The sequence below is a fragment of the Mycobacterium sp. 050134 genome, assembly GCF_036409085.1.
GTDB lineage: Bacteria > Actinomycetota > Actinomycetes > Mycobacteriales > Mycobacteriaceae > Mycobacterium.
The window spans coordinates 230,107-286,730 of sequence record NZ_JAZGLV010000003.1 but is presented as its reverse complement, the minus strand read 5'-3'; the positions used below and the strand labels follow the sequence as shown (position 1 = coordinate 286,730).

The 56,624-nt window shown below is 69.2% G+C and carries 51 protein-coding genes, 4 pseudogenes and 1 riboswitch (2 of these 56 only partly in view); of the genes and pseudogenes, 33 read left to right on the top strand and 22 right to left on the bottom strand.

Annotation, left to right across the window (positions count from 1 at the left end):
• Nucleotides 1–1,027: the 5' portion of a pyruvate, phosphate dikinase gene (locus SKC42_RS05080; protein ID WP_330963200.1), read on the bottom strand. It extends 614 nt beyond the left edge of the window; only the first 1,027 of its 1,641 coding nucleotides appear in the window; its start codon is at nt 1,025–1,027; the stop codon falls past the left edge of the window.
• A 113-nt stretch (nt 1,028–1,140) separates the two neighbouring features.
• Between SKC42_RS05080 and SKC42_RS05075 the strand changes: the two genes are divergently transcribed.
• Nucleotides 1,141–1,650 carry a DoxX family protein gene (locus SKC42_RS05075; protein WP_330963199.1) on the top strand — a complete coding sequence of 170 codons (510 nt, stop codon included), beginning with the start codon at nt 1,141–1,143 and terminating at the stop codon, nt 1,648–1,650.
• A 13-nt stretch (nt 1,651–1,663) separates the two neighbouring features.
• Here the strand turns inward: SKC42_RS05075 and SKC42_RS05070 are convergent, their stop codons facing one another.
• Nucleotides 1,664–3,028, bottom strand: coding sequence for a flavin monoamine oxidase family protein (locus SKC42_RS05070; RefSeq protein WP_330963198.1), 1,365 nt, complete (start codon nt 3,026–3,028; stop codon nt 1,664–1,666).
• A 54-nt stretch (nt 3,029–3,082) separates the two neighbouring features.
• Here SKC42_RS05070 and SKC42_RS05065 point away from each other — a divergent pair.
• The 3 genes and pseudogenes from SKC42_RS05065 to SKC42_RS05055 all read left to right on the top strand — a co-directional run.
• Nucleotides 3,083–3,371, top strand: a pseudogene (locus SKC42_RS05065) (MmgE/PrpD family protein); the annotation flags it as partial.
• A gap of 207 nt (nt 3,372–3,578) precedes the next feature.
• Nucleotides 3,579–6,962, top strand: a complete 3,384-nt coding sequence (locus SKC42_RS05060) for a pyruvate carboxylase (protein ID WP_330963197.1) — start codon at nt 3,579–3,581, stop codon at nt 6,960–6,962.
• Nucleotides 6,963–7,098: 136 nt separating this feature from the next.
• Nucleotides 7,099–8,823 (top strand): DUF3556 domain-containing protein, encoded by a 1,725-nt coding sequence (locus SKC42_RS05055; RefSeq protein ID WP_330963196.1) that lies wholly within the window; start codon nt 7,099–7,101, stop codon nt 8,821–8,823.
• A gap of 71 nt (nt 8,824–8,894) precedes the next feature.
• Here the strand turns inward: SKC42_RS05055 and metE are convergent, their stop codons facing one another.
• The 6 genes from metE to SKC42_RS05025 form a co-directional block, all read right to left on the bottom strand.
• Nucleotides 8,895–11,165 (bottom strand): 5-methyltetrahydropteroyltriglutamate--homocysteine S-methyltransferase, encoded by a 2,271-nt coding sequence (gene metE, locus SKC42_RS05050; RefSeq protein WP_330963195.1) that lies wholly within the window; start codon nt 11,163–11,165, stop codon nt 8,895–8,897.
• A 156-nt stretch (nt 11,166–11,321) separates the two neighbouring features.
• Nucleotides 11,322–11,544: riboswitch (cobalamin riboswitch) on the bottom strand.
• A 57-nt stretch (nt 11,545–11,601) separates the two neighbouring features.
• Nucleotides 11,602–12,246 carry an SDR family oxidoreductase gene (locus SKC42_RS05045; protein ID WP_330963194.1) on the bottom strand — a complete coding sequence of 215 codons (645 nt, stop codon included), beginning with the start codon at nt 12,244–12,246 and terminating at the stop codon, nt 11,602–11,604.
• A gap of 30 nt (nt 12,247–12,276) precedes the next feature.
• Nucleotides 12,277–12,837 carry a TetR/AcrR family transcriptional regulator gene (locus SKC42_RS05040; RefSeq protein ID WP_330963193.1) on the bottom strand — a complete coding sequence of 187 codons (561 nt, stop codon included), beginning with the start codon at nt 12,835–12,837 and terminating at the stop codon, nt 12,277–12,279.
• A gap of 102 nt (nt 12,838–12,939) precedes the next feature.
• On the bottom strand, nt 12,940–15,078 hold the full coding sequence (locus SKC42_RS05035) for a linalool dehydratase/isomerase domain-containing protein (RefSeq protein WP_330963192.1): 2,139 nt from the start codon (nt 15,076–15,078) through the stop codon (nt 12,940–12,942).
• A 274-nt stretch (nt 15,079–15,352) separates the two neighbouring features.
• Nucleotides 15,353–16,642 (bottom strand): TrpB-like pyridoxal phosphate-dependent enzyme, encoded by a 1,290-nt coding sequence (locus SKC42_RS05030; RefSeq protein ID WP_442931992.1) that lies wholly within the window; start codon nt 16,640–16,642, stop codon nt 15,353–15,355.
• A 136-nt stretch (nt 16,643–16,778) separates the two neighbouring features.
• On the bottom strand, nt 16,779–17,828 hold the full coding sequence (locus SKC42_RS05025; RefSeq protein ID WP_330963190.1) for an aldo/keto reductase: 1,050 nt from the start codon (nt 17,826–17,828) through the stop codon (nt 16,779–16,781).
• A 162-nt stretch (nt 17,829–17,990) separates the two neighbouring features.
• Between SKC42_RS05025 and SKC42_RS05020 the strand changes: the two genes are divergently transcribed.
• The 7 genes from SKC42_RS05020 to SKC42_RS04990 all read left to right on the top strand — a co-directional run bounded on the left by SKC42_RS05020 (nt 17,991) and on the right by SKC42_RS04990 (nt 26,627).
• Nucleotides 17,991–18,989 (top strand): GlxA family transcriptional regulator, encoded by a 999-nt coding sequence (locus tag SKC42_RS05020; RefSeq protein ID WP_330963189.1) that lies wholly within the window; start codon nt 17,991–17,993, stop codon nt 18,987–18,989.
• A 42-nt stretch (nt 18,990–19,031) separates the two neighbouring features.
• Entirely contained in the window at nt 19,032–20,324 is a 1,293-nt protein-coding gene (locus SKC42_RS05015) for a haloalkane dehalogenase (RefSeq protein ID WP_330963188.1), read from the top strand.
• Nucleotides 20,325–20,328: 4 nt separating this feature from the next.
• The gene (locus SKC42_RS05010; protein ID WP_330963187.1) at nt 20,329–21,333 is read left to right on the top strand and encodes an AraC family transcriptional regulator; all 1,005 of its coding nucleotides are present in this window, start codon (nt 20,329–20,331) and stop codon (nt 21,331–21,333) included.
• A 206-nt stretch (nt 21,334–21,539) separates the two neighbouring features.
• Nucleotides 21,540–23,168 (top strand): GMC family oxidoreductase, encoded by a 1,629-nt coding sequence (locus tag SKC42_RS05005; RefSeq protein ID WP_330963186.1) that lies wholly within the window; start codon nt 21,540–21,542, stop codon nt 23,166–23,168.
• Between the two features lie 47 nt (nt 23,169–23,215).
• Complete coding sequence (locus SKC42_RS05000; RefSeq protein WP_330963185.1) at nt 23,216–24,418, top strand: cytochrome P450; 1,203 nt, start codon at nt 23,216–23,218, stop codon at nt 24,416–24,418.
• Nucleotides 24,419–24,681: 263 nt separating this feature from the next.
• Nucleotides 24,682–25,827 carry a thiolase family protein gene (locus SKC42_RS04995; protein WP_330963184.1) on the top strand — a complete coding sequence of 382 codons (1,146 nt, stop codon included), beginning with the start codon at nt 24,682–24,684 and terminating at the stop codon, nt 25,825–25,827.
• On the top strand, nt 25,824–26,627 hold the full coding sequence (locus tag SKC42_RS04990) for a crotonase/enoyl-CoA hydratase family protein (RefSeq protein ID WP_330963183.1): 804 nt from the start codon (nt 25,824–25,826) through the stop codon (nt 26,625–26,627). Before SKC42_RS04995 ends, SKC42_RS04990 begins: the two co-directional genes overlap by 4 nt.
• A gap of 77 nt (nt 26,628–26,704) precedes the next feature.
• Here the strand turns inward: SKC42_RS04990 and SKC42_RS04985 are convergent, their stop codons facing one another.
• Together SKC42_RS04985 and SKC42_RS04980 are read right to left on the bottom strand one after the other, a co-directional pair.
• A complete protein-coding gene (locus SKC42_RS04985; RefSeq protein ID WP_330963182.1) occupies nt 26,705–27,721 on the bottom strand; it encodes an NAD(P)/FAD-dependent oxidoreductase in 1,017 nt (338 codons plus the stop codon).
• Entirely contained in the window at nt 27,718–28,218 is a 501-nt protein-coding gene (locus SKC42_RS04980; protein WP_330963283.1) for an isoprenylcysteine carboxyl methyltransferase family protein, read from the bottom strand. The genes SKC42_RS04985 and SKC42_RS04980 overlap by 4 nt, the downstream gene beginning before the upstream one ends.
• Nucleotides 28,219–28,407: 189 nt before the next feature.
• On the opposite strand from SKC42_RS04980, the gene SKC42_RS04975 reads away from it, so the two are divergent.
• Both SKC42_RS04975 and SKC42_RS04970 read left to right on the top strand, forming a co-directional pair.
• A complete protein-coding gene (locus SKC42_RS04975) occupies nt 28,408–29,553 on the top strand; it encodes an NAD(P)H-binding protein (RefSeq protein WP_330963181.1) in 1,146 nt (381 codons plus the stop codon).
• Nucleotides 29,550–30,272 carry a CPBP family intramembrane glutamic endopeptidase gene (locus tag SKC42_RS04970; protein WP_330963180.1) on the top strand — a complete coding sequence of 241 codons (723 nt, stop codon included), beginning with the start codon at nt 29,550–29,552 and terminating at the stop codon, nt 30,270–30,272. The genes SKC42_RS04975 and SKC42_RS04970 overlap by 4 nt, the downstream gene beginning before the upstream one ends.
• A 5-nt stretch (nt 30,273–30,277) precedes the next feature.
• On the opposite strand, the gene SKC42_RS04965 is transcribed toward SKC42_RS04970, so the two are convergent.
• Both SKC42_RS04965 and SKC42_RS04960 read right to left on the bottom strand, forming a co-directional pair.
• Entirely contained in the window at nt 30,278–31,615 is a 1,338-nt protein-coding gene (locus SKC42_RS04965) for an SDR family oxidoreductase (RefSeq protein WP_330963179.1), read from the bottom strand.
• Between the two features lie 85 nt (nt 31,616–31,700).
• On the bottom strand, nt 31,701–32,513 hold the full coding sequence (locus SKC42_RS04960) for an enoyl-CoA hydratase (protein ID WP_330963178.1): 813 nt from the start codon (nt 32,511–32,513) through the stop codon (nt 31,701–31,703).
• Between the two features lie 91 nt (nt 32,514–32,604).
• On the opposite strand from SKC42_RS04960, the gene SKC42_RS04955 reads away from it, so the two are divergent.
• Together SKC42_RS04955 and SKC42_RS04950 are read left to right on the top strand one after the other, a co-directional pair.
• A complete protein-coding gene (locus SKC42_RS04955; protein ID WP_330963177.1) occupies nt 32,605–33,687 on the top strand; it encodes a CaiB/BaiF CoA transferase family protein in 1,083 nt (360 codons plus the stop codon).
• Between the two features lie 41 nt (nt 33,688–33,728).
• A complete protein-coding gene (locus SKC42_RS04950) occupies nt 33,729–34,481 on the top strand; it encodes a 3-hydroxyacyl-CoA dehydrogenase (protein ID WP_330963176.1) in 753 nt (250 codons plus the stop codon).
• 133 nt (nt 34,482–34,614) lie between these two features.
• Here the strand turns inward: SKC42_RS04950 and SKC42_RS04945 are convergent, their stop codons facing one another.
• Nucleotides 34,615–34,746 (bottom strand): hypothetical protein, encoded by a 132-nt coding sequence (locus tag SKC42_RS04945; protein WP_330963175.1) that lies wholly within the window; start codon nt 34,744–34,746, stop codon nt 34,615–34,617.
• 305 nt (nt 34,747–35,051) lie between these two features.
• Here SKC42_RS04945 and SKC42_RS04940 point away from each other — a divergent pair, with 305 nt between their 5' ends.
• From SKC42_RS04940 to SKC42_RS04930, 3 genes are read left to right on the top strand one after another with little or no spacing between them, the layout of a single operon-like run.
• Complete coding sequence (locus tag SKC42_RS04940) at nt 35,052–37,385, top strand: MMPL family transporter (RefSeq protein ID WP_330963174.1); 2,334 nt, start codon at nt 35,052–35,054, stop codon at nt 37,383–37,385.
• Nucleotides 37,378–38,085 (top strand): TetR/AcrR family transcriptional regulator, encoded by a 708-nt coding sequence (locus tag SKC42_RS04935; protein ID WP_330963173.1) that lies wholly within the window; start codon nt 37,378–37,380, stop codon nt 38,083–38,085. Before SKC42_RS04940 ends, SKC42_RS04935 begins: the two co-directional genes overlap by 8 nt.
• The gene (locus SKC42_RS04930) at nt 38,082–38,723 is read left to right on the top strand and encodes a class I SAM-dependent methyltransferase (protein WP_330963172.1); all 642 of its coding nucleotides are present in this window, start codon (nt 38,082–38,084) and stop codon (nt 38,721–38,723) included. The genes SKC42_RS04935 and SKC42_RS04930 overlap by 4 nt, the downstream gene beginning before the upstream one ends.
• Before the next feature lie 114 nt (nt 38,724–38,837).
• On the opposite strand, the gene SKC42_RS04925 is transcribed toward SKC42_RS04930, so the two are convergent.
• Nucleotides 38,838–39,119 (bottom strand): hypothetical protein, encoded by a 282-nt coding sequence (locus SKC42_RS04925; protein WP_330963171.1) that lies wholly within the window; start codon nt 39,117–39,119, stop codon nt 38,838–38,840.
• A gap of 435 nt (nt 39,120–39,554) precedes the next feature.
• The gene (locus tag SKC42_RS04920; protein WP_330963170.1) at nt 39,555–40,268 is read right to left on the bottom strand and encodes an SIR2 family NAD-dependent protein deacylase; all 714 of its coding nucleotides are present in this window, start codon (nt 40,266–40,268) and stop codon (nt 39,555–39,557) included.
• Nucleotides 40,269–40,305: 37 nt separating this feature from the next.
• On the opposite strand from SKC42_RS04920, the gene SKC42_RS04915 reads away from it, so the two are divergent.
• Nucleotides 40,306–40,671 (top strand): GntR family transcriptional regulator, encoded by a 366-nt coding sequence (locus tag SKC42_RS04915; RefSeq protein WP_330963282.1) that lies wholly within the window; start codon nt 40,306–40,308, stop codon nt 40,669–40,671.
• Between the two features lie 163 nt (nt 40,672–40,834).
• On the opposite strand, the gene SKC42_RS04910 is transcribed toward SKC42_RS04915, so the two are convergent.
• Together SKC42_RS04910 and SKC42_RS04905 are read right to left on the bottom strand one after the other, a co-directional pair.
• On the bottom strand, nt 40,835–41,659 hold the full coding sequence (locus tag SKC42_RS04910) for a class I SAM-dependent methyltransferase (RefSeq protein WP_330963169.1): 825 nt from the start codon (nt 41,657–41,659) through the stop codon (nt 40,835–40,837).
• A complete protein-coding gene (locus SKC42_RS04905; RefSeq protein WP_330963168.1) occupies nt 41,656–42,177 on the bottom strand; it encodes a DUF1697 domain-containing protein in 522 nt (173 codons plus the stop codon). Before SKC42_RS04905 ends, SKC42_RS04910 begins: the two co-directional genes overlap by 4 nt.
• Nucleotides 42,178–42,233: 56 nt before the next feature.
• Between SKC42_RS04905 and SKC42_RS04900 the strand changes: the two genes are divergently transcribed.
• The 4 genes from SKC42_RS04900 to SKC42_RS04885 are packed head-to-tail and all read left to right on the top strand — an operon-like array spanning nt 42,234 to nt 43,609.
• A complete protein-coding gene (locus SKC42_RS04900) occupies nt 42,234–42,677 on the top strand; it encodes a PPOX class F420-dependent oxidoreductase (RefSeq protein ID WP_330963167.1) in 444 nt (147 codons plus the stop codon).
• 17 nt (nt 42,678–42,694) lie between these two features.
• A complete protein-coding gene (locus SKC42_RS04895; RefSeq protein ID WP_330963166.1) occupies nt 42,695–42,880 on the top strand; it encodes a DUF5302 domain-containing protein in 186 nt (61 codons plus the stop codon).
• A gap of 4 nt (nt 42,881–42,884) precedes the next feature.
• Nucleotides 42,885–43,466, top strand: a complete 582-nt coding sequence (locus SKC42_RS04890) for an HhH-GPD-type base excision DNA repair protein (protein ID WP_330963165.1) — start codon at nt 42,885–42,887, stop codon at nt 43,464–43,466.
• On the top strand, nt 43,463–43,609 hold the full coding sequence (locus SKC42_RS04885) for a DUF1059 domain-containing protein (protein ID WP_085253955.1): 147 nt from the start codon (nt 43,463–43,465) through the stop codon (nt 43,607–43,609). Before SKC42_RS04890 ends, SKC42_RS04885 begins: the two co-directional genes overlap by 4 nt.
• A gap of 49 nt (nt 43,610–43,658) precedes the next feature.
• Here the strand turns inward: SKC42_RS04885 and SKC42_RS04880 are convergent, their stop codons facing one another.
• Nucleotides 43,659–44,711 carry an Rv1157c family protein gene (locus SKC42_RS04880; RefSeq protein WP_442931991.1) on the bottom strand — a complete coding sequence of 351 codons (1,053 nt, stop codon included), beginning with the start codon at nt 44,709–44,711 and terminating at the stop codon, nt 43,659–43,661.
• 16 nt (nt 44,712–44,727) lie between these two features.
• Complete coding sequence (locus SKC42_RS04875; RefSeq protein ID WP_330963163.1) at nt 44,728–45,393, bottom strand: hypothetical protein; 666 nt, start codon at nt 45,391–45,393, stop codon at nt 44,728–44,730.
• A gap of 175 nt (nt 45,394–45,568) precedes the next feature.
• Here SKC42_RS04875 and SKC42_RS04870 point away from each other — a divergent pair, with 175 nt between their 5' ends.
• On the top strand, nt 45,569–46,792 hold the full coding sequence (locus SKC42_RS04870; RefSeq protein ID WP_330963281.1) for a mannosyltransferase: 1,224 nt from the start codon (nt 45,569–45,571) through the stop codon (nt 46,790–46,792).
• 96 nt (nt 46,793–46,888) lie between these two features.
• Here the strand turns inward: SKC42_RS04870 and SKC42_RS04865 are convergent, their stop codons facing one another.
• Nucleotides 46,889–47,173, bottom strand: a complete 285-nt coding sequence (locus SKC42_RS04865; RefSeq protein WP_330963162.1) for a 4a-hydroxytetrahydrobiopterin dehydratase — start codon at nt 47,171–47,173, stop codon at nt 46,889–46,891.
• A 26-nt stretch (nt 47,174–47,199) separates the two neighbouring features.
• On the opposite strand from SKC42_RS04865, the gene SKC42_RS04860 reads away from it, so the two are divergent.
• Nucleotides 47,200–47,592, top strand: a complete 393-nt coding sequence (locus SKC42_RS04860; protein WP_330963161.1) for a (deoxy)nucleoside triphosphate pyrophosphohydrolase — start codon at nt 47,200–47,202, stop codon at nt 47,590–47,592.
• 38 nt (nt 47,593–47,630) lie between these two features.
• Nucleotides 47,631–47,714, top strand: a pseudogene (locus tag SKC42_RS27675) (hypothetical protein); the annotation flags it as partial.
• A gap of 113 nt (nt 47,715–47,827) precedes the next feature.
• Here SKC42_RS27675 and SKC42_RS27670 read toward each other — a convergent pair.
• Nucleotides 47,828–48,163 carry a hypothetical protein gene (locus SKC42_RS27670; protein WP_442931980.1) on the bottom strand — a complete coding sequence of 112 codons (336 nt, stop codon included), beginning with the start codon at nt 48,161–48,163 and terminating at the stop codon, nt 47,828–47,830.
• Here SKC42_RS27670 and SKC42_RS04850 point away from each other — a divergent pair.
• From SKC42_RS04850 to SKC42_RS04825, 6 genes and pseudogenes are all read left to right on the top strand, one after another.
• Nucleotides 48,121–48,213, top strand: a pseudogene (locus tag SKC42_RS04850) (nitrate reductase molybdenum cofactor assembly chaperone); the annotation flags it as partial. The gene SKC42_RS27670 and the pseudogene SKC42_RS04850 sit on opposite strands and share 43 nt — an antisense overlap.
• Nucleotides 48,206–48,885, top strand: a pseudogene (gene narI / locus SKC42_RS04845) (respiratory nitrate reductase subunit gamma). The pseudogenes SKC42_RS04850 and narI, both read left to right, overlap by 8 nt.
• Before the next feature lie 63 nt (nt 48,886–48,948).
• On the top strand, nt 48,949–50,838 hold the full coding sequence (gene typA / locus SKC42_RS04840) for a translational GTPase TypA (RefSeq protein WP_330963160.1): 1,890 nt from the start codon (nt 48,949–48,951) through the stop codon (nt 50,836–50,838).
• Between the two features lie 45 nt (nt 50,839–50,883).
• Nucleotides 50,884–52,779 (top strand): ABC transporter family substrate-binding protein, encoded by a 1,896-nt coding sequence (locus SKC42_RS04835; protein WP_330963280.1) that lies wholly within the window; start codon nt 50,884–50,886, stop codon nt 52,777–52,779.
• Nucleotides 52,780–52,858: 79 nt separating this feature from the next.
• The gene (locus SKC42_RS04830; protein ID WP_330963159.1) at nt 52,859–53,035 is read left to right on the top strand and encodes a PE family protein; all 177 of its coding nucleotides are present in this window, start codon (nt 52,859–52,861) and stop codon (nt 53,033–53,035) included.
• Between the two features lie 261 nt (nt 53,036–53,296).
• On the top strand, nt 53,297–55,636 hold the full coding sequence (locus tag SKC42_RS04825; RefSeq protein WP_330963158.1) for a PE family protein: 2,340 nt from the start codon (nt 53,297–53,299) through the stop codon (nt 55,634–55,636).
• A 12-nt stretch (nt 55,637–55,648) separates the two neighbouring features.
• Here SKC42_RS04825 and SKC42_RS04820 read toward each other — a convergent pair whose 3' ends face one another.
• Entirely contained in the window at nt 55,649–56,260 is a 612-nt protein-coding gene (locus tag SKC42_RS04820; RefSeq protein ID WP_330963157.1) for a TetR/AcrR family transcriptional regulator, read from the bottom strand.
• Nucleotides 56,261–56,353: 93 nt separating this feature from the next.
• On the opposite strand from SKC42_RS04820, the gene mshB reads away from it, so the two are divergent.
• A protein-coding gene (mshB, locus tag SKC42_RS04815; RefSeq protein WP_330963156.1) for an N-acetyl-1-D-myo-inositol-2-amino-2-deoxy-alpha-D-glucopyranoside deacetylase crosses the window boundary here: on the top strand, nt 56,354–56,624 show its 5' end (the start). 632 nt of this gene lie beyond the right edge of the window; only the first 271 of its 903 coding nucleotides appear in the window; it begins with the start codon at nt 56,354–56,356; the stop codon falls past the right edge of the window.

The window sequence follows — 56,624 nt, the reverse complement described above, 5'->3', positions numbered from 1 at the left end:
GCGCCGGCGTCACGCGGCGCAGCGCCTCGGCGTCGTCGATGAGGCCCTCGCGGCGCAGCTGCAGGGCCAGCCGCACCGCCGCCTGCGCCGACCGTTCGGCCGCGCGCGTCTGCAGCAACCACAGCTTGCCGTCCTCGACGGTGAACTCGATCTCCTGGACGTCGGAGGCGAGCCGTTCCAGCAGGCGGGCGGCGCCCAGTAGCTCGTCGTAGACATCCGGTTGCTCGTCGCGCAGCGCCCCGATGGGTTCGACGTCGACCGATCCCGACACCACCTCGTCACCCTGCCCGCCGGGCAGCCATTCGCCGAACGGCTCGTCGGCGCCGGTGATCGGGTTGCGGGAAAACAGCGCTCCGGCACCGGATCCCGGGCCGCTGTTGCCGAACACCATCGCCTGCACGATGACGGCGGTGCCGACGCTCTCGTCGAGTCCGTAATGCGCGCGGTAGGCGACCGCGCGGGGCGAATTCCAGGAGTCGAACACCGCCCTGATGCCGGCGCGCAACTGCGCCTGAGGGTCTTCGGGGACCGCGTCGCCCACGATGCGCCGATACATCCGGTCCAACCGCTGGCGGGTGTCGCGGGCGAACCGCCCCGCCCCCGCCTCGGCGAGGGCGCGTTCGACGGCGTCGTTAATGCCCAGGTCCAGGATGGTGTCCATCATGCCCGGCATGGATTGGGTGGCCCCGGAACGGACGCTGACCAGCAGCGGACGCGGACCGCGCCCGAACGTGCGCGCGGTCTCCCGCTCCAGCCAGGCGACCCCGTCGAGCACGCGGTCCCAGATCGCGTCCACCGTCGGCCCGGGCTCCGCCAGGTAGCGCGCCCCCACGCCGGTGGTGATGCAGAACGCGGGCGGCACGGGCAGCCCGTGGCGGCGCATGACGTCGACCCCGTAGCCCTTGTTGCCGAGGACTTCCCGTGGATCCTCGCTCTGGCCGTTCAGCAAGACCACGGCGTTTTCCAGGGTGCACTGAGGGGAGACGGTGCCTCGTGAAACACGCGCCAATGTCGCACCCCTCTGCATTCGCCGCTCATCCGGCCAACGTCGGAACGCCCGCTATGTTCCCACACGGACCCGTGAAGTTAGCTGTTCGCGCTGCTACTACCCGATCCGCCCCGTGATCTAGGTTTGCACGTATGACTCCCTACGACATCGGGTTATTGATCCTGCGGCTGGTGCTCGGCCTGACGCTAGCCGCCCATGGACTGAACAAGTTCTTCGGTGGTGGTCGCATCCCGGGAACCGCGCGGTGGTTCGAGAGCATCGGCATGAAGCCCGGGAAGTTTCACGCCACCCTCGCCGCAAGCACCGAGACGGCCGCTGGGCTGGGCCTGGCGGCGGGCCTGCTCACGCCCATCCCGGCCGCGGGCTTCGTCTCGCTGATGCTCGTGGCGGCGTGGACCGTGCACCGGGCCAACGGCTTCTTCATCGTCAAGGAGGGCTGGGAATACAACCTGGTGCTGGCGCTGAGCGCCGTCGCCGTGGCAACCCTGGGCGCGGGGCGGCTGAGCCTGGACTGGCTGATCTTCGGCAAGAACTGGTTCGACGGTTGGCACGGCCTGCTGATCTCGGTCGTCCTCGGCCTCGCCGGGGCCATCGGCCAGCTGGTGATCTTCTACCGGCCGCCGGCCAAACAAGCGGGGTGACGGTCAGAGCCGTTCAGCCGCCCGACACGGTCTCGGCTTCCCGCACCTCGTCGGCGGCGCGCTCACCCGAACGGACCGCGCCATCGATCCACCCGCACATCACGGCCGAGCTCTCGGTCCCGGCCCAGTGGACGCGGCCGCACGGCTCGCGCAGCGTGTAGCCGAATTCGGTGAGCACGCCGGTCGGGGCGTGGCTGATCATGCCGCCCCCGGAGTACCGCTCGGTGGTCCAGTCCTGCTCGTGGTATTCCAGCGGCGTCCGCGCCTTCTCGCCGAAGCGGTCGACCAGCTCACCGACGATTGCCGCCCTGCGTTCGGCCGCAGTGAGCCCGCCCAGCCGGCGCGCCGCGACCCCCTCGGTGATGGCGCACATGATCCCCGGGTCGCCCGTGTCCGTGCACGCGTCGATGGTCAGCGTTGCCAGGGAGCCGGGTGCGGCCGACTGGCCGGACAACCCGTCCGCCCGCCAGAACGGCTCGTCGTAGATCACCGAGGTCTTGACGACGGCACCGCCGGGCATGCGTTGGTGCAGGCACGCCCGATCCGCCGGGAGCATCGGCTCGTAGTCGATCGAGGTGGCGATCGCCAGCGGGACGGTGACGATGACCCGGCGCGCCCGCACCGTGACACCGTCCGCGCGGACCGTCACCCCGTCGGCGTCCTGGCTGACCTGCCGGACCGGCCGCGACAGCTGCACGGCGTCACCCAGCTCGGCGGCCATCGGCCCGTAGACGGCGCCCATCCCGCCCACCGGGCGCGCATCCTGGGAGCCGCCCCGCCCGGTGATGACGAAGGTGGGACCGCCGGCCGAGCCCATCTGGGTCAGCACCCACAGCATCGACACCTCGGACGCCGCCGACGTGTACGTGCCCGCCAGCGCCATGTCGAGCATTTCGCGGGCCGCCTTGGACATCGTGTTCCGATCCAGCCACTCGCCCAGGCTGATCCGGTCCCATTCGGCGGCACTCTCTGCCTCCCAGGGGCGTTCGCTGGGCACGGCCTTGCACATCTTCTCCACCGCGCGCAGCCCCAGCCCGAGGTTCACGACGGCCCACGGGCTCATGGTCCACGGGATGGTGCCGCCGTAGCGGTGCTTCTTGCCGTCGACGATCATCATGGCGTCGCCGTCGTTGTGCTGCTTGTATTCCGGCACACCGAATTCGGCCATCAGCGCATGGATGCGGTCCTGGCCGGGCCCGACCCACGCGCCGCCGCGATCCACCCAGCTTCCGTCGGCGTGGGTTTCGGTGAAGGTGCGGCCGCCGACGCGGTCGCGCGCCTCCAGCAATGTCACCGAGTGGCCCGCCCGGCTCAGCCGCAGGGCTGCCGCCAGGCCCGCGAATCCCGCACCGACCACGCAGTAATCGACGTCCGCCACGGCCCGCTTCTCGCTGAGTGTCGCCCCAGCAGCAAACTACACCGCGCGCACCCGCGCTACCACTCGACCGACCCGGTGGAGAAGGCGTATCGGCGCCCGCGCAGAGATCGCCCTGGAGAGCGGGGAGGTAATCGTCGACGAGATCGCCGTCGCCGACGCCCCACCCGTTGGGGGCTCGGCCGTTCGGCCGCGAGCAGTACATCGGGAAGTTCACCGCGCTGGCCGAGGGGGTTCCTGGCCGCGGCTGAAGCTTTGCCGGGCAGGCGCTCTGAGCGCGCTCAACATCATGGTCGATCCGCAGGTACTCGACACGTCACCCGCCGTCCCGCCGGGAATCTTCTGAGGAACGCACTGGCAACTCCCGGATGCTGCCGGTGCCGCAACCGCGCGAGCAGACGCAAATGCCCCCGACACGCCGCGCGAATGGCGACTTTTGCGTCTGCTCGGCCGTGGTCGGGGGTTTGCCGGGACGGGGAGATGGTCGCGCTTCCTTCCTCGTGACCGCACGGGCCCCGCCCCGCGGTTAACGACGCGCCCTATCGTTGAGGCCGTGTTCGCCAAAGTGCTGGTCGCCAATCGCGGCGAGATCGCCATCCGCGCGTTCCGCGCCGCCTACGAGCTGGAAATCGCCACGGTGGCGGTCTACCCCTACGAGGACCGCAACTCCGTGCACCGGTTGAAGGCCGACGAGTCCTATCAGATCGGCGAACAGGGTCATCCGGTGCGCGCCTACCTATCGGTCGACGACATCGTCGCGACGGCCGTGGCGTGCGGGGCGGACGCGATCTACCCCGGGTACGGCTTCCTCTCGGAGAATCCGGACCTGGCGGCGGCGTGCGCGTCGGCCGGCATCACCTTCGTCGGTCCCAGCGCCGAGGTGCTGGAACTGACGGGCAACAAGTCGCGGGCCATCGCCGCGGCGCGGGCGGCGGGTCTGCCCGTGCTGGACTCGTCCGCGCCCTCGACGTCGGTGGAAGAGCTGGTGTCGGCCGCGGAGTCGATGACGTTTCCCTTGTTCGTCAAGGCGGTGGCCGGGGGCGGCGGCCGGGGGATGCGGCGGGTGGCCGACCCGGCGGCGTTGCCCGAGGCGATCGAGGCGGCCAGCCGCGAGGCCGAGTCAGCCTTCGGCGATGCCTCGGTGTTCCTCGAGCAGGCCGTGCTCAACCCGCGCCACATCGAGGTGCAGATCCTGGCGGACACCCAGGGCGACGTCATTCACCTCTACGAGCGGGACTGCAGTGTGCAGCGCCGGCACCAGAAGGTCATCGAGATCGCGCCGGCGCCGAACCTAAATCCCGCACTGCGCGAACGCATCTGCGCGGACGCCGTGGCGTTCGCGCGAAGTATCGGCTACACGTGTGCGGGCACGGTGGAGTTCCTGCTCGACGAGCGGGGCAACCACGTCTTCATCGAGATGAACCCACGCATCCAGGTGGAGCACACCGTCACCGAAGAGATCACCGACGTGGACCTGGTGTCCGCCCAGCTGCGGGTCGCCGCCGGGCAGACCCTGGAACAGATTGGCCTGAGCCAGGACTCGGTGGTTCCCCACGGGGCGGCGTTGCAGTGCCGGATCACCACCGAGGATCCGGCCAATGGCTTCCGCCCGGACACCGGCCGGATCACCGCCTATCGCACCCCGGGCGGTGCGGGCATCCGCCTAGACGGTGGCACGACGCTGGGCGCCGAGATCAGCGCGCACTTCGACTCGATGCTGATCAAGCTGACCTGCCGGGGCCGTGATTTCGCCACCGCCGTGCGCCGTGCGCGGCGCGCGGTCGCGGAGTTCCGCATCCGCGGTGTTTCGACGAATATTCCGTTCTTGCAAGCGGTTCTGGACGATGCGGACTTCCGGGCCGGCCGTGTCACCACGTCGTTCATCGAAGAGCGCCCGCAACTGCTCACCGCCCGCAGTTCGGCCGACCGCGGCACCAAGATCCTCACCTACCTGGCTGACGTCACGGTCAACAAGCCCCACGGTGAGCGTCCCTCGACGGTGTATCCGCACGACAAGCTCCCCGACATCGACCTTTCGGCGGACCCGCCGGCGGGATCCAAGCAGCGTCTCACCGAATTGGGACCCGAGGGTTTCGCGGCGTGGCTGCGCGACGCGCGCGGTGTGGGCGTCACGGACACCACGTTCCGGGATGCGCATCAGTCCCTGCTGGCCACCCGGGTGCGGACCAGCGGGCTGCTGATGGTGGCGCCCTATGTCGCCCGCACCACGCCGCAACTGTTGTCGGTCGAGTGCTGGGGCGGGGCGACCTACGATGTCGCGCTGCGGTTCCTGAAGGAGGACCCGTGGGAGCGGCTGGCGGCGCTGCGCGAGGCGATCCCCAACATCTGCCTGCAGATGCTGCTGCGCGGACGCAACACCGTGGGCTACACGCCCTATCCGGAGATAGTCACGACCGCGTTCGTCGACGAGGCGACGGCAACCGGCGTCGACATCTTCCGAATCTTCGACGCGCTGAACAACGTTGAGTCGATGCGCCCCGCGATCGACGCCGTCCGCGGCACCGGCGCCGCCGTGGCCGAGGTGGCGATGTCCTACACCGGCGATCTCAGCGATCCGGCCGAAAAGCTCTACACCCTGGACTACTACCTGAAGCTGGCCGAACAGATCGTCGAGGCGGGCGCGCACGTGCTGGCGATCAAGGACATGGCCGGGCTGTTGCGGGCTCCCGCCGCCGCCACGCTCGTGTCGGCGCTGAAGTCGCGGTTCGACCTGCCGGTGCACGTGCATACGCACGACACCCCCGGTGGTCAGCTGGCGACCTACGCGGCGGCCTGGCAGGCCGGGGCCGACGCCGTCGACGGCGCCGCGGCCTCGCTTGCGGGGACCACGAGTCAGCCCGCGTTGTCGTCGATCGTGGCCGCGGCGGCGCACACCAGCTACGACACCGGCCTGTCGCTCGGGGCGGTGTGTGCACTGGAGCCGTACTGGGAGGCGCTGCGCAAGGTGTATGCGCCGTTCGAGTCCGGGCTGCCGGCGCCGACCGGCCGCGTATACCGCCACGAGATTCCGGGCGGCCAGTTGTCCAACCTGCGCCAGCAGGCCATCGCCCTGGGCTTCGGCGACCGCTTCGAGGAAATCGAAGACGCCTACGCCGGGGCCGACCGGATCCTCGGGCATCTCGTGAAGGTCACCCCGTCGAGCAAGGTGGTCGGGGACCTCGCGCTGGCGCTGGTCGGCGCGGGCATCAGCGCGCGGGATTTCGCCGACGATCCCGCGCGTTACGACATCCCCGACTCCGTCATCGGCTTCCTGCGCGGGGAACTCGGCGACCCACCGGGCGGCTGGCCGGAGCCATTGCGCACCAAGGCATTAGAGGGTCGCGGCCCGGCGAGGTCGGAGCAGCCGTTGTCGACGGCGGACGAACGGGCGTTGGCCGTGTCGGGAGTCGAGCGCCAAGGGACGCTGAACCGCCTGCTGTTCCCCGGGCCCACGAAAGAGCTCGAGGATCACCGTGAGCAGTACGGCGACACGTCGCGGCTGAGCGCCAACCAATTCTTCTACGGGCTGCGCCAAGGCGACGAGCACCGCGTCGAGTTGGAGCGCGGCGTGGAGTTGTTGATCGGCCTGGAGGCCATCTCCGATGCCGACGAGCGCGGCATGCGCACCGTGATGTGCATCCTCAACGGGCAGTTGCGTCCCGTCGTGGTGCGCGACCGGGGCATCGCCGCGGACGTGCCGGCCGCCGAAAAGGCCGACCGCGCAAACCCCAACCACATCGCCGCGCCGTTCGCCGGCGTCGTCACCGTGACGGCCAACGTCGGCGACGAGGTGGACGCGGGACAGACCGTCGCGACGATCGAGGCGATGAAGATGGAGGCCGCCGTCACCACCACAAAGGCCGGCACGGTCGCGCGGATCGCGGTGGCGCCCACCGCCCAAGTCGAAGGCGGTGACCTGTTGGTGGTGCTCGGTTAGCGGACGGCCGCCCCGGGCCGGGCACCCTCCTCGGGCGCGCCTTCGTCAGACGGCAACCGGCCAAGAACCCGCGGGCAAAGGAAACTTTGCCCGAACGTGATCGCGCGCGGCTAGAACAGGTTCTAGTCTTCAGAACATGGGATTCCTGAAGCCCGACCTGCCGCAGCTCGACATGGACGAATGGAACAAGGGCACCCGCAGCGAGAAGATCCGTCCGATGGCGAAACACTGGGCCGAGGTCGGGTTCGGCACGCCCGTCGCCCTGCACCTCTTCTACGTCGTAAAAATCCTCCTCTACATCCTCGGCGGCTGGCTGTTCGCGTCGGCCACCGAAGGGCTCGGCGGAATCACCCACGTGGCGTCGTGGTGGTCCGAGCCGATCGTGTTCGAGAAGGTCGTCCTGTACACGATGCTGTTCGAGGTGATCGGCCTGGGCTGCGGCTTCGGGCCCCTGAACAACCGGTATTTCCCGCCGATGGGCTCGATCCTCTACTGGATGCGGTTCGGCACCATCCGGTTGCCACCGTGGCCCGACCGCGTCCCGTGGACGAGGGGAACCAAGCGCAAGCCCGTCGACGTCGCGCTGTACGGGCTCCTCCTGCTGCTCTTGCTGAGCGCGCTGTTCGCCGACGGCACCGGCCCGGTGCCCGAACTCGGCACCACGGTGGGGCTGTTGCCGTCGTGGAAGATCGTCCTGATCCTGCTGACGCTCGGCGTGCTCGGGTTGCGCGACAAGGTGATCTTCCTGGCCGCCCGCGGCGAGGTGTACGCCACCATGGCGGTCACCTTCCTCTTCGGCGGCGTCGACATGATCGTCGGGTCCAAGGTGGTGTTCCTGATCATCTGGATGGGCGCGGCGACGTCGAAGCTCAACAAGCATTTCCCGTTCGTGATCTCCACGATGATGTCCAACAACCCCTTGATGCGGCCCCGGTGGCTGAAACGGCGCTTCTTCGAGAAGTTCCCGGACGACCTGCGCCCCGGGCGGCTGTCGCGCTGGCTGGCGCATCTCAGCACGGCCATCGAGATGTTCGTGCCGTTGCCGCTGTTCTTCTGTCACAGCGGCTGGCCCATCACCGTCGCCGCCGTCGTGATGGTGTGCTTCCACCTCGGCATCCTGCTGTCGATCCCGATGGGGGTGCCGCTGGAATGGAACGTTTTCATGATCTTCGGGGTGCTGTCGTTGTTCGTCGCGCACGCCCGCCTGGGGCTGGCCGACCTGAGGCACCCGGTGTGGGTCGCGGCCCTGTTCGTCGTCGTCGCGGGGATCGTGGTGCTGGGCAACATGTTCCCGCGCAAGATTTCGTTCCTGCCGGGCATGCGCTATTACGCGGGCAACTGGGACACCACGCTGTGGTGCATCAAAGGATCGGCGAACGAGAAGATCTCGCGGGGCATCGTCGCGATCGCCAGCATGCCGCAGGCCCAGCTGGAGCGGTTCTACGGGAGCCCCGAGGCGGCGCAGATCCCGATCTACATGGGATACGCGTTCCGCGGCTTCAACACCCACGGCCGGGCGCTGTTTACGCTGGCGCACCGCGCCATGGCGGGACAGAACGAGGACGATTACGTCATCACCGACGGCGAACGGATCTGCAGCACCGCGGTCGGATGGAACTTCGGCGACGGTCACATGCACAACGAGCAACTGATCGCCGCTCTACAGCAGCGCTGTCATTTCGAGCCGGGCGAGGTGCGGGTGGTTTTGCTCGACGCGCAGCCCATCCACCAGCAGAGGCAGGCCTATCGCCTGGTGGATGCGGCGACGGGGGAGTTCGAGCGCGGGTTCGTCCGCGTCGCCGACATGGTGACCCGGCAACCCTGGGCGGACGACGTCCCCGTCGAGGTGGTGTCGGGCTGACCCGGCGAGCAGACGCAAAGTCCCCCTCGCGCTCGGCGTGTCGCCGACTTTTGCGTCTGCTCGCCGACGCTTCAGGCGCCCGACCGGACCTCCCGCGCCGCCGCGACCATGTTCCGCAGCGACGCGGTCACCTCGTCGAACGAGCGGGTCTTTAGCCCGCAGTCCGGGTTCACCCACAGCCGTTGCGCCGGAACGGCTTTGAGCGCAGCGCGCAGCGACTCGGCCATCTCGCCGGTGCTGGGCACCCGCGGCGAGTGGATGTCGTAGACGCCGGGGCCGACACTGTTGGAGAAGCCGACCGAGTTGAGGTCGCCGAGCACCTCCATGTGTGAGCGCGCCGCCTCGAGCGATGTCACGTCGGCGTCCAGGTCGGCGATGGCGCCGATCACCTCGCCGAACTCCGAGTAGCACAGGTGGGTGTGGATCTGGGTGGAATCGTCGACGCCCGACGTGGCCAACCGGAAAGCGCCTACCGCCCAACGTAAGTATTCGTCCTGTTGGGCCCGCCGCAGCGGCAACAGCTCGCGTAGCGCCGGCTCGTCGACCTGGATGACCGCGATCCCCGCGGTCTGCAGGTCCACGGTCTCGTCACGGATCGCCAGCGCCACCTGGTCGGCGGTGTCCGCCAGCGGCTGGTCGTCGCGGACGAACGACCACGCCAGAATCGTGACGGGTCCGGTCAGCATGCCCTTGACCGGCTTGTCGGTCAGCGACTGGGCATACGAGATCCAGTCCACGGTCATCGGATGGGGCCGTGACACGTCCCCGTACAGGATCGGCGGACGGACGCACCGGCTGCCGTACGACTGCACCCAGCCGTTCTGGGTGGCGAAGAAACCCTCTAACTGCTCGGCGAAATACTGCACCATGTCGTTGCGCTCGGGCTCGCCGTGCACCAGCACGTCGAGCCCGAGTTCCTCCTGCAGCCTGACGACGTCCGCGATCTCCTGCCGCATCCGGCGGACGTACTCGGCCTCGTCGATCTCGCCGGCCCGAAAGGCCGCGCGCGCCTTGCGGATCGCGGAGGTTTGCGGGTATGAGCCGATCGTCGTGGTCGGTAGGGGTGGCAGGTGCAGCCGCGCGTCCTGACTCGCTCGGCGCTTGGCCGCCTCCCCGCGGTGCACACCCGACGCGACGATCGAGGCGATGCGCGCCCGGACGTCCTCGTTGTGCAGGCGCGGATCGTTGCGGCGGGAGACCACGGCCGCATCGGATGCCGCGATCTCGTCGGCGACCGCGTCGCGCCCGTCGCGCAGCGCGCGCGCCAGCGTCACCACCTCGGCGACCTTCTCCTCGCCGAAGGCCAGCCAGCTGCGCAGGCTGTCGTCCATCGCGGTCTCGGATTTCAGTGAGTAGGGCACGTGCAGCGTCGAGCATGACGTCGAAACGGCCACCGCCGCGGCCGATCCCCGCAGGACGGCCAGCCGGGCCAGCGCCGACTCCAGGTCGGTGCGCCAGACGTTGCGCCCGTCCACCACGCCGGCCACCAGCGTCTTGCCCGCCAGCTCGGGCACTCCGGCCACCACGGTGTCGGCGCCGTAAACCAGGTCGACGCCGATCGCCTCGACGGGCGTGCGGGCCAGCCCGGCCAGCGCGGCGCCCGGGTCGCCGAAATAGGTGGCAACGTAGATGGCAGGCCGGTGGGCCACGGCACCGAGCTGGCCGTAGACGGCCTCGGCCAGCGCGGGGGCGTCGGGGGAGATGTCGGTCACCAGCGCGGGTTCGTCGAGCTGCACCCACTGCGCGCCGTTATCGGCCAGTAGGGACAACAGCTCGGAGTAGACACCCACGAGTTCCTCGAGCCGCGTGATCGGCGTGCCGGCGCCGTTGACGGCCTTGCTCAGCAGCAGGAACGTGATCGGCCCGACGACGACGGGACGCGCCGGGATTCCTTGCCCGAGCGCCTCTTTCAGTTCGGCGAGCACTTTGCCGGGGTGGAGCGCGAACGTGGTGGCGGGTTCGATCTCGGGCACCAGGTAGTGGTAGTTGGTGTCGAACCACTTCGTCATCTCCAGCGGCGCGATGTCCGCGTTACCGCGCGCGAGGGCGAAGTAGCGGCCCAGCTCATCGGGAATCTGGCTCGCGCGCGACGGCAGGGCGCCCAGCATGACGGCCGTGTCGAGCATCTGGTCGTAGTAGGAAAAGGTGTTCACCGGCACTGAATCCAATCCGGCCGAGGCCAGGCCGGACCACATGTCGCGGCGCAGCGTCGCGGCGACGGACTCCAGCTCCGAACGGCTGGTGCGGCCGGCCCAGTAGGCCTCGGTGGCGCGCTTGAGTTCGCGGTTGGGGCCGATGCGCGGGGAACCGGTAACGGTGGCGGTGAAAGGTTGTGAGGTCACGATCTCGTCCTATCGATCGACGGGTGGTCACCGCCGGCGGACGCGCAGCCAATCCGCGTTGCGCGGCGCACTTTTCGCCCGCCCGCGCAACGCGCACAGCCTGACGCCCATTCCACGGGGCGATGAGCCGCCGGACGCGGCGCGCCCGGCACAGCCGGCAGGTCTTCGGACTCGCAGGCGCGCACCGGGTTGGTGCTCCGCCCGGCCGACGATGCGGCCCGAAAGGGCCGCTGAGGGGCCGGGCAGAATTCCTAGTGGCCGTCGCTTCCCAGTCTCCGTTGCCGTGAGACCAGTGCTGTTGACGGCGGTCGTTCCTGCTCACCGCTGCGGGACAGTCCCGGACTTCCACCGGGTTCCCTCTCACGAGGCGTTACTAACCTCGTTCGATGCCGGCGCCGCGTGACGCGGCGACGGCAGACCGGCTGCGTAGCGGAGCCTACCCCGCGCCCAGCGCGGCGGCGATGGGGATGTCGCCGTTGTTGAAGTCGACGGTCCGGCCGATCGTCGAGTCGTCGGCCAGCGCGGCGGCCACCACGGACGCGACATCCGCGCGCGACACCGCGCCCGTCCCCTCACCCAGCTCGATGCGGCCGGTCGGCGGGTCCAGGGTGAGCCGACCGGGTCCCAGGACGGTCCAGTCCAGGCCGCTGGCGCGCAGGTGGGCGTCCGCCGCCGCCTTGGCCTCCGCATAGGCGAAGAACGAGTTGTCCCGGGGCACATCGTGCCCGGGCCCAGCGCCGAAGTACGACACCATCACGAATCGCCGCACGCCCGCCCGCCCCGCGGAGTCGATCACCCGGATGGCGGCGTCGCGGTCGACGGCGTAGGTCCGCGCCGGGTCGCCGCCGCCTGCCCCGGCGGAGAACACCACCGCGTCGTGGCCGGCCACCAGCCGCACCAGCTCGTCGGTGTCGAGCCGCTCGATGTCGGCGACCACCGGGTGCGCGCCGGTGCCCGCGACGTCGTGGGAGTGCTCGGGATTGCGGAAGACGGAACTGACCTCGTCACCGCGTGCGGCCAGGATGCGGGATAGCTGCAGCGCGACCTTGCCGTGGCCGCCGATGACGGCGATGCGTGCCATGCCAACCGACGGTACCCACCCGAAATTGGGCTAGTCGCTTCGCAGTCCCTCGATCGCGAGTTCCATGATCCGTTTGGCCTGCCGCTTGCCCTCCGCCCCCTCGGCGGCCCGCCACAGGAAACTCATCAGCAGTAGGACGTCGGCGGGATCGAGATCGGATCGCAGCGATCCCTCCTCGGCGCAGGCCTCGACCAGCTGACCGACCGCGGCGACGACGGGGGCGTACGTCTCGTTGATCGCGTCCTGCAGCGACGCGCTGTGCAGCGCGTCGCCCAGGCCGTGCTTGACGCGAACGTAGTCGGCCAGCTTGAGGAACCACAGGCGCAACGCCTCCAGGGGCGGGTGGGTGCGCAGCAGCCGTGGCACCGCGCTCACCAGTCGCTGGACTTCGTGGCGGTATACCGCGAGGATGAGGGCTTCGCGGGTGGGGAAGTGGCGGTACAGCGTCCCGGCGCCCACACCGGCGCGCTTGGCGATCTCGTTGAGGGAAGTGGTCCCCGACTCCGCGAACGCGTCGCGCGCCACGTCGATGATGTGCTCCCGATTGCGTAGCGCGTCCGCGCGAATCCGGGTGACGCCGTTGCCTGTCACGGACCACACCTCCTTTGCCGGCGGAACTCGCCCCGCTGCTGTATCGAGGATAAGTGGAGATTGTCTCCGGTAAGAGCACGCGACGCGCAACGGCCGATCCGGTCAGGCCGGGCGGACTTCCACGCTCGTCCGTCCCCTGAGATCCACCGTCAGCTGTCCGAGTCCGGACGCGCCGGCGGTCAGCACGGGCTCCGTGGCGCCGTGGGCCACGTAGCGCCGACCCGGTTGCAACCGGTCGAGGCGAAGTCCGACCCGCCGATCGGTGCCCCCCGGATACAGCACGAGGTCCAAACCGGAGCCATCCGAGACCGCCTTCGCGACAAGCACCTCCGGGTGCGGGGCCTCGATCAGCCGAGGACCCTGCTGCCACGTGGATGGCCGGCGTCTGGTCAGCATGTCGCCGAACCCGCGGCCCATCGCCCCTAGGCCGAGCATGCCGTTGGCGTGTACGGATGCCGCGGCGAAGCGCCCGATCCCTTCGCGATCCGTGGTGAAGTGCAGCTGCTCGGTGGCCGCGCTCCACAACTCGCGGTGCCAGTGCCGGTCGCCGACAACGCGTGCCAAATGCATTGCTGCGGCCAATGTCTCGGCGTTCGTCCGAGCACCGGTCGACCAGTCGGGCATCTCTCTTCCGGCGGAATCGGGCTGCCTGAACCCGCCCGTCTCGAGCCACTCCCGCTTCAGGATCTCCCACGCTCGCCAGCCCAGGTCGGGGCAGAGCGGCGCGATGAATGCGGCGACGCCGGCGGTGGAACCGGTGCCCGACATCACCCGGCGCACCGACAGGCCGAGGCCGGACACGATGAAGGCCGCCAGGTCGTTGGCGGCCCAGGTGAATTCCCGCTGGAGTGTCCGGGCGACGTCTCGCGCGATGGCTTGCGCGCTGCGGGAACCGTTGACGGTGTCCATGATCGCGATGCCTGCGGTGGTGACGGCGTTGCAATACGGGAAGACGTAGCCCCTTCTTCGGCCCGGGCTGAGAATGGGTTCACACGGCCACAGACAGAGGTCTTGGCCGAAGTTGCGGATGGCGATGGCATTGATCCGCTGGTGGTCGTAAGTGAACTTCTGCCGCGGTGACCAATCGAAGGTCAACGCCCCCGGCCGGTCGAACCGCGGGTCGCCGGTGGCCTGCCGGAACATCGCGAGCTGCAGGTTGAGATACCCGGTGAACATGATGTTTTGCGGCACGTCGATGGGGTCGGCGCGGCGTCGGCGAAAGTCCCAGTTGCCGAGCAGATTCTGCCAATACCAGTAGCCCCACACCGCCTTGCGCTGGAGGCGATCGACGAGCGCGACCTGCGCGGCGGTCAAGACACCGGTGTAGGACGGCGTGTGCGAGTAGTTGAAGGCGGCCAGGGCCCACCCCAGCGCGTTCACCTGGTAGCGGTACTGCTGCAGCGGGCCCGAGGCTTCGTCGTCGAAGTGCTCCCAGCGGTCTGCGGGTTGGGTGGCGACGCCAACCAGGTAGCGGAGCAGTCGCAACTCGTCGATGGTCGCCTCGGTGACCTGCGCGGCCGCCGAGGACGGATCGAGCGCGGCGACACCGGTTCGGGTACCGGACGTTTCCGCGCGACGCCGGTCGAGGTGGGCCACGCGCTCCCGGGCGAGCCGCCGGGACGACCGGCGGGCGAACGCGGAACGCGCCGTCAGGGCCGCCATGACGGCCAACGCGGTTCCCAGCGCCGCCCAGGGCGTCCACGCCATGGGTCCCGGGTGTTGTCTGTGCGCGGCGGTGAGGGCTGCCCCGGCTGCCGCCGCACCGACGACGACCGCCACCGGCGTCACGCTGTCGGCCCGTGCGATCAGGCGCAGGCCGATGGCCCATCCGCAGGCGACCAGCACGCCGAGGAAGGCGACGATGTGGCCGAAAACCACGATCGCGTAGGGCGTTCGGAAGCAGCCGGCGATCACAACGCCCGTCAGGACCACCGCCAAGACGGCGATGGGCCAACCGTGGGTGCGCAAGATCCAGGCGGCGGTTGCGAACTCGGTGACGATCAGCGCCGCGTGGCCGACGATCATCGAGACGCTCATGTCGTGGTGCATCGCCGGGATGGCGTAGAGCAGGCCGGCTCCCGGGACCACGAGCCCCGTCCCGAACGCGCGCCACGGCCCGCTAAGGCAGAGCGCCCTGGGCAGTACGGTCGCCGCCGACCAGAACACGACCAGCGTCACCGCGCTCCGCGCCAACCAGAAGATCGACAGCCGCCGCCGTTCGATGACGTCCGCTGGAGTCACTCGATGATCCCCCTGATGCTCTGGCGATGAGGAGATGACGGGACGTGCGCGGCTCGGGAGCGACTCGACTACGGGGCGGTGCCGTCGGCCGTCGCGGTCGCAAGGCCCGGTACAGCCCCACCCCGCGGGGTCCGAACAGGACCAGTCCGCTCAACACCACGCAACAAAGCACCGGAGCCGATTTCGTCGCACGGTTCCAGGCTTCCACGCCTCGAAGCCGGACCGCTACGACCAATGATTGTCAATTCATGACACCGTTGCCGGCGCAGACATTTCACTCATCCGGCAGGCGGTCGTGAAAGAAATCTTCATACGCGGCCAGGTCGAGTAGGCCATGGCCCGAGTAGTTGAACAGGATGACGGTCTCCTGCTGCGCACTCCGCGCGGCAAGCGCCGCCTCGATCACAGCCCGGATGGCATGCGCGGTTTCCGGGGCCGGGACCATGCCCTCGGTCCGGGCGAACCGCACCGCGGCTTCCAGCACGGACCGTTGCGGGTACGCGACGGCCTCCATCCACTGGTGTTGCAGCAGGTTCGACACGATAGGCGCGGCGCCGTGGTAGCGCAGGCCGCCGGCATGCGCGGGCGGCGGAACGAACTCGCGCCCGATCGAGTACATCAGCATCCGCGGTGTGAGCCCGGCGGCGTCGCCGGATTCGTACCGCAGCAGGCCTTCCGTCAACGACGGGCACGATCGCGGTTCGACCGCGATCAAGCGGGGCCGGGGCCCGTCGCCGGCGCGTGATTGGAGAAACGGTAGCGCCAGTCCGGCGAAGTTCGAACCGCCGCCGCACGAGCCGATGATGACATCGGGACTGCCCTCGCCCGCGAGGCGCAGTTGATCCTTGGCCTCGAGGCCGATCACGGTCTGGTGAAGCAGGACGTGGTTGAGCACCGAACCGAGGGCGTAGTGGGTGTCCACACAGCCAAGCGCTTGTTCGACGGCTTCACTGATCGCGATCCCGAGCGAACCCGGACTGTCGGGATGCTGTTGCCGCACCGACCTCCCCGCGTCGGTGGTCGTGGACGGGCTCGCGATCACCTCGGCGCCCCACGTCTCCATCAGGACGCGACGGTAGGGCTTCTGCCGGTGCGAAGCGGCCACCATGAAGACGCGGCAATCCAGCTCGAACATCTGACACGCCATCGACAGTGCGCTGCCCCATTGCCCCGCACCGGTTTCCGTGGTGAGGCGGCGAATGCCCTCGGCTTTGTTGTAGTACGCCTGGGCGACCGCCGTGTTGGCCTTGTGTGAGCCGGCCGGTGACACCGACTCTTCCTTGAAATAGATCCGGGCCGGGCTGTCCAGCGCTCGTTCGAGCCGGGTGGCACGCACCAACGGCGTTGGACGCCAGCGCCTCAGCACGTCGAGGACCGCGCCGGGCACGTCGATCCAGGGTTCCGCGGACATCTCCTGCTCGATCAAGGCGGCGGGAAAGATCGTCCGAAGCTCCTCGCCCTCGACTGCCCGGTCGAGCACCGGGTGTCTCGGCGGCGGCAGCGGCGCAGGAAGATCGGACGCGACGTTGAACCAAGCGGTCGGGATGTCCTCGGTCCTGAGCAAGTACCGCAATGAGATGTTCCCTTCGGCCGGAACCCTGGTACGCAACAGGGCACAAGTGCCCTTCGCTCGATGGGACACGTCATCCGGTCGCAAAACGTTCACGCGCGAAGCGATGTCCGCCCCGCGCACCGCGGCGCTACCCCGCGGCGGTCAATTGCGGGATGCGTTCGGATATTTTACGCAGCTGCGCATCGTCCGAGATGCCCTGGAAGTCGTAGCGCGGGGTGTACGGCGCCTCGAGCATCCGCATGTCCGCTTCGGTGAGGTCCACCTCGAGGGAGGCTATCGCGTCGTCGATCTGGGCAACACTGCTCGCACCGACAATGGGCGCTGTCACTACGGGTTTGGCGCGGAGCCACGCCAACGCGACCTGCGCCCGGCTGACGCCGTGCCCCTGGGCGACTGCGCCCACCGCGTCGACGATGGCCTTGTCGGAGTCACCACCGACCATCGCATAGAGCATGTCCGCGAACCCGTCCTGGGACGACCGTGCGGTGGCTTTGGCGTCGCCCCAGGACCGCGCCAGTCGCCCGCGCGCCAGCGGGCTCCAGACGACCGTTCCCACGCCCTCGTCGAGGCAGAGCGGAATCATCTCGCGCTCTTCCTCCCTGGCCAGCAGGTTGTAATGATCCTGCATCGAGACGAATCTCGACCAGTTGTTGGCGCGCTGCAGGTGCAGGGCTTTGGAAAACTCCCAGGCCGGCATCGACGAAGCCCCGAGATAACGGACCTTTCCGGCCTTCACCAGATCGTGCAGCGCCTCGAGCGTCTCCTCCAGCGGGGTGGCGTGATCGTTGCGGTGGATCTGGTAGAGATCGATGTAATCGGTGCCCAGCCTGCGCAGCGAGTGGTCGATCTCCGTCATGATCGCCTTGCGGCTCAGGCCCTTCCCGTTGGGTCCGGTCCGCATCGGATGCCGCAGCTTGGTCGCGATGACGACCTCGTCGCGATCGGCGTAGTCGCGCAGCGCCCGTCCCAGGATTTCCTCGCTGCTGCCCTGCGAGTACATATTCGCGGTGTCGAAGAAGTTGATGCCGGCTTCGATCGCGTGCCTGATCAGGGGTCGCGCCGCGTCTTCGGGAAGCGACCACACGGGATGGCCGCGTTTGGGGTCGCCATACGTCATCGCCCCGATCGCGATGGGCGACACGTCGAGTCCTGTCGTTCCGAGCTTGAGGTATTCCACGGTCGCTCCTTTGCGGGGTTAGCGGAGAGCTCTCCGATAAGCTGCTTGGGAAGTTACCGGAGAGATCTCCACTTCGCAATCGACGGCGCGACAACGGGCGATGTCTGTTTTTGGCAGTTGTTCGTCATTGCGGACCATGCGTTCGGTCATCATGCTGGGTTCATGACCGCAACAACCACCCATCTGGTCGCCGTCACCGTCTTTCCCGGCGTCGACGCGGTGGACGTGGCCGGCCCCGCCGAGGTCTTCGCGATGGCCAACCTCGCGCTGCCGGACGGCGCGCCGAACTACGAGGTGCGGGTGATTGCGAGCCGCCGTGAGCCGGTCCGCACCTTCTCAGGGTTGCGGCTGGCCGTTGACCAGGCTTTCGGCGAGCTGGACCGGCCGCCCGACACCCTCGTGGTGACCGGCCGGGTCGACATGAGTCCGACGCGCGGTCCCGTCGCGATCGTCGATCCGCAGGTGGTGAACTGGCTGCGCCACCACGGCACCGCTGCGGCTCGCATCGCCGCCGTTTGCGCGGGCAGCAACATCGTCGCGGCGGCGGGGCTCCTCGATGGTCACCGCGCGACCACGCACTGGGGGACAGCCGCTCAGCTGGCGGCGGAATATCCGCTGGTCGAGGTCGATGCGGATCCCATCTTCGTCCGGTCCGGACGGATATGGACCAGCGCCGGGATCACCGCGTCAATGGACCTGGCGCTGGCGCTGGTCGGCAACGACCACGGGGAGGACATCGCGCTCAAAGTCGCGCAGCTGATGGTGATGTACGTGCAAAGGCCGGGTGGGCAAAGTCAATTCAGCGCGGCGCTATCCGTGCCGTCGGGGTCGAGGCCGGATATCGCTGAATTGCGGCGGTGGATCGGTTCGCACCTTGCCGACGACCTGACCGTTCCCGCCCTCGCGCGCCGCGTGGCCGTGACGCCGCGCCACCTGACGCGGGTGTTCCAGGCCGACGTGGGCTTGGCCCCGGGCGAGTTCGTCGAGCGGATGCGGGTCGAACACGCCCGCCGCCTGCTGGAGCGCACCGATTTGGCGCCCGAGCGCATCGCGTCCGAATGCGGATTGGGCTCGGCGAGGACGCTTTACCGGCTGTTCCGTGACCGTCTGGGTACGACGCCGGGTGAGTACCGCCAACGATTTGCCGGTGCGCCCGTCTAGCCCCGTAGGAACGGACCCTGAGAAATAGCGAAAGGTACTGTTGTGCAGCAGATCTTCGTCGAGTTGTACCGATACCGCCCGGCGTGGACGGACCTGCCTGCGGCGGAGCGTGAGTCGTTCGTCAACCGGATCGCCGACGCGATCGGGGATCTCCGGTCTCGAGGCGTGGAAGTCCTGGGCTTCGGCGCGAACGATCCGGATACCGACCGCCGCGCACCCTACGACTTCTTCAGCGTTTATCGTGCGCCTGACCCCGGCACGCGACGGCTGATCGAGACGGGTATTGCGGCGTCCGGCTGGTACGACTACTTTGACCAGATCAATATCGGCGGGGCCGCCTTGACGCCGCTCGGCGCGTTGTCGCAGAACATTCTGCTGCGGCCCGCTCTGCCGCAGGGACCGCCGATCGCCCCGAGTTCGGAATGCGTGAAGAAGCGAGCGACGGTGAACGGCCACACGATGGCGTACGTCGAGGAGGGAAAGGGTGCGGCGGTCGTGTTCATCCACGGCGACGTGATGTCGTCGTTTCTGTGGCACAACGTGATTCCCTACGTCGCCGACCACCGGCGCGCCATCGCCGTGGACCTCATCGGCGCCGGCGACTCCGGCAAACTCCCTGCCGCCGGCGCGGGTACGTACAGCTTCGACACCCACGCCCATTACCTCGGCGAGCTCCTGGACCAGCTGGAACTCGGGGACGACATCGTCTTGGTCGGCCATGACTGGGGCGCCAACCTGGCCTTCGACTGGGCGATGCGGCATGAGGACCGGGTGTCCGGGCTGGCGTTCGGTGAGGCTCTGCTGCCGCCATTCGAATGGACGGACTGGCCCGCGATGGTGCGCGACGGGTTCAGGCATGTGCGCACCGCGGAAGGCGGCGACGATGTCCTCGAGAACAACTTCTTTGTGAACTTCTCGCGTGCCAACATGCTGCGAATGCTGGCGCCGCAGGAGTGGGCCGAGATCGTGCGGCCTTACGCGAATCCCGGCGAGGACCGCCGCCCGACACTGGATTGGCCTCGGTCGGTCCCCTTCGGGGACGACGACACGGAGATACGCGGCGTCCTCCAGGCGCAGGCGGCGTGGCTGGGCGCCACGCCGATCCCCAAACTGCACCTGGCCGGGATGCCCGGCGGGATCGACAAGGTCGGCGGGCGCCGCCGGGAATTCATCGGCGCATTGCCCGACTTGACGGTGGCGCCCGTGCAGGGCCTGCACTGGACACCGCTTGACGACCCGCATGCCGTCGGGGCAGGGTTGGCGGCATGGCTGCGTGAGCTCGCGTCATCGGTGCCGCGGTTCGACTGCCCGGCAACCTCCGAACGGAATCGATGATCTGATGGCCGGCCCCGGCGGCGAAATGGAATCGGGTTGCGAGCCGCCCAACTGGTTTCGCACGCGATCACCCGATCACGCGATCCACCTCTGCGAAAGTGCGTTTCATCCGCACCGGCTCGAGTTGCTGGACGGATCCGGCGGTTTCGGCTTCAGCCAACACCTGACGCGCGCCGGTCCCATCACACTGGCCGACCTGACCTACGACACCGACGTGTCGCTCAGCTTCGCCGGGGATCGCGACAGCTACTACATCCACCTGACGCTCGACGGTCGGCTCGAGTCGCGGTATCTCGGCCGGCATCTGCTGTCGACTCCCGCGCTCGCGACGGTATACCGGCCGGAGGCGGAGATGAGCGTCACTCGCTGGCCCGGTGGGAGCCGCCATCTGGGGATCAAGATCGACCAGCTCGTCGTCGATACGGCGCTCACCACCCTGCTGGGCCGGTCGTCGGAGTCGTCCGTCGCGTTCGCCGCGACCCTGCCGCTGTCCGACCATGCCGCCCAAAGCTGGGTGAGTCAGGTGCGTTGGCTCAACCGCGAATTCGCGCGTCCCGACAGCCCACTGCAGCATCCGGCAGTTCTGGACCCGCTGGTGGAGAGCGTGGTTTACGGCCTGCTGCTGGTCGCCGGACATCCCGACCGCGACGGCCTCGCCGCGTCGTCGCGACCCGTCCGGCCCGCCGCCGTTCGTGCGGCGATGGACATCATCGAGAGCAAGCCACAATCGGCGCTGACGACTTCCAGGCTCGCGCTGGAGTGTCACGTCAGCGTTCGCGCCCTGCAAGAGGGCTTTCACCGACACGTCGGCATGTCGCCCATGGCGTATCTTCGCCAGGTCAGGCTCCGTCGCGCGCGCGCCGATCTGCGCGCCGCCGATCCCTCCCACACCGGGGTCGCCGCCGTCGCGCACCGGTGGGGGTTCGGGCACCTGGGGCGGTTCGCTGCCGCCTACAAGGTTGTGTACGGGGAGACACCACTGCAGACCCTGCGCGCGGCCGGCGACTGAACGCGGCCGCTGCGGTCGTTGTCCGGTCAACGCGGATCGATAGCCGCAAAACGCGGCCGAGGTAGCCACACGTCGCCGTACGCATGACGCGCGGGTAGCCAGGAAGTATGCACGGAGACAAAACATCTGACTCCCCCGAGCAATGAGCCGGGAGTCCCGTCCACGTCGCCGAGCGCACCGACCCGTCATCTGAAACGAGAGCCCACATGACAATTCCTTTTACCCAAAACGGTCTTCCAGCGGCGGAATTCGCGGATCGCGTCCGCCGCAACCAGCGATGGCTCGGCTCGGAATTGAAGCCGCAATACGACTTCATCGTGTGCGGGTCGGGCTCGAGCGGCTCTGTGGTGGCCCGTCGCCTCGCCGAAAACCCCAATGTCAGTGTCCTGGTGCTCGAAGCCGGCGGCCCGGACGAAGGGCCCGAGATCACCGAACCGGGAATGTGGATCGCGAACCTGGGCAGCGAGCGCGACTGGAACTTCACCGCCGAGCCCAGCTGTCATCTCAACGGGCGGGCCATCCCGTACGCGATGGGGAAGGTGCTCGGCGGTGGCTCGAGCATCAACGTCATGGTGTGGGCACGCGGGCACAAGACCGACTGGGACTACTTCGCCTCGGAGGCCAACGACCCGCGCTGGAGCTACGATTCGGTCCTCGCCATCTACCGCGCGATCGAGGACTGGCACGGCGATCCCGATCCCGAGCACCGCGGCATCGGCGGGCCGGTCTACGTCGAGCCGGCCGCCGAGCCGAGCCCGATCGCGCGCGCCGGCCTGGAAGCGGGTTGTTCGGTCGGCATTCCGGCCTTCCCCAGCCAGAACGGCAGGCTGATGGAGAGCGCGGGGGGCGGCTCGATGGTCGATCTGCGCATCCGTGACGGCTACCGCGAATCCGTGTTTCGTTCTTACCTGTTCCCTGTCATGGATCGCCCCAATGTGACGGTGCTGACGGGCGCGCTGGTGACCCGCGTGACCTTCGACGCGGCGCGGGCCACCGGCGTGGAATTCGTGCGTGACGGCAGGTTGCACCGGGTCGGCGCCGGCTCGGAGGTCGTGTTGTCCCTCGGTGCCATTCACACGCCGAAGGTGCTCATGCAATCGGGCGTGGGCGATCAATCGCACCTGCAGTCACACGGGATTCGCGTGGTCCAGCACCTGCCCGGCGTGGGCCGCAATCTGCAGGACCACCCCGGTTTCTCCTGCGTCTGGGAATACCAGGAGCCGCTGCCCTGGCGTAATAGCGGCGGCGAAGTGACCTTTTTTGCCAAGAGCGATTCGCGGCTGGACTCGCCCGATCTGCAGGCCTACCAGCTGGAGTTTCCGTTCTCGAGTGCGGAGAACGCCGTCAAGTACGGCGTCCCCGAGGTGGGCTGGGCCATGTACGGCGCGGTGGTACGGCCGAAGAGCCGTGGACACATCTGCCTGACGGGGCCCGGCCCGTCCGACCCGGTGAAGATTCACGCCGGCTTGATGTCTCGTCCCGAGGACCTCAAGGCGGCTATCGCGTGCATCGAACTGTGCCGTGAGATCGGAAATTCTTCCGCTCTCCGCCCGTTCACCAAGCGAGAAGTCATGCCCGGCAAACTCGACAATGCCGAATTGGTGCGCTTCATCCGCAACGAGGTAACCACCTACCACCACCAGACCTGCACGGCGAAGATGGGTTGCGACAGCATGTCGGTGGTCGACGGATCGCTGAAAGTCTATGGATTGCAGGGCTTGCGGATCGCCGACGGCTCCATCATGCCGCGGGTCACCACGGGAAACACCATGGCGCCCTGCGTCGTCATCGGCGAACGCGCCGGTCAGATCCTGCGGCACCACCATGCTCTGTGAGAGCCGACCGCACGTCGGCACCGAGCCCGCGTCGAAGGAAGTGAGACATGCCAACCCAACCGCTGGTCGACCTGACCGGCAGCTTCACCACCCAGATGCACACGGTCCTCGCCGAGGCGGCGCGACTCGGCCCGCTGGCCACCGACGAGGTCACCGGCGCCACTGTAGTGTTGCGTCAGTGTGACGTGGAGGCACTCGCCCGCGACGAGCGGCTGAATGGCGTAGGGCTGGCCCTGTTCGACATCATGGGTATCTGCAAAGGCCCGTTGCGCGACTGGTATGGCCGGCTGATGTTCACGACCGAGGGTGACTATCACCGCCGGATTCGTTCGCTGGTGTCTCGCGCTTTCACGCCACGCTCCGTCGCCCAGCTCAGGCCGGCGGCGGCGAACATGGCCGCCGCCGCCGTCGCGTCAGCCGGGCGGGACGGGGGAGACCTGGTGGCATCCTCGGCGGCGCTGGCCACCAGGCTGATTTGCGGTCTTCTCGGAGTCCCGGACAGCGATGTCGAGGCCTTCACCCAGTGGGCCGACGCCTTGAGTCCCGTCTTCTACGTGATGACACCCGAGCAGGTAGCGGATGCCACGCGCGCGATCACCGAGTTGCAAAGCTACGTGGACGACCTCGTGCAACGTCGGATCGAGGATCCCGGATCGGATCTCATCACCGGCCTGCTTGCCGCAGAGGCCGAGGGCGAGCGGCTCACCCACGACGAGACGGTGTCGATGATCGCGAATCTCCTTGTGGCCGGCCACGACACCATGGGTAGCCAGATTCCGTGCAGCCTGCTGGTGACCCTGCGACACCGTGATCGCCTTGCCGCCGCGGCCCGCGACGACGCGGCGCTTGCGAGCGCGGCCGCCGAGACCATGCGGTTCGAGCCCAGCATCCCGCTGATTCCGCGCACCGCCATCGCGCCAATCGAGCTGCACGACAAGATCATCCCGGCCGGGTCCATGGTTCTGCTGTGTATCGCCTCGGCATGCCGGGACGCGTCGGCGTGGCCGTCGCCGGACGTATTCGATCCTGAGCGTTTCACCCGGCCTGGGACGCCGCGGCTGATGAATTTCGGAGCGGGGGCGCACTATTGCCTCGGTACCTCGTTGGCGAAGGTCGCTGTGGAGGAGTGCATGCGAGCCGTCCTGGAGGCACAGCCCCCGCTGCGGCTGGCCGAAGATCCTGCCGACATTGCCTGGCGCCGCATCCTGGGCCGCAGCCCCGCACGCCTGCTCGTGCGGGCGGACTCGTGACGGGCGAGGTCTGATGGCGGCGTGTCTCGCCCGACGAGCGTTCGCGACCCCGGCTAGGAAGTCGTTCGGCGAGCAGACGCAAAAGGCCCCGCATCCTTGGCGTGTCGCCGACTTTTGCGTCTGCTCGCCGCGCGATACCGCGCGATACCGCGGGGCCGATGTGCGCGCGGGCCACCCCGCCCACTAACCTCCCAACCCCTTGGTTGACAATCGACGGAAGGCTCACTTAGGTCTGAAGACCTAACTGTCAAAGGAGACACACCATGGCCGAAGCCGTCATCGTCGAGGCTGTGCGCTCACCGCTCGGCAAGCGCAACGGCGGGCTGTCCGGGGTACACCCGGCCGAGTTGTCCGCGCAGGTCCTCAACGGGCTGGTCGACAAGGCCGGCATCGACCCGGGAATCGTTGACGACGTCATCTGGGGCTGCGTCATGCAGGCCGGTGAGCAGGCCCTCGACATCGGCCGCACCTCGCTGCTGGCCGCCGGCTGGCCCGAAACCGTGCCCGGCGTGACTGTCGACCGCCAGTGCGGTTCCAGCCAGCAGTCCATCCACTTCGCCGCGGCCGGCGTGGTCGCCGGACACTACGACGTCGTCGTCGCCGGCGGTGTGGAGTCGATGTCGCGGACGCCGATGGGATCCTCGCTGGCCAACGGCGGCAATCCGTACCCCCAGGCTTTCAAGGACCGCTACCAGCGCACGCCGAATCAGGGAATCGGTGCCGAAATGATCGCCGAGCAGTGGGGCTTTGACCGGCTCGCGCTCGACGAGTTCTCGCTGGGGTCGCACGAAAAGGCCGCCGCAGCACAGGATTCCGGTGCGTTCGACGACCAGATCGTCGGCATCAAGGATCAGGATGGGAACGTGGTTCTCAAGGACGAGGGCATCCGCCGCGGCACCCCGATCGAGAAGATGGCGTCGCTGAAGCCGGCGTTCAAGGAGGGCGGGGTGATCCACGCGGGCAACTCCTCGCAGATCACCGACGGTTCGGCCGCACTGCTGTTCATGTCGGCCGAAAAGGCCAAGGAACTGGGCCTCACGCCGATCGCCAGGGTGCACACCGCGGTACTGGCCGGGGCCGACCCGGTCATCATGCTGACGGCGCCCATCCCGGCGACGCAGAAGGCGCTCAAGAAGTCCGGCCTCTCGATCGGCGACATCGGGGCCTACGAGGTCAACGAGGCGTTCGCGCCCGTCCCGTTGGCGTGGCTGAACGACATCGGGGCAGACGAGAAGAAGCTCAACCCCAACGGCGGCGCCATCGCGCTGGGTCACCCGCTCGGTGGTTCGGGCGCGCGGTTGATGACCACGCTGCTCTACCACATGCGGGACAAGGGAATTCGTTACGGTCTGCAGACCATGTGCGAGGGCGGCGGGCAGGCCAACGCCACCATCGTGGAGCTGCTGTGACGCAAGCCGGGAACGGCCAGCCGGCCGTGCTGGCCGAACGTCGCGGCAACGTCATGGTCATCACGATCAACCGGCCTGAGGCCCGGAATGCGATCAACGCGGCGGTGAGCATCGGCGTCGGGGACGCGCTGGACGACGCCCAGCGCGACGCGCAAGTGCGTGCCGTGGTGATCACCGGCGCCGGCGACAAGTCGTTCTGCGCGGGGGCCGACCTCAAGGCCATCGCGCGCCGCGAGAACATCTACCACCCCGATCACGCCGAGTGGGGTTTCGCCGGCTACGTGCGCCACTTCATCGACAAGCCGACCATCGCCGCGGTCAACGGCACCGCGCTGGGTGGCGGCACCGAGCTCGCGCTGGCCAGCGACCTGGTGGTCGCCGCGGCGAGCGCCAACTTCGGGCTGCCGGAGGTCAAGCGGGGGCTCATCGCGGCCGCGGGCGGCGTCTTTCGGATCGTCGATCAACTGCCCCGCAAGGTGGCGCTCGAACTGGTGATGACCGGTGAACCGCTCACCGCGCCGGACGCGCTCAAGTGGGGCCTGATCAACCAGGTGGTCGAGGACGGCTCCGCGCTCGATGCCGCCCTGGCGCTGGCCGCGCGGGTGACGGTCAACGCGCCGTTGTCGGTGCAGGCCAGCAAGCGCATCGCCTACGGCGTCGACGACGGTGTCATCAGCGGGGACGAACCGGGCTGGGAGCGGACCGTGCAGGAGATGCGCACCCTGATGAGGTCCGAGGACGCCAGGGAAGGGCCACTGGCGTTCGCGGAGAAACGCGAGCCGGTCTGGAAGGCCCGCTAAAGGGCGCGAGCAGACGCAAAAGCCCCCCACGCCTCGGCGTGTCGGGGGCTTTTGCGTCTGCTCGCGGCGAAGGTCGGCTAGTGCGCCAGCGTGTTCACGCCCCACCTGAACACGGGCGGCAGCCCCGCGGCGGCGGGCACGATCGCGCGCCGCGCCGGCGGCGCCGCGCTGGCCAGCACCAGCCCCCGGGTGAGTAATCGGTATCTGCGCGTAACCCGTTGCCATGCAGCCTCATACGACGACGGTGCGTCATTGACGATGGTGTCGACCGCTGCGGCGGCCTGCTTGACGGCGAGGCTGATTCCCTCGCCGGTGAGGGCGTCCTCGTAGCCCGCGGCGTCGCCCACCAGCAGCACCCGTCCCGCGACGCGGCGCGAGACGACCTGACGCAAGGGCCCGCAGCCGCGCGCCGGCCCGCGGGGGGCGCCCCGCAGGTGCCGGGACAGCCAGGGGAACCAGGCGAGGTCGGGCCGGCCGGCGCACAGGATGGCCACCCCCACGAGCTCGGGCTCCACGGGCGTCACGTACGCCTCGCCCCACTTCGACCAGTGCACCTCCACGAACTCCGACCACGCGGGGACCTTAAAGTGCCACCGCACGCCGTGGCGGCGCGGCCTTCCGGCCGCGGCCTTGATGCCCAGTGCCCGGCGTACCGGGGAGTGCAGCCCGTCCGCCGCCACCAGCCATCTCGCGCGGACGCCCGCCGCCGTGACCCCGTGGGCGTCCTGCGCCACGGCGGTAACCCGATCCCGGATCCATTCGGTGTCTTGCTCTTTCGCGCGCGCGGCCAGAGCGGCGTGCAGCGTGGTGCGTCGCACGCCACGGCCCGGTCCGGAGCGGAACCGGGCCGTGGCGCGGCGCTCTTCGCTGACGTAGGCGATGCCGCGCAGCGTCATGCCGGCCGGGTCGATGCCGAGCGAAGCCAACTCGGCGAGTCCGCCGGGCATCAGGCCCTCCCCGCACGCCTTGTCGATGGGCCCCTCCCGGGGTTCGACCACGATCACCGAAAGCCCGTGTCGGCGGGCGTTCAACGCCGCGGCGAGGCCGCCGGGGCCGCCGCCGGCAATCAACAGATCGGCGTCGTAATCCGTCATGCGTAACCCAGCGCCGAGTTCTCCACGTTGATGCGCGCCCTCATCAGCATCGCGTTCGCTAGCGTGAAGATCAGCGCGGTCAGCCATGCGGTGTGAACCAGCGGCAGCGCGAACCCCTCAGCCACCACCGCGACGTAGTTCGGATGGTGGATCCATCGGTAGGGGCCGCCCTGCACCAGCGGCGCCTCGGGGACGACGATCACCCGGGTGTTCCAGCGAGGCCCCAGCGTGGTGATGCACCACCAGCGCAACGCCTGACTCAGCGTCACAATGGCCAGCATCGGCCAGCCCAGCCACGGGATGAACGGCCGATGCAGCGCCAAGGGCTCGATGACGCAGCCCAGCAACAGCGCGGTGTGCAGGACGACCATCACTGGGTAATGGGATTGACCGAACTCCCTGCCGCCGCGGGCGAAAGACCACTTGGCGTTGCGCCTGGCCACCACCAGCTCCGCCACCCGCTCGAGCGCGACCGCAAGGACCAGCAGGTAGTACATGCCTACAGTGTCCACCAGGCTCACCGGCCGGGCAGTAGGAGTCCGCAGCAAAAGCCCGAGACGTCATCGGGCGCCGCCCACGGTCGGCGAGGTCCCCGGTTGTCTCCCCGGGGCCCCGCTACGGTGCCCGCAGCCGATCGGTTCATGTGCCGGCCGTCACAGAATGCGTCCTGCCGCTAGGGTCGGGGTATGCGGGTTCTTGTTACCGGCGCAACCGGCTACGTGGGATCGCGGCTGGTCACCGAGCTAGTTGCCGCCGGGCATCAGGTGTTCGCGGCGACGCGAAAGCCGCAGCGCCTCAAGCGGTTCGGCTGGTACGACGACGTCATTCCGGTCGCCCTCGACGCGTCCGACGCGGCGTCGACACGCGCCGCCTTCGCCGCTTGCGGGCCGATCGACGTCGTGTATTACCTGGTCCATGCGATCGGCCAGCCGGGCTTCCGCGAGGCCGACCGGGCCGCCGCCACCAACGTCGCGCTCGCTGCACGCGGCGCCGGCGTGCGGCGCGTCGTCTACCTCGGCGGCTTCGTGCCCGCCGGCGAGGCCCTGTCGGAGCATCTGAGCAGCCGGGCCGAGGTCGCCGCGGCGCTGACGGTCGAGGGCGGCCCGGAACTGGTGTGGTTGGGCGCGGCCGTCATCATCGGCGCCGGCTCCACGTCGTTCGAGATGATGCGCTACGTCGGCGACCGGTTCCCGCTGATCCCGACGCCGAGCTGGATGGACAACCCGCTCGACCCGATCTCGGTCCGCGACGTCCTGCACTACCTCGTCGCCGCCGCGGACCCTGACAAGGTGCCCGCCGGCGCCTACGACATCGCCGGGCCGACGACGACGTCCTACCGTGAGCTGCTTAGGGCCTACGCGCGGGTCTCGGGCAGGTGGCACGCCGATGTGCCGGTCGGCCGGATCGACACCGGGCTGGCCTCGCTGGTCACGAAGGTGGTCCTGCCCGTGCCCGCCGGCCTGGCCGCAGACCTGGTCGAGTCGCTGGACCACCCGATGGTGGCGTCGGTCAGCGGCCTGCGCGACAAGGTGCCTGATCCGCCCGGGGGGCTGCTTGGCGTGGAGGACGCGATCGCCCTCGCACTGGATGGCTTGAACCGCCGGCCGCGACCGGTCAACGCGCTCGCCGACCCACACCACCTGGCCGACACCGATCCCGCCTGGTCCGGCGGCGACGCCCTGCGGATCCGGCGCCTGGCCCGCGCCTTCACCCCACCCATCGCGCGCCCGACGCTGCGGCTGGTCGACAGCGTCCCGGGCCCGCTCGCCGGTGCGCTGCGGACCGGCCTCGACATCCTGTTCGCCCTGAACGCGAAGGTGCACCCGGCATGAGCGAATCCACCGCACCCGTCCGCGGCAGTGCCCTGGCCGAGTTGCGGCGCGCGGCGTCCAATGTCGCCCCCCGGAACAACGAGCCGCCCGGCGTGGTGCGACGTCGACGCGTCATCGTCGTCATCACCCTCATCGTCGGCGCGGCGGTGCTGGGCTGTTCGCTGCGGGTACATCCGGGCGAGTCGAGCTTCTACTGGTTGACGCTGGCGCTGGCAGGGGTGTGGTTCGCCGGCGGCTTCATCTCGGGCCCCCTGCACCTGGGCGGCATCTGCTGGCGGGGCCGCAACCAGCGACCGGTCATCACGGGGACGACGATCGGCCTGCTGCTGGGCGGGGTCTTCATCGTCGGCGGCCTCGTCGCCAAAGAGATCCAGCCGGTCGCGGAGCTGATCACCCGGGTGCTGCTCTACGCGCACCACGGGTGGTACCCGGTGATCGTGGTGATCACCCTCGTCAACGGCGTCGCCGAGGAAGTGTTCTTTCGCGGCGCGCTCTATACCGCCCTGGGGCGCTATCACCCCGCGGTCATTTCGACCGTCCTCTACGCCTGCGCGACGCTCGCCAGCGGCAACCCCATGCTGGGCTTCGCCGCGATCATTTTGGGGACGGTGTGCGCATTCGAGCGCAGGGCGACCGGGGGTGTGCTGGCCCCGATGCTGACGCATCTGGTGTGGGGCCTGATCATGGTCCTCGTGTTGCCCCCGATGTTTGGGGTCTGACTCGGCTACCTGCCCGGGCCGACGACCTCGCGGGCCAGCGCCCGCATCGCCGCGGCGTGGGCCGGGCGCGCGAAGAACCAATACGCCCTCCCGGGCACGCCGCTCGGCAGGAAAACGGAGCGTTGGGTGTACCGGGTGCCGTGACGGTCCTGCGGAGCGACGGTGATCTCGAGCCACTCCCGTCCCGGCGCCCGCCGGGTGGAGCGCAGCCGCAACAGGGTTCCCTCCGCGCGTTCCTGGATCTGGAAGGCCGGCCGGCACCTGACGGCGGCCTCCGCGGCCTTCCAGACTTCCTCGGGCGGGGCGTAGATGGTTGCCTTCCGCTCGTCGGTGTAGACGATTTCGCCGGCCCAGTCGGGGTCGCTGGGCAGCGCTTCGGCCGGTTCGGTCTGCAGCGACGACCAGGTGGCGTCGGGCAGCCCGCGCTTGGCCCGGTCGAGCGCCAACTCGACGGCGCGGCGATACGCGATCAGGCCGCCGGGCGGCGGTTCGATGATGCTGTCGACGTCGTGGTTGCGCATCACCGCGTCGCATTCCAGCGACTCGATCAACGGCCGAGCCAGCCCCGGCGGGATCGGGGTGACCGCACCGATCCAGAGGCTGGCGATCGTCGGCGTGAGGAACGGCAGCACGATCAGGTGGCGCCGGCCCAGCCCCGCCACCTCGGCGTAGACCCGCATCATGTCGCCGTATTCGAGGACGTCGGGGCCGCCGATGTCCCACGTCCGCGAGGACGGCACGGGCGCGGTCGCCGCCGCGACGAGGTAGTACAGCACGTCGCGCACCGCGATGGGCTGGATCTTGTTGTGCACCCACTTCGGCGTGGTCATCACGGGCAGGCGGTCGGTCAGGTGGCGGATCATCTCGAATGACGCCGAGCCCGAGCCGACGACCACGCCGGCCTGCAGGACCACCGCTTCGATGCCGGACTCGATCAGCGCGTCACCCACCGCCGCGCGCGACTCGAGATGGGGGGAGAGCTTGCGATCCTCCGGGTGCAGGCCGCTCAGGTACACGATCCGGCGTACCCCCGCGCGCCGCGCGGCCGTCACGACGTTACGAGCCGAACGGGCCTCGTCGTCGGCGAAGTCCTTCGCCGAGCCCATCGAGTGAACCAGGTAGTACACGACGTCGACGCCGTCGAACGCCGCCACCAGCGAGTCGACGTCGCCCAGGTCGCCGCGGGCGACCTCCGCCCGGTCTCGCCAGGGCACGCCGGCCAGCTTGTCCGGCGTGCGGGCCAGCGCGCGAACCTGATGGCCCTCGTCCAGCAGTCGCGGTACCAGCCGGCCGCCGATGTACCCGGTCGCCCCGGTTACCAGGCAGCGCACCTGTTGAGCCATCGGTTCTCCGTTCCTCGCGGGTCAGTCGTTGGGATCTGACGCCAAGGAGGGATTACCGCCTCCGGCCGCCGGCAAGCGCGGGAACTCAGCGATCGGCGAAGTTCGGCGCGCGGCGTTCCTGGAAGGCGGTGGTGCCCTCCTTGAAATCATGCGACACCAGCAGCCGCGTCTGGCCCTCGAACTCGCGTTGTAGCGCCGGATCCAGCTCGGTGAGCGTGGCCGCGTTGATCGAATGTTTGGTCTTGGCGAACGCCACCGCCGGGCCCGCCAGCAGCCTGCCGACCACCTTGTCCACCTCGGTCTCGAAGTCGTCGGCGGGGTACACGGCGGTGACCAGGCCCCACTGCAGCGCCTCGGCGGCCGGCAGTCGGTCGGGGAGCAGCGCCATCCGCATCGCGCGGATCCGGCCGGCCGCGGCCGCGACCAACGCCGACGCGCCGCCGTCGGGCATCAGCCCGATCTTCGTGAAGGCAAGCATGAAAAACGCTGCCTCCGAGGCCAACACGACGTCACACGCCAGGGCGAGCGACACGCCCACGCCGGCCGCCGGACCCTGCACGACGGCCACCACGGGGTGCGGCAGCGCGACGATGGCGCGGATCAGCCGGTTGATCTCGAGGACGATCTCGTCCGGCGGAATCCCCCCGTCGGCGGACATGTCGTCGGCGCTGATGCCCGCCCCGGAGCAGAAGCCGCGGCCGGCCCCGCCGAGGCGGACCACCCTGACGCCGGGGTCCGTGGCGGCGCGTTCCATCGCGTCGGCGAGCCCGATGATCACCGGAATCGTCAGCGAGTTCAGGCTGTCCGGGCGGTCGATGGTCACCGACAGCACGCCGTCGGTCAGCGTGACGTCGAGGCCCGCAACGGGCGCGAGCGTGGCGATTCCAGAATCCGGCATGGGCCTCAGATTAGGTGACCGGCCCGCGCGGCCGTCGACCGCGGCTGAGAAGATGCCAACGACGTCGGTGCGGACGAAAGGTCGGAACATCATGGCTGGACCGTTGAATGGGCTGCGGGTTGTCGAGCTGGCCGGCATCGGCCCCGGCCCGCACGCCGCGATGATCCTGGGGGACCTCGGCGCGGACGTCGTTCGCATCGACCGTCCGTCGACGGGTCCCAGCGGCGCCGTGAAGGACGCGATGCTGCGCAACCGGCGGATCGTCACCGCCGACCTCAAATCCGAGGAGGGCCGCAACCTCGTCCTCAAGCTCGTCGCGAAGGCCGACGTGCTGATCGAGGGCTACCGGCCCGGCGTCACCGAGCGGCTCGGGCTCGGCCCCGAGCAATGCGCAAAGGTCAACGACCGGCTGATCTACGCCCGGATGACCGGCTGGGGACAGGCCGGGCCCCGCAGCCAGCAGGCGGGCCACGACATCAACTACATCTCGCTCAACGGGATCCTGCACTCGATCGGACGCGCGAACGAGCGGCCGGTGCCGCCGCTGAACCTGGTCGGCGACTTCGGCGGGGGCTCGATGTTCCTGTTGGTCGGCATCCTCTCGGCGCTGTGGGAGCGCCAGAGTTCGGGCAAGGGCCAGGTCATCGACGCCGCGATGGTCGACGGTTCCAGCGTGCTGATCCAGATGATGTGGCAGCTGCGCGCCTCCGGGCTGTGGTCGGACGCGCGGGGCACCAATATGCTCGACGGCGGCGCGCCGTATTACGACACCTACGAGTGCGCCGACGGCCGCTACGTCGCGGTCGGGGCCATCGAGCCCCAGTTCTACGCCGCGATGCTGGCCGGGTTGGGCCTCGAGGGCGCCGAGTTGCCGGCGCAGAACGACGTCTCCCGCTGGCCCGAGCTGCGGGCCGCGCTGACGGAGGCCTTCGCCAAGCACGACCGCGACCACTGGGCCAAGGTGTTCGCCGATTCCGACGCGTGCGTGACGCCGGTGCTGGCGTTCGGCGAAGTCCAGACGGAACCACACATCACCGAGCGCAACACCTTCTACGAGGTGAACGGCGGCCTGCAGCCGCTGCCCGCGCCGCGCTTCTCGCGCACCGCGCCCCAGACCCCGCGCCCGGCGGACCCGGCAGCCGACGTCGAAGCGGTTCTGCGCGACTGGGTATAGTCAGCCAACCAACTGGTTGGCTGGACGCGGGAAGGGTTTTCATGGAGATCAGAGACGCCGTAGCCGTCGTTACCGGAGGCGCGTCAGGGCTGGGCCTGGCGACCACCAAGCGGTTGCTGGACGCCGGCGCGCAGGTGGTGGTGGTCGACCTGCGCGGTGAAGAGGCCGTCCGCGAGCTGGGCGACCGCGCGCACTTCGCACAGACGGACGTGACCGACGAGGCCGGCGTCACCGAGGCTCTGGACACGGCCGAGTCGCTCGGCCCGGTGCGCATCAACGTCAACTGTGCGGGCATCGGCAACGCCATCAAGACGCTGTCCAAGGACGGCCCGTTCCCGTTGGCCGGGTTCCGGAAGGTGGTCGAGGTCAACCTGATCGGCACGTTCAACGTGCTGCGGCTGGCGGCCGAGCGCATCGCCAAGACGGAGCCGCTCGGGGAGGAGCGGGGCGTCATCATCAACACCGCCTCGGTCGCCGCGTTCGACGGCCAGATCGGCCAGGCCGCCTACTCGGCCTCCAAGGGCGGCGTGGTCGGCATGACCCTGCCGATCGCTCGCGACCTGTCGCGCGAGCTGATCCGCGTGGTGACGATTGCGCCAGGTTTGTTCAAGACCCCCTTGCTCGGCTCGCTGCCGGAGGAGGCGCAGGCCTCGCTCGGCAAGCAGGTGCCGCATCCGGCCCGCCTCGGTGACCCCGACGAGTACGGTGCCCTGGCGGTGCACATCATCGAAAACCCGATGCTCAACGGCGAGGTCATCCGCCTGGATGGCGCCATCCGCATGGCGCCCCGCTGATTCGCACCCATAACGAAAGCCCCCCGCGATGTGCGGGGGGCTTTCGTTATGGGTGAAGTCGCCTAGCGGCGGAACCACCGGCTGACGGCGGGTTCGGCCATTAGTAACCGTGCAAGCATGCTCATGATTTACCTCAACTCGCCGTCGGCAACGGCTGGAACTCGTCGAACTGTTCTGACGTCAGACCTTCCACCAACATGTCCCCGTGGTAGAGGGCCTCGAAGTCAGCCTTGATGACGTCGGCACTTGTGTCGTCGATCCACATGACACTGAGCGTATGGGTCACCTCTAAGGAATCTTTGAGTCTCGATTCGGAAAATGGTGGCAATTTACCGGCGGGTAGGTTTCCCGCGGTCTTGCCGGCGTCTTCGGCCCTGGGCGGCTTATTCGCGGCATATTTTTCTGGCCGGACTCTTAGCCTCGAGGCGGTTTGGAAAATCCGTGAACCCGCACTCTCCTGTCGCCGTGCTTAGGGGAGGCGTTGTTTGACGCACGTAAGTTAGCGTTGATAAGTTATCGCGAATTAGCAAGCGGCCAGCGCGTACAGCACCGGCGGCGGAAGGGCTGGACATGTTGCAGCGGATCGCTCGACTGGCCATCGCCGCCCCGCGACGCATCGTCGCAATCGGATTTTTGGTCTTTGTCGCCGCCGCGGTCTTCGGCATCCCGGTCGCCGACAGCCTGTCCGCGGGGGGCTTCCAGGACCCGAACTCCGAGTCGGCCCGCGCGATCCGGGTGCTGACCGACAAATTCGGGCAGAGCGGCCAGCAGTTGCTGATCCTGGTGACCGCGCCTTCGGGCGCCGATAGCGAGCAGGCCCGCAAGGTGGCCACCGAACTCGTCGGCGACCTGCAGCAGTCGCCGCTGGTCTACAACGTCTCGTCGGCGTGGACCGCGCCGCCTCAGACCGCCAAGACCCTGACGAGCGCCGACGGCAAGTCGGGCCTGATCGTCGTCAACCTCAAGGGTGGGGAAAACGACGGGCAGAAGAACGCGCAGAAGCTGTCCGACGCGTTCGTGCATGACCGTGACGGCGTGGCGGTCCGGGCCGGCGGCTCGGCGATGCAGTACGCCCAGATCAACAAGCAGAACCAGGAAGACCTCCTGGTGATGGAGATCATCGCGATCCCGTTGAGTTTCCTGGTTCTGGTCTGGGTGTTCGGCGGACTGCTCGCGGCGGCGTTGCCGATGACGCTCGGAGCGTTGGCCGTCGTCGGGTCGATGTCGGTGCTGCGGCTCATCACGTTCACCACCGAGGTCTCGATCTTCGCGCTCAACCTGAGCACGGCGCTGGGCCTGGCACTGGCGATCGATTACACGTTGCTGATCGTCAGTCGCTACCGCGACGAGTTGGCCGAGGGCAGCAGCCCGGAACAGGCGCTGATCCGGACGATGGCCACCTCGGGCCGCACGGTGCTGTTCTCCGCGGTGACCGTCGCGCTGTCGATGTCGGCCACGGCGCTGTTTCCGATGTACTTCCTGAAGTCGTTCGCCTACGCCGGGGTGGCCACCGTGGCCTTCGTCGCGACCGCGTCCATCGTCATCACCCCCGCCGCCATCGTGTTGTTGGGCACGATACTGGACGCGTTCGACGTGCGTCGGCTCGTGCGCCGGGCGCTGCGCCGGCGGGATCCCGCGCACGAGCCCGTCGAGGAGCTGTTCTGGTATCGCTCGAGCAAGTTCGTGATGCGGCGCTGGCTGCCCATCGGCACCGCCGTCATCGCGCTGCTGGTGCTGCTGGGACTCCCATTTACCGAGGTCAAGTGGGGTTTCCCGGACGACCGGGTGCTGCCGCGCTCGGCCTCGTCGCACCAGGTCGGCGACCAGTTGCGCACCAACTTCGTCAACGATTCCGCGACCTCGGTGCCCGTTGTCATCCCCGACGCCCGGGGGCTGAACCCGGCGGACCTCGACCCGTACGCCGCCGCCCTGTCGCGGGTCCCGGACGTGTCGGCGGTCAATGCGCCGACCGGGACGTTCGTCGGCGGCAACCGGGTTGGACCGCCCGCCGGGGCCACCGGGATGGCCGACGGGAGCGCGTTCCTCACGGTCAACAGCGCGGCGCCGCTGTTCTCCCAGGCGTCCGACGCTCAGCTCCAACGGCTCAGCGGCGTGCCCGGGCCGGGCGGGCGGCCCGTCGAAAAGGCCGGCGTCGCGCAGGTCAACCGCGACAGCGTCGACGCCGTGACCGACCGGCTGCCGTTGGTGTTGGGGCTGATGGCCGCCATCACCTTCGCCCTGCTGTTCCTGCTGACCGGCAGCGTGGTGCTGCCGATCAAGGCGCTGTTTTGCAACGTCCTGTCGCTGACGGCGGCGTTCGGTGCGCTGGTGTGGATCTTCCAGGACGGGCACCTGGGCGCGCTGGGTACGACGCCGAGCGGCACGCTGGTGGCGAATATGCCGGTGTTGCTGTTCTGCATCGCGTTTGGTCTGTCCATGGACTACGAGGTGTTCCTGGTGTCCCGCATTCGGGAGTACTGGCTCGAGTCCGGCGCGGCCCGGCCGGCGAAGGTGCCCGGGGCGCAGGCGCATGCCGCCAACGACGAAAGTGTCGCGCTGGGCGTGGCCCGCACCGGGCGGGTGATCACCGCCGCCGCGTTGGTGATGTCGATGTCGTTCGCCGCCCTGATCGCCGCCCACGTGTCGTTCATGCGGATGTTCGGCCTGGGCCTGACGCTGGCGGTGTTCGCTGACGCCACCCTGGTGCGGATGGTGCTGGTCCCCGCGTTCATGCATGTGATGGGCCGGTGGAACTGGTGGGCGCCGAAGCCGCTGGTGTGGCTGCACGAGCGGTTCGGGATCAGCGAGGGGCCGCCGCCAGCGCCCGGCCCCGTCGAGCCGGTTGCCGGGCCGGTCCAGCACAACGGCCGGGTAGTCAGTGAGTCGGTGACCAAAATTGGTTAGCGGGCCAATCGAGGGCCTGCGCCGGGCGCGGGCCCCGCGGGGCGCCGGAGTGCGGCTCCGCGACGAGATCCTGGACGCCGCCACCGGCCTGTTGCTGGAGACCGGGCACGCGCCGTCTGTATCGATCCGATCGGTGGCGCAGCGAGTCGGCGTCACGCCGCCCTCGATCTACCTGCATTTCGCCGACAAAGAAGCGCTGATGGACGCGGTGTGCGCGCGCTACTTCGAAAACCTGGACTCGGAGATGCGGCGCGCGTTGGACGAACACACGTCACCGGTCGGTGTGTTGCGCGCTCAGGGACTGGCCTACGTGCGGTTCGCCACGCAGAACCCGGAGCTCTACCGGATCGCCACCATGGGGCAGTGGCGGTCGGGGAGCAGCGTGGACGTGACGCTGGACAGTTCGGCGTTCGGATACCTGCGCGCAACCGTACGGAGGTTGATGGACGACGGCATCTACCACCGCGACGACCCGACCAAGGTCGCTCTGCAATTGTGGAGCGCGGTGCATGGGGTGGCGGCCATGGTGATCGCCAAGCCGCACTTACCCTTTGGCGAGATCGAGGTGTTCGCCGACAGCGTGCTGTGCTCCGTCTTCTGTGGTCAGGTGGTAATGGGATACTGCGACGCAGATGCCACGCCGCAAATGTTGGCGGAGTGGGTGACGACACATCGTCGGTGGAAGGATCCGCAGAGATGACGCAGGCCGGGCTGGCGAAAATCGATAACCCCTTTTTCGCGCGGATCTGGCCCTTCGTCGCGTCACACGAAACCGAGGCGGTGCGCGCCCTGCGCCGGGAGAATCTGGCCGGCCTGACCGGGCGCGTGCTGGAGGTCGGGGCCGGCGTCGGGACCAACTTCGTCAACTATCCCGACTCGGTCGAACACGTGGTGGCCGTCGAACCCGAGCCCAGGCTCGCCGCCCACGCCGAGGCGGCCGCGGCGGCGGTGAACGTCCCGATCGTCGTGACCAACCAGAGCGCGGAGGGACTCGGCGGCGAGGAACCGTTCGATGCCATCGTGTGCTCGCTGGTGTTGTGCTCCGTGCGCGACCCCGACGGCGTGCTGCGGCGGCTCTACTCCTTGCTGCGGCCCGGCGGGGAGCTGCGCTACCTCGAGCACGTGGCGAGCGCCGGAGTGCGGGGCCGCTACCAGCGGCTCGCCGATGCGACGTTGTGGCCCAAGCTGTTTGGAAACTGCCACACCCACCGCGACACCGAGCGCTCGATCGTCAACGCCGGCTTCGAGGTCGACACGTCGCGGCGCGAGCTGACGCTCCCGTTGTGGGCGCCGTTGCCGGTTTCGGAGCTGGCGCTGGGTCGCGCACGCAGGCCGTAGCTTTCGCGCCGCTCGCCTGCGTTCCTTCTCGCCGAGCCTGCGTTCCTCGCGCCGAAACTGCGTACGGCGCGTGTTTTTGGGATGAATCGCGATGTGGGTGCAGGCTCGGCGCGGTCAGCGCAGGCTCGATGCGCGGATGCCGAGCGCGTTGCGGACTCGGCGCACGATGTCAGAAGGCAACCAGGTCTGCTTCGGTGACTGCGCACCACCGTCCACCAGGTCCAGCGCGGTTTCCAATCGCCGGAGTCCTCGCGCTCCGCGATGCCCATCGGCCACTTCGAGAACGTCGCGCACCTTGAGGCCGGTCGCTCGAACAAGCGCGTCCGAGTGAGCCACCGCGAGATCCGGCGTCATCATCCGGCCGACGTCGAAGGCCGTGCGCCGCGGAGTCGTCACGGGAATGCCGGCGACCTCATGGGACTCGTCGGGGCGCAGCCGGAAGTCGTAGGTGCGGACGCCGCCGGGGCGGCCGGGCGTTCGGCGAAACCAAATCGACGGGCAGGTGTTCGTCCACCTACTTCGATCCCTGCCGCGCCGCGGCCGTCAACCCGGCGAGAACTCCTTGGCGGCGCGACCACAGCCAGCCCGCCACGGCCCGATCGCCCGGTGTCAGCCGATGTGCGCGCCGAACATAAACATCGGGAAAGACGGTGCGGTACCGCGACCGCAATTGATGGGGCCGCAGAATCCCACCGCCCACCGCTTCACTGCCGATGAACGGCTCGTCGCTGTGCATGACCGCAGGATCTTCGAGCCGGCCGACACCGCCGGGTCGAAACGGCGCTCAACGCGCAAGTCTGTGGATGAGCGGCGCGGTGTGCGCGGGCCTGATCACCCCAGCAGGGCGGGGAGCCGCTCGAGCAGGCCGGGCAAGGCCTGGCTGGCCGTCTCGCGGACGCTGATCGTGGCGCTCTTGGACAGCGGGGTGTTTTCGGGGTTCACCTCGATCACGGCCGTGCCGCGCGACAGGGCCAGCTCAGGCAGCCCGGCGGCCGGATAGACGATCGCGGAGGTACCCACCACCACCATCACGTCGGCGGCCTGGGTCGCCTCGACGGCACGCTGCCACGGCTCGTCGGGCAACTGCTCGCCGAACCACACGATGTCGGGCCGGATCAGCCCGCCGCAGTGGCACACCGGCGGCTCGACCTCCAGCGCCGGCTCCGGCATTTTCGGCAGCGTGCCGGTGTAGGGTAAACCGCAATGCGCACAACGGAATTCGAAGAGGCTTCCGTGCAGGTGGTGCACCGGGGCGCTACCGGCGCGCTCGTGCAGGTCGTCGACGTTCTGGGTGATGACGGTGACCTCGACGTGCTTCTGCCAGTCGGCGATGGCGAGATGCCCCTGGTTGGGCTGAACCTCGGCCACCAGGTAGTGGCGCCACAGGTACCACCCCCAGACCCGCTCGGGGTTGTCGCGCCACCCCTGCGTGCTGGACAACTCGTAAGGGTCGAAGCGGGCCCACAATCCGTTCTTGTCGTCACGGAACGTCGGCACGCCACTCTCCGCGGAGATCCCCGCGCCGCTCAGCACCGTTACACGCATCCCACCAAGATAGTCGGGTCGGGTGGATACTGAACGGGTGGAGTTGCGTGAGTGGTTGCGGGTGGACGTCAAGGCGGGCAGGCCGCTGTTCGACCAGCTCCGGAACCAAGTCATCGACGGGGTGCGGGAGGGCGCGTTGCCACCCGGCACCCGCCTGCCGACGGTCCGCGAGCTGGCCGGGCAACTCGGCGTGGCGGCCAACACGGTCGCCCGCGCCTACCGTGAGCTGGAGTCGGCGGCCTTCATCGAAACACGTGGTCGCTTCGGCACTTTCGTCGCCCGCTACGACCCGACCGACGCGGCGATGGCGGCCGCGGCCCGCGAATACATCCGCGTCGCGCGGGACCTCGGGCTGGGCAAGGAGGATGCGGTCCGCTACGTCGAGGCCGTTCCGGACGGCTAGCGTCCGAGTCGTTAATTCGGGTGCAGCCCTCGCTCCTGTTTCCGAGCGTGGGTCTTATGGAGGAAAAGTGTTGGCGGTTTTGTACTTTTCCCCCACGTTCGACGTATTCGCCAGCGGGATGAGCGGTCGAAGATGCTGGTGCACTGAGTAACGATTCACGACATTAGCCGAACTCCAGCAGCGTCAGGCGCGGCCGCAGCGGATGCAGCGCGGCGGTCCGGTAGACCGCCGACAGCAGGGTATTGAAGACCAGGCCGCGTCCCGGTGGGAACCGCAGGTCGTGGACGGCGCGCACCCCGGGGATCGTGTCGGTCAGGCCGGCGGCCTGCCGCGCCGACAGGGTGAACGGCATCGCGGGCACCTTGTAGCGCAACGACGTTCGCATGCCGTATCGGTTCACCGTCGCGAACAGCGCCGGGGGCAGATCGAACAACATGCGCCCACCCGGAAAAGCCTTGGCGCACGCGGCAATCAGCCCCAGCGCCTGCTCGGGTTGCAGGTACATCAACAACCCCTCGGCGGTGATGAACACACCCGCGGCGGCGTCGATCGATTGCATCCAGCTGTAGTCCAGGGCGGATTGCGCGCACACCGACACCCGCGGCGACGCGGGCAGCAGCCGGGAGCGCACGTCCACGACCGCCGGCAGATCGACTGTCAACCAACGGAATCGGCCGCCCGGAACGGCCGCTTCCAGCCGCCAGAAGCTGGTCTGCAGGCCTTCCGCCAACGCCACGACCGTCGCATCGGGGTGCTCCGCGAGGTACGCGCGGGTCTGCGCGTCGAACGCCAAGGCGCGCAGCGCGATGTCCTGGCGCGTGGGACCGAACTTGGCGAAGTCGAATTCGATCGCGTCGTGAAGCGCGATCGCCATCGGATCGTTGAGGATCGCGTCCGAGCGCCGGGCCTCCCGGGCCCGGGCGTGCAGCGTCAGCAACGCCGTCTCGGACACGCCGGTGAGGACCACCTTGTGCCGCGACGGGGTCACCGCAGCACCTTGTCCAGGGTGCGCAGGTTGCGCGTCGTGGTCGACGACTTGTAGCGCGGCTTGCCCATCGTCTTGCCGATCGTGCTGTCCAGCGTGCAGCCCTTGGGCACCTGCCAGTAGATGACCCCGTCACCGCGGGTGATCTTCTCGTCGGGACCGGCACCCGAGGCGAGCCCGGCCAGTTCGTCCAGCACCGCGCCGTCGGCGACGAACGTGACGTAGGACTGGTAGCCGTCGACCTCGCGCTCGAACGGGTACGCGTCGGAGATCGCGCGCACCGCGTCCAGGCTGTAGACCAGCACCCACGCGTCATAACCGAAGTTGTCGCGGAGCGCGGCTTCCGCCTTCTTGCGCACCGCGGCGACACCCCCGGACGCGCCCAGCAGCACGTTGCCGGTCGCCAGGATCGTGCGCACGTCGGTAAACCCCGCCTCGCTCAGCGCGCGCGCCACCTCGGCCATCTTGAGGTTGACGCCGCCGACGTTCACGCCGCGCAGGAACGCCGCGTACTCGGACATGATCAGATTCCATCAGGCGAGCCGGGAACGTGGCAACGGCGACGTACGCTTTCGACATGGGACGCCAGGTTTTCGACGACAAGCTATTGGCCGTGATCAGCGGGAACTCCCTCGGGGTGCTGGCCACCATCAAGCGCGACGGGCGCCCACAGCTGTCGAATGTGAGTTACCACTTCGACCCCCGCGAGCTCGTGCTGCGGGTCTCGATCACCGAGCCGCGGGCCAAGACGCGCAACCTGCGCCGCGACCCGCGTGCGTCGATCCTGGTCGACGCCGACGACGGCTGGTCGTACGCCGTGGCGGAGGGGACGGCGGAGCTCACCCCGCCCGCGGCGGCCCCGGACGACGACACCGTCGAGGGCCTGATCGCTTTGTATCGCAACATCGCCGGCGAGCACCCCGACTGGGACGACTACCGCCGGGCGATGGTCACCGACCGGCGGGTGCTGTTGACGCTGCCGATCTCGCACGTGTACGGCATGCCCCCGGGGGTGCGATAGCCGTTAGGCTTTCGGCTATGACTGGATCGAAGTCTTCCGGGGCGGCACCCGAGGACGACAACAAGCGCAAGTTCAAGGAAGCCCTCGACCGCAAGGTGGCGAAGTCGTCCGGCGGATCGGACCACAAGAAGGCCGGCGCCGCGCAACCGCGGGCGCACGGCCCGGTGGAGAACCGCCGCGAGTTCCGGCGCAAGAGCGGATAGGCGCGTGCCGAAACTTCAGCTTGTCCAGGACCCGGTCGCCGACGCGCTGCTGGACGACAATCCCTTCGCCCTGCTCGTCGGCATGCTGCTCGACCAGCAGGTGCCGATGGAGACCGCCTTCGCGGGGCCGAAGAAGATCGCGGACCGGATGGGCGGCTTCGACGCCGGCGAGATCGCCGACTATGACCCGGACAAGTTCGCCGCCCTGTGTTCGGAAAAGCCGGCGATACATCGCTTTCCGGGGTCGATGGCCAAGCGCATTCAGGCGCTCGCGCAGATCGTGGTGGACCGCTATGAAGGTGACGCGGCGGCGCTGTGGACGTCCGGCAACCCGGACGGCGCGGAGCTGTTGCGCCGGCTCAAGGGGCTCCCCGGTTTCGGCGAGCAGAAGGCGCGGATCTTTCTGGCGCTGCTGGGCAAGCAGTACGGCGTGACGCCGACGGGCTGGCGGGAGGCGGCCGGCGAGTTCGGTCAGCCCGGCACCCACATCTCCGTCGCCGACATCGTCGACGCCCAATCGCTTGGGCGGGTGCGCTCCTACAAAAAACAGATGAAGGCAGCAGCGAAGGAAAAGGCGGCAACGTGAAGACGCACCTGAATTGCCCGTGCGGGGAAGCGATCGTCGGCAAGGACGAGGACGAGCTGGTCGACCTGACCCAGGCTCACCTCGCCAGCGCCCACCCCAACCTCGAGTACGACCGCGACGCCATTCTCTTCATGGCGTACTGACGCCGGCGCGCGTGCCAGCTGACACGCGCGCCGCCGTCATACGGACCCGTCAGGGCACCACCGTCGAACCGATGGTGGGCATGAACTGGCACTGCCGTTCCTTGGTGGTGACCTGGCCGAAGATGGTCGACATGATGCTCCCCGAGCCGGTGTCGGCGATCGCGGTCAATGTCGTTGGCCCCTCGCCGTTGATGTCGGTGCGCGGCTTGAGCGCCACCGTTCCGGACTTGCCCGTGGTCAGGTTGACCCAGGTCACATTCAGCGGCAGCTTCTGCACGTCAGCGGGACCCGGGGTGCCAACCGCGGTGAACACGTAGGCCGTCTGCCCGGGGCCCGGGCCGGGCGTCGGGATCTTCGCCGGCCCCGCGACCGACAGCGCGGTGGCGATCGAGCTGGTGCCGTCCGCAAGGCAGTTCGTGCCGATCGAGGGGTACATGAAGTCCTGCGTGGGCGGCGCGTCAGGGCCGAAACCCGGAGCCGGCGCGGGTGCCGGTGCGGGTGTGGCCTCCGCCGCGGGAGCCGGCGTGGGTGCCGGTGCGGCCTCCGGCGCGGGGGGTGCCGGTGCGGGTGCCGCAACCGCCTCGGCGGTGCGCGGGGCTGCCGCGGGCGGCGCGTCGGCCGGTGGCGCGGCCGCCGGTGGCGCGGCGACGGGTGCCGGGCCGGCCGCGTGGGCGGGATCGATACCCGTGGGCAGGTGAGACTGCAGGCCGGGCTCGATGCCCGTCGCCGGTACGTGGGGCTCCGGCCCGGTGTTCAGGGCGACCGGCGTACCCGGCTTTTGAACAAACTGGTTGACCGTGGCCGCAACGGTTTTGGACTCCGAGGGTGCGGTCGGGTTATGAGTGAACGCCTGCGCCGCGGCCATGAGCAGCTCGGTTGCCTGCCCGGGATTGCTGGCCGCTTGCTGGATGATCGGGCTCAGCTGCGATAACGCCGGCAGGCCCGGAAGTTGTTGGGTGTTCGGCTGAGGCGCCGCCGGTTCGGCCGCCGCGCTGGGGCACATCCCGAGCGCGGCGGCCGACGCCGTGACGACAGCGGCCAAACCTTTGGACAGATACCAATTGGTTGCCACGAAATCCTCCGGTCCTGGGTAGTGGCTCAGCTGTCTGGTGGGTCGATCAGGGAATGGCCGAGAGCAGCGGCGACATCGGGCTGGCCGGGGTGGCCGCGGGTGCTGCGGCCGGCGCGGCCGGTGCTGCGCCGGTGGCCAGCGCCGTCAGATCCTGCGGCAGTGTCAGCTGCGGCGGCACGTTGACCGGCAGGCCCGCCGGCAACGCCGGCATGTCGACCTTCGCCTGCGGCATCTGGGGGGCGGGCGGCGTGGCGGGGGCCGCCGGTGCCGAAAGCCCCGGGATGGATGGCAGACCCGGAATCGACGGGGCGGCCGGGGCCGCGGGCGTCGCGGGCGCCTGCCCCAGCAAGCCGGGCAGCAGGCTCTGCGGGCCCGTCGGCGCGGTCGCGGCCGGGGCCGTCGGCGACGTCAGGCCCGGGATCGACGGCAGTCCGGGGGCCGACGCAGGGGCGGCGGGGGCGGCGGCCGAGGGCACACCCGGGAAGCTGATGCCCGGGGTGGCCGGCGGCGCCGGCGGCGTCGCGCCGAGCGCGGTCGCCAGGTTCTGCAGGATCTGTGGTGCGTTGGCGGCCGAGCTGATCAGCTGCTGCGGAATGTTCGGTATCGGCGGAGCCGGCACGGGGTCGGCGTGGGCGATCCCGCCCGTCAGCAGCGCGGCGGACGAACCGACCACGACGGCGGTTGCTCGCAAGTAAGTCCAGATGGTTGGCATGACTCTCCCTGGTTGTTTCGACGACTGGTCCCTGGCCGAAGCTACTTTGATGCTGGTGGGACTCAAGTGACACGTGTGGCATTTATTTGATCGTTATCGATACGAGTGATGGCGGTTATCGACCGCTTCGGCGGAGCGCCGCCGTCGCGTATCGTCCGCGGCTCCGACTGGCGGGATCGCTAAAGTCGGGCGAATAGACAGCACCCCGGCCGCCCCGGCGGCACCCCGGACCCGGCGGCTCGCCGACGCGCTCAAGGCGGCGGCGCCGCTGCTCCTGCTCGTCAGCATCGCGGCGCGCCTGGCGTGGACCTACCTGGCGCCGCACGGGGCGAACTTCGTCGACCTGCACGTCTACCTGGGCGGCGCCGCGGCGATCGACCACCCCGGCACCCTCTACAGCTACGTTTACGCCGAACAGACGCCCGACTTCCCGTTGCCGTTCACCTATCCGCCATTCGCCGCGGTCGTCTTCTACCCGCTGCACCTGCTGCCGTTCGGTGTCGTCGCCTTCCTGTGGCAGATCGCGACCATCGCCGCGCTGTACGGCGCCGTCCGAGTCAGCCAACGGCTCCTGGGCGTCGGCGGTCACCGCGTCGCGATGCTGTGGACGGCGATCACCATCTGGATCGAACCGTTGCGCAGCACCTTCGACTACGGCCAGGTCAACGTCCTGCTCATGCTTGCGGTGCTCTGGGCGGTGTACAGCTCGCGGTGGTGGCTGACCGGCCTGCTGGTCGGCGTGGCGGCCGGAATCAAGCTGACGCCGGCCATCGGCGGCGTCTACCTGGTGGGCGCTCGGCGGTGGGGCGCGGCGGCGTTTTCGGCGGTGGTGTTCGCCGCGACCATCGCCGTGTCGGCGCTGGTCGTCGGCGACCAGACGCGGTATTACTTCACGCGGCTGCTGGGCGACGCGCGCCGGGTGGGCCCGATCGCCACCGCGTTCAATCAGACGTGGCGGGGCGGCATTTCACGCATCCTGGGCCACGACGCCGGCTACGGTCCGATCGTGCTGGCCGCCCTCGCCGTGACGGCGGTCGCCGCCATCCTGGCCTGGCGTGCGCTCGATGACGCCGACCGGCTGGGCAGGTTACTGGTGGTCGAGCTCTTCGGCCTGCTGCTGTCGCCGATCTCGTGGACCCACCACTGGGTGTGGCTGGTGCCGCTCATGATGTGGGCGATCCACGGCCCCCGGCGCGAGCGCCCGGGCGCGCGGGCGGTGGGCTGGGGGTGGTTGGCGTACGCCATCATCGGCGTGCCGTGGTTGCTCAGCTTCGCGCAGCCGAACATCTGGCAGATCAGCCGCCCCTGGTACCTGGCCTGGGCCGGCCTGGCTTACATCGTGGCGGCGGTGGCGACGTTGATCTGGATCGCGGCCTCCGGACGTCCTGCGAGGAGGTAGTCGCCCGCTCGCGCTGGCATCGAGATTGCGGGGGCGGTCGTGACCTCCGGCGAAGGGCGACTGTGGCGGCAATTCCGGCGGTCGGGCGCGTACGCCCTAGTCGCCGACGATCCCGTCGATGTCGCGCGCCATGTCGACGTCCTGTTGCGTGATGCCGCCCTCCGAGTGCGTGACGAGCGCGAAAGTGACCGTCCGCCAACGGATATCGATGTCCGGATGATGGTCTTTACGCTCGGCGTGCTCGGCCACCCGGCGCACCGCCTCGATGCCCCCGAGGAACGTCGGGAACTTGATCGACCGGCGCAGGGTGCCGTCGGCGCGCTCCCATCCCTTGAGGTCGGGCAGCGCGGCGTCTACCTGCTCATCCGATAACACAGCCATGTTCCGACCGTATACCGTCACTGCCCATGCCGACCCAGATCGTCGTCGCGGGGGCCGTCATCCGTCGCTCCCGGCTCCTGGTGGCGCAGCGCGACCGGCCGCCGGAGCTCGCCGGTCGGTGGGAGCTGCCCGGCGGCAAGGTCACGCCTGGCGAGGCGGAGCCCGAGGCCTTGGCCCGCGAGCTGGCCGAGGAACTCGGGTTGGCCCCATCCGACGTGGAGGTCGGCGACCGGCTCGGGGGCGATGTCCCGTTGCACCCCGCTGCGATCCTGCGCGCCTACCGCGTCCGCTTGGTCCGTGGGGAACCGCAGCCCCACGACCACCGGGCGCTGCGGTGGCTGACGGCAGCGGAGCTAGACGAGGTGGACTGGGTGCCCGCCGACCGCGCCTGGCTTCCCGACCTGCGCCGAGCGCTCTGAGAGCGACTTCATCGGAAGCCCACAGTCGCTCCGCAGCCGACACGTACGCCGACCTGCCGGTGGCTTCGCCGCAGGTGTTCGGTGACCAGACCGACGTCCCCGAATCCGCTGACTGGTGGGACGCGGCCTACCTGATGATGTGGGGCTCCAACGTCCCGATCACCAGGACCCCCGACGCGCGCTGGATGGCCGAGGCGCGTTACCGCGGCACGAAGGTGGTGACGGTCAGCCCCGACTACGCCGACAACACGAAGTTCGCCGACGAGTGGATGCCATGCGCGGCCGGCACCGACGGGGACTGGCCATGGCGATGGGTCGCGTCATCATTTCGGAATGTTATGTGCAGAAGGAGGTTTCGTTCTTCGCCGACTTCGCGCGCTACACCGACCTGCCCTTCCTCATCAAGCTGGAACGGCGCGGCGACAGGCTGGCTCCGGGTAAGAAACCTCACGGCCGCCGGCATGGACACGGCGCTCGTCCGCCTGCCCAGCTTCGCCATGGTCAACGGCGAGGGCGCCACCGTGGCGCGCGGATGCCGGGCCGCCCGCCGAAGCCGTTGGGCTGCAGCCATTTACGTTGAGTGTGCCGACGCGGCGCCCGGAAGGGGCGGAGCATGTTTAGCAATGTCTTGTTCTGGGACATCGCGCCCTATGTCACGCTCGCGGTGCTCGCGGTCGGGACGTGGTGGCGATGCAGATACGACAAGTTCGGCCGGACGTCCCGGTCGTCGCAGGTTTACGAGTCGCGGTTGTTGCGCACCGGCAGCCCGATCTTTCACTTCGGTCACCCACCCATTGCACGTCAGCGACTACGCCTATCACCTCCAGGCGGTGGTCGCCGGGTCGATGGCGGGCCTCGCGACGCTGGCCGGAATCGGTCTGCTGATCCACCGGCGCTTCACCCGCCGCGGCCGTGTCGGCGGCCACCACCCGCGCCGACAAGCTGACGTACGTGGTGCTGGTGCTCGCCGTCGTAGTCGGCCTGTACTGCGACCTGCTCGGCACCGGGCCGCACGGCGGCGAGTTCCACTACCGCTACACCGTCGGCCTGTGGTTCCGGCGCATCTGGCTGTTGCAGCCGCACGGGGAAGTGATGGTCAACGCGCCGCTGGACTACCAGCTGCACGCCCTCATCGGGATGGTGTTGTTCACGGTGTGGCCGTTCACGCGGCTCGTGCACGTGTTCAGCGCGCCGGTCGTCTACCTGTTCCGGCCCTACATCGTGTACCGCAGCCGGGAGGTCGCGCCCAGGGGGGAACTGGCCGGGCCGGCGCCGCGCCGCCGCGGCTGGTAGCGCCGGAACGGGGCCGCACCTGCCGGTTCGCTATCTAAGGTCGCCGCTGCCAGAATCACCGACGTGCCTTTCCGTAATGTCGCCATCGTCGCCCACGTCGACCACGGCAAAACGACCCTGGTCGACGCGATGCTGCGGCAGTCCGGTGCGTTGACGCACCGCGGTGACGACGCCCAAGAACGCATCATGGACAGCGGTGACCTGGAGAAAGAAAAGGGCATCACCATTCTGGCCAAGAACACCGCGGTGCACCGTCACCACCCCGACGGCACCGTCACGGTGATCAACGTCATCGACACCCCGGGCCACGCCGACTTCGGCGGGGAGGTCGAGCGCGGCCTGTCCATGGTGGACGGCGTGCTGCTGCTCGTCGACGCGTCCGAGGGGCCGCTGCCGCAGACGCGTTTCGTGCTGCGCAAGGCATTGGCCGCCCACCTGCCGGTCATCCTCGTGGTCAACAAGACCGACCGGCCGGACGCCCGGATTTCCGAGGTCGTCTCCGAAAGCCACGACCTGCTGCTCGACGTGGCCTCGGACCTCGACGAGGAAGCGCAGAAGGCCGCCGAGCATGCCCTCGACCTGCCCACGCTGTACGCCTCGGGCCGAGCCGGCATCGCCAGCACGACGGAACCGGCCAACGGCCAGAACCCCGAGGGCGACAACCTCGATCCGCTGTTCGACGTCCTGCTCGAGCACATCCCGCCGCCGCAGGGTGATCCCGAGGCGCCGCTGCAGGCGCTGGTCACCAACCTCGACGCCTCGGCCTTCCTCGGGCGGCTCGCGCTGATCCGCATCTACAAGGGCCGGATCCGCAAGGGCCAGCAGGTGGCCTGGATGCGCGAGGTGGACGGCCACCCCGTCATCACCAGCGCCAAGATCACCGAACTGCTGGTGACCGAGGGTGTGGAGCGGACACCCACCGACGAGGCGATCGCCGGGGACATCGTCGCGGTCGCCGGCATCCCGGAGATCATGATCGGCGACACGCTCGCCGACCCTGACCACGCGCACGCGCTACCGCGCATCACGGTCGACGAGCCGGCGATCTCGGTGACGATCGGCACCAACACGTCGCCGCTGGCGGGCAAGGTCAAGGGCCACAAGTTGACCGCCCGGATGGTGAAATCGCGCCTGGACGCCGAACTCGTCGGCAACGTGTCCATCAAGGTCGTCGACATCGACCGGCCCGACGCCTGGGAGGTGCAGGGCCGCGGCGAGCTCGCGCTGGCGGTGCTCGTCGAACAGATGCGGCGCGAGGGCTTCGAGCTCACGGTCGGCAAGCCGCAGGTGGTCACGCAGACCATCGACGGCAAGCTGCACGAGCCGTTCGAGGCCATGACGATCGACTGCCCCGAGGAGTTCGTCGGCGCCATCACCCAGCTGATGGCCGGCCGCAAGGGCCGGATGGAGGAGATGACCAACCACGCGGCGGGCTGGGTCCGCATGGACTTCATCGTTCCCAGCCGCGGCCTGATCGGCTTTCGCACCGACTTCCTGACCCTCACCCGTGGCACCGGCATCGCCAACGCCGTGTTCGACGGCTACCGGCCGTGGGCGGGGGAGATCCGGGCCCGACACACCGGCTCGCTGGTGTCCGACCGGGCCGGCGCGATCACGCCGTTCGCCATGATCCAGCTCGCCGACCGGGGCCAGTTCTTCGTCGAGCCGGGGCAGGACACCTACGAGGGCATGGTCGTCGGGATCAACCCGCGCGCGGAGGACCTCGACATCAACGTCACCCGAGAGAAGAAGCTGACGAACATGCGGTCGTCCACCGCCGACGTCATTGAGACGCTGGCCAGGCCGCTCGAGCTCGACCTGGAACAGGCGATGGAGTTCTGCGCGTCCGACGAATGCGTTGAGGTGACCCCGGAGATCGTGCGGGTGCGCAAGGTGGAATTGGACGCCACAACCCGGGCGCGCAGCCGGTCGCGGGCCAAGGCGCGGGGTTAATCGCGCGTGCATGGGCGGGCTGCTGCGCGGCTGCTCGATACCCTGATCGGCGTGCCGAGACGAGCCCGCCGCCTGCTCACGGCGATCGGCGTCCTCATCTCGCTGGTCGGGTTGACCCTGGCGGCTTGCACGGTGAACCCGCCGCCGGCGCCGCAGAGCACCGACACGCCGCACAACTCGCCCCCGCCGCCGCCGCGGGTCACCCAGATCATCATGGGCATCGACTCGATCGGCGCCGGGTTCAACCCGCACCTGCTGTCCGACCTGTCGCCGGTGAACGCCGCGATCAGCGCGCTGGTGCTGCCGAGCGCGTTCCGGCCCGTCCCCGACCCCGGGACGCCCACGGGCTCGCGCTGGGAGATGGACCCGACGCTCCTGGTGTCCGCCGAGGTGACGAGCCAGAATCCGTTCACGGTCACCTATAAGATCCGGCCCGAGGCGCAGTGGACCGACAACGCGCCGGTCGCTGCGGACGATTTCTGGTACCTGTGGCGACAGATGGTCAGCCAGCCCGGCGTCGTCGACCCCGCCGGCTACGACCTCATCACCGGCGTGCAGTCGCTGGAGGGGGCCAAGCAGGCCGTCGTGACCTTCTCGCAGCCATATCCGGCGTGGAAGGAACTGTTCAGCAATCTCCTGCCGGCGCACATCGTCAAGGACGTGCCCGGCGGCTTCGCGGCGGGGCTGGCCCGCGCGATGCCCGTAACGGCCGGCCAGTTCCGGGTGGAGAGCATCGATCCCCAGCGCGACGAGATCCTGATCGCCCGCAACGACCGCTACTGGGGGCCCCCGGCCAAACCGGCGCTCATCCTGTTCCGGCGCGCCGGCGCGCCCGCCGCGCTGGCCGACTCGGTCCGCAACGGCGACACCCAGGTGGCCCAGGTGCACGGCGGATCGGCCGCCTTCGCTCAGCTGTCCGCCATCCCCGACGTGCGCACCGCACGCATCGTCACGCCCCGGGTCATGCAGCTGACGTTGCGCGCCAACGAGCCCAAGCTGTCGGATGCGCAGGTTCGCAAGGCGATCCTGGGGCTGCTGGACGTCGATTTGCTCGCGGCCGTGGGCGCCGGCAGCGACAACACCGTGACGCTGGACCAGGCCCAGATCCGTTCGCCGAGCGACCCGGGCTACGAGCCGACCGCGCCGCCCGCGATGACGACGCCCGCCGCGCTGGCGTTGCTGACGGGTGCCGGGTACACGATCGAGTCCACCGCGTCGTCGTCACCCGCGCCGACGCCGGCGAGCACGGGGCCGCCGGAAGTCATTCGCGGCCGGATCAGCAAAGACGGCCAGCAGCTGTCGCTGGTGATCGGCGTGGCGGCGAACGACTCGACGTCGGTCGCGGTGGCCAACACCGTCGCCGACCAGCTGCGCAACGTCGGGATCGCCGCGACGGTGCTCGCGCTCGACCCGGTGTCGCTCTACCGCGACGCGCTGACCAACAATCAGGTCGATGCCATCGTCGGCTGGCATCAGGCGGGCGGAAACCTCGCGACGTTGCTGGCGTCGCGGTACGGCTGCCCTGCTCTGCAGACGACGCAGGTGCCGACCTCGAAAGCGGCATCAGCAAGCCCCCCGGCAAGCCCCTCGGCCAGCCCGTCGGGCTCCGTCGGGCCGGCCACCACCCCGCCCACCCCCACACAGACACCGAGCCGCCCGCCCGAGCCCGGCGCGCTGGTTCAGGCGCCGTCGAACCTCACGGGGATCTGCGATCGCAGCATTCAGTCGAACATCGACGCGGCGCTCAACGGCACCAAGAGCATCAACGAGGTGATCACCGCGGTCGAGCCCCGCATATGGAATATGGCGACGGTCCTGCCGATCCTGCAGGACACCACGATCGTCGCGGCCGGGCCCAGCGTGCGAAACGTCAGCCTGTCGGGCGCGGTGCCCGTTGGGATCGTGGGCGACGCCGGCCAATGGGTGAAAACCGGGCCGTAGCGCACGCCGATCCTCTCCTCGGTTAGCCGAAAACGAACACTTCCGGAAACGGTTCTTTTCATCATCTATCGGCGATACGTTGTGCTCGTCCCGGGTTGCGGCCCTCTTCGACGCCCAGGGTCAGGCCTACCAGGCGCTTAGCGCCGAGGCGGCGGCGTTCCATCTGCGGGTTGTGCAGCTCGTGGCGGCCGGGGCGAACGCCTACGCGAACGCCGAGGTCAACGTCGTGCAGAGCCTGGGGAATGTGGCACCTTAGGACCCCGACTTGCCGGACTCATTCTGGCCGCCCCGCCCCGGGCCGGCACCCGCCCGCGGGTGTCGCGGCGGATAAATTCGATGGCCTAAAGGTAACGGATGGCTTACAGATTTTTCCGCGCCGGGCGTCCGCGGCATTAGTTAATGCAAATCGCCGTTTTCACGGCGACATAGCGATACGCTCCCGTCGTCGCGAGAACCCGCACGAACCGGGCCGCGGGGGACAATTGACTCATGGATGTCGTGAGCCGGGGAGGCAAGGATGTCGTATCTGATTGCAGCGCCTGAATTTATCGCCGATGCTGCGCTGAATCTGGCGAATCTCGGCTCGTCGATCGGCTCGGCCAACGTGGCGGCGGCGGTCGCCACGACGGGCGTGCTTCCCGCCGCCGCCGACGAGGTGTCGGCGGCCATCGCCGCCCTGTTCGCCCAGCACGCCGCGGGCTACCAGCAGCTGAGCGCCGCCGCTGCGGCGTTCCACAACTCTTTCGTCGAGGCCCTGACAGCGGGCGCAGGCACCTACGCCACGGCGGAGGCAAACGTCGTCCAGACGATGGCGGCCGCCGTCCCCGCGCTGAGCATCGATCTCAGCGGCGGGCTGTCGGGCCTGGCGGCCAGCCTGAGCGCCGACATCTCGGAGCTCGGCGCCGGCCTCAACGTCGCGTTGTCGGGCAGCTTCGGCGGCAGCCTGTCGGGCCTGGCGCCGCTCGGTGCGGCCCTGGCCGCGGACCTCAACGGTGGGCTGAACGCGCTGGCCCAGACGGGTGGCTCGCTCGCCACAAACATCGGAGCCAGCCTTTCCGGCCTGTCGGGCACGCTGAGCGCCGGGCTGCCCGGCCTGCAGGCCAGCCTCGGTGGCGGCCTCTCGGGCCTGAGTGCCCAGCTGAGCGCCGCGTTGTCGGGCGGTCTCGGCGCGAGCCTGCCGGGGCTTTCGGGCCTCATCCAGACCGGCACCGCGCTGGCGAACAGCTTCGGCGCGGGGCTCAACAGCCTGGCCGGCAGCCTGGGCGCCGGGCTGAACGGCCTGACCGGCGGCCTGAACCTCGCGTTCCCCGGCCTCGCGGCCACCCTCAGCGGCGGCCTTTCCGGCCTGGGCGCGCAGCTGAGCGCCGCCCTGTCGGGCAGCCTGGGCGTGGGCGGCAGCCTCGCCGGGCTGGGTCCGCTGGGTGCGGCGCTGGCGGCCGACATCAACGGCGGGTTGAGCGCGCTGGCGCCCTTGGGGGCATCGCTGGCCGGTGCCCTCAGCGCCGGCCTGCCCGGCCTGACCGCCGCCCTGCCCGGCCTGACCGCCAGCCTTTCGGGGCTGAGTGCCCAGCTGAACGCCGCGTTGACCGGCGCTCTGGGTGGCGCGCTGCCGGGGCTGCCCGCCCTGGGCATCAACCTGCCCGCCCTGGTGGGTGGTCTGGGCATCAACCTGCCCGCGTTGACGGGCGGCCTGGGGCTGAACCTGCCCGCGCTGACCGCCGGGCTGAACGCCGCGCTGACCGGCACGCTCGGAGCCGGCCTGCCGGGCCTGACCGCCAGCCTGAACGGGAGCCTCGCCGGCCTGGCGAACATCCTCGGCTTCAGCCCCGCCCTGGGCGCGAACATCGGCCTCGCCCTGAACGGGTTGGGGGCCTCGCTCAACGCCGCGCTGAACGGCGGCCTGTCCGCCTCGCTCGCGGGATTCCCCGCGGTCCTGGCGACGCTCGTCGCGCCCTTCCAGACACTGCTGACGGCGGCCTCGCCGGCGGCGTTCCTGGCCCAGCTCCAGACCATGGAGTTGGCGTTCAACAGTGCGCTGCTCAACGGGGAGCTCGCCTTCAACGCGGCCCTCATCGCCCAGGAAGCCGGTATCGAGCTCGCCCTGTTCGGCAACCTCGGCAACGACGTCCTCAACACCTTCTTCAACTTCTGGAACGGGGTGCTGGGCACGGGTCAGGCGACGATCAACAGCCTGGTGGGCGTGCAGTTCCCGGCCGCCCTGCTGGCCGGCAGCCTGACGCTCGGCACCAGCCCCACCATCGGCGGTGGCCTGTTCGGCGGCCTGCTGGCCACGGTGCCCACCAAGTTCCTGTGGGACCTCGGCGTGGTCGAGGCGATCGCGGGCGCCTTCATGGGCGGCGGCGGCATCACCACCGCGCTGAACGCCGGCCTCAACCTGGGCGGGCTGCAGGCGTCGCTGGCGGCGAGCCTCGGCGGTTCGCTGTTCGCCGGGCTGCCCACGACCGGGGCGGCGTTGGTGGCGGCGCCCATCGCGGGCCTGCAGGGTCTCGCCAACACCGGGGCCACGCTGCTCACGAACCTGGGCGGCGCCGAGGCGGCGTTCAACACCAACCTGGTGGCCAACGAATTGGGCTTCGAGACAAGCCTGTTCGGCAGCCCGGTCGCCCTCAACGGCGCGATCAACCGGTTCTTCAACGCCGGCAACCTGGCGCTGCTGACCGGGGAGCAGACGGTCAACAGCTTCCTGGGCGGCGGCACCCTGAACCCGTCGCTGACCGTGGGCGGTGTCCTGACCGGCAGTGGGTCGGGGGTCTTCAACGGCGGCGACATCGCCGGCATCCCGGGCATCTTCTCGCAGATCCTCGCCGGCGGGTTCGACCTGGCTGGCACGCTGTAAGCCAGGGGCGTCCTAGCCGCCGGACGCCGACGGCTTCGGCGGGATCACGGTATCCACGATCAGCGCCAGCTCCCGCTTGTTCGGCGGGGCCCCGGTCAACATGAAATGCTGGTTGATCAGCGCTGGGCCGATTCGCGCGGTGAACGGTGTGACCGTAGCCGGATCGAGGTCGCCCTCGGCGACCGCGTCGCGCAGGATGCACTCGATGATGCGCAGGCGGGGGGCCACCACGGCGTCGGCGAAGATGGCGCGCATCTCCGGCTCGTGCAGGAGCTGGTTGACGATGGCCATCCCCGGGAAGGCGGTCTTGCCGGCGCCGATGTCGCGGTGGGTGGCGAACACTGCCAGCAGATTGTCCCGGGCCGACCGGCCCGGCCGCTTTTCGGGCACCGGCGGCAACGTGTGGACCATCGCGGCGTGGACCAGCTCGGACTTGGTGGCCCAGCGCCTGTATAGGGCCGCCTTGCCGGTTTGAGCGCGCGCCGCGATGCCCTCCATCGTCAGCCCGCCGTAGCCGACCTCCGCCAACTCGGCCAGCGTGGCCTCGTAGAGGGCGCGTTCAAGGACCTCGCCCCGGCGGCGGCTGCGGCCGCCGGCCCGCGGTGTCTCGGTGACCTGGGACATCGTTCGATAGTAGCCGTCCGCGTTCCTACTTCGCTGCGAGCCGCGAAAGATGGGCAGGGCGGCCGGTTTTGCCGGCCGGGGTAGGGTGCGTCCATGCCTGAGACCCCCGAAACTCCAAGGCTGTTGTTCGTCCACGCGCACCCCGACGACGAGAGCCTGAGCAATGGGGCCACAATCGCGCACTACACCGCCCGCGGGGCGCAAGTGAGCGTCGTGACGTGCACCCTGGGGGAGGAGGGCGAGGTCATCGGCGATCGGTGGGCCGGGCTCGCCGTCGACGGGGCGGACCAGCTCGGCGGCTACCGCGTGGGTGAGCTGACCGCCGCGCTGAAAGAGCTGGGCGTCGGCGAACCGATCTATCTTG

What these genes read in the sequence shown, in the direction of transcription:
- SKC42_RS05075 (WP_330963199.1), top strand. Translation starts at nt 1,141, where the DNA reads ATGACTCCCTACGACATCGGGTTATTGATCCTGCGGCTGGTGCTCGGC.
- SKC42_RS05055 (WP_330963196.1), top strand. Translation starts at nt 7,099, where the DNA reads ATGGGATTCCTGAAGCCCGACCTGCCGCAGCTCGACATGGACGAATGG.
- SKC42_RS05045 (WP_330963194.1), bottom strand. Translation starts at nt 12,246, where the DNA reads ATGGCACGCATCGCCGTCATCGGCGGCCACGGCAAGGTCGCGCTGCAG.
- SKC42_RS05020 (WP_330963189.1), top strand. Translation starts at nt 17,991, where the DNA reads ATGACCGCAACAACCACCCATCTGGTCGCCGTCACCGTCTTTCCCGGC.
- SKC42_RS05010 (WP_330963187.1), top strand. Translation starts at nt 20,329, where the DNA reads ATGGCCGGCCCCGGCGGCGAAATGGAATCGGGTTGCGAGCCGCCCAAC.
- SKC42_RS05005 (WP_330963186.1), top strand. Translation starts at nt 21,540, where the DNA reads ATGACAATTCCTTTTACCCAAAACGGTCTTCCAGCGGCGGAATTCGCG.
- SKC42_RS05000 (WP_330963185.1), top strand. Translation starts at nt 23,216, where the DNA reads ATGCCAACCCAACCGCTGGTCGACCTGACCGGCAGCTTCACCACCCAG.
- SKC42_RS04995 (WP_330963184.1), top strand. Translation starts at nt 24,682, where the DNA reads ATGGCCGAAGCCGTCATCGTCGAGGCTGTGCGCTCACCGCTCGGCAAG.
- SKC42_RS04985 (WP_330963182.1), bottom strand. Translation starts at nt 27,721, where the DNA reads ATGACGGATTACGACGCCGATCTGTTGATTGCCGGCGGCGGCCCCGGC.
- SKC42_RS04980 (WP_330963283.1), bottom strand. Translation starts at nt 28,218, where the DNA reads ATGTACTACCTGCTGGTCCTTGCGGTCGCGCTCGAGCGGGTGGCGGAG.
- SKC42_RS04975 (WP_330963181.1), top strand. Translation starts at nt 28,408, where the DNA reads ATGCGGGTTCTTGTTACCGGCGCAACCGGCTACGTGGGATCGCGGCTG.
- SKC42_RS04970 (WP_330963180.1), top strand. Translation starts at nt 29,550, where the DNA reads ATGAGCGAATCCACCGCACCCGTCCGCGGCAGTGCCCTGGCCGAGTTG.
- SKC42_RS04965 (WP_330963179.1), bottom strand. Translation starts at nt 31,615, where the DNA reads ATGGCTCAACAGGTGCGCTGCCTGGTAACCGGGGCGACCGGGTACATC.
- SKC42_RS04960 (WP_330963178.1), bottom strand. Translation starts at nt 32,513, where the DNA reads ATGCCGGATTCTGGAATCGCCACGCTCGCGCCCGTTGCGGGCCTCGAC.
- SKC42_RS04955 (WP_330963177.1), top strand. Translation starts at nt 32,605, where the DNA reads ATGGCTGGACCGTTGAATGGGCTGCGGGTTGTCGAGCTGGCCGGCATC.
- SKC42_RS04950 (WP_330963176.1), top strand. Translation starts at nt 33,729, where the DNA reads ATGGAGATCAGAGACGCCGTAGCCGTCGTTACCGGAGGCGCGTCAGGG.
- SKC42_RS04945 (WP_330963175.1), bottom strand. Translation starts at nt 34,746, where the DNA reads ATGTGGATCGACGACACAAGTGCCGACGTCATCAAGGCTGACTTCGAG.
- SKC42_RS04940 (WP_330963174.1), top strand. Translation starts at nt 35,052, where the DNA reads ATGTTGCAGCGGATCGCTCGACTGGCCATCGCCGCCCCGCGACGCATC.
- SKC42_RS04930 (WP_330963172.1), top strand. Translation starts at nt 38,082, where the DNA reads ATGACGCAGGCCGGGCTGGCGAAAATCGATAACCCCTTTTTCGCGCGG.
- SKC42_RS04920 (WP_330963170.1), bottom strand. Translation starts at nt 40,268, where the DNA reads ATGCGTGTAACGGTGCTGAGCGGCGCGGGGATCTCCGCGGAGAGTGGC.
- SKC42_RS04905 (WP_330963168.1), bottom strand. Translation starts at nt 42,177, where the DNA reads ATGTCCGAGTACGCGGCGTTCCTGCGCGGCGTGAACGTCGGCGGCGTC.
- SKC42_RS04900 (WP_330963167.1), top strand. Translation starts at nt 42,234, where the DNA reads ATGGGACGCCAGGTTTTCGACGACAAGCTATTGGCCGTGATCAGCGGG.
- SKC42_RS04895 (WP_330963166.1), top strand. Translation starts at nt 42,695, where the DNA reads ATGACTGGATCGAAGTCTTCCGGGGCGGCACCCGAGGACGACAACAAG.
- SKC42_RS04875 (WP_330963163.1), bottom strand. Translation starts at nt 45,393, where the DNA reads ATGCCAACCATCTGGACTTACTTGCGAGCAACCGCCGTCGTGGTCGGT.
- SKC42_RS04865 (WP_330963162.1), bottom strand. Translation starts at nt 47,173, where the DNA reads ATGGCTGTGTTATCGGATGAGCAGGTAGACGCCGCGCTGCCCGACCTC.
- SKC42_RS04860 (WP_330963161.1), top strand. Translation starts at nt 47,200, where the DNA reads ATGCCGACCCAGATCGTCGTCGCGGGGGCCGTCATCCGTCGCTCCCGG.
- SKC42_RS27670 (WP_442931980.1), bottom strand. Translation starts at nt 48,163, where the DNA reads ATGGCTGCAGCCCAACGGCTTCGGCGGGCGGCCCGGCATCCGCGCGCC.
- SKC42_RS04825 (WP_330963158.1), top strand. Translation starts at nt 53,297, where the DNA reads ATGTCGTATCTGATTGCAGCGCCTGAATTTATCGCCGATGCTGCGCTG.
- SKC42_RS04820 (WP_330963157.1), bottom strand. Translation starts at nt 56,260, where the DNA reads ATGTCCCAGGTCACCGAGACACCGCGGGCCGGCGGCCGCAGCCGCCGC.